Source organism: Haemophilus paraphrohaemolyticus (genome assembly GCF_002015045.1).
Lineage (GTDB): Bacteria > Pseudomonadota > Gammaproteobacteria > Enterobacterales > Pasteurellaceae > Haemophilus_A > Haemophilus_A paraphrohaemolyticus.
Map to the genome: position 1 here is coordinate 56,311 of NZ_MUXX01000004.1, position 43,161 is coordinate 99,471.

General features: G+C 42.4%; 29 protein-coding genes, 4 tRNA genes and 6 pseudogenes. 26 read left to right on the forward strand and 13 right to left on the reverse strand.

Annotated features, from left to right (window positions below; genetic code table 11):
- Nucleotides 1-69: 69 nt before the first annotated feature.
- From B0184_RS03615 to B0184_RS03625, 3 genes and pseudogenes are all read left to right on the forward strand, one after another.
- Nucleotides 70-719: pseudogene (locus B0184_RS03615) on the forward strand (IS1595 family transposase).
- An 89-nt stretch (nucleotides 720-808) separates the two neighbouring features.
- The gene (locus B0184_RS03620) at nucleotides 809-8,863 is read left to right on the forward strand and encodes an ESPR-type extended signal peptide-containing protein (RefSeq protein WP_078177608.1); all 8,055 of its coding nucleotides are present in this window, start codon (nucleotides 809-811) and stop codon (nucleotides 8,861-8,863) included.
- Nucleotides 8,860-11,634, forward strand: coding sequence for a YadA family autotransporter adhesin (locus B0184_RS03625; RefSeq protein WP_078177609.1), 2,775 nt, complete (start codon nucleotides 8,860-8,862; stop codon nucleotides 11,632-11,634). The genes B0184_RS03620 and B0184_RS03625 overlap by 4 nt, the downstream gene beginning before the upstream one ends.
- Before the next feature lie 189 nt (nucleotides 11,635-11,823).
- Here B0184_RS03625 and B0184_RS03630 read toward each other — a convergent pair whose 3' ends face one another.
- From B0184_RS03630 to B0184_RS03640, 3 genes are all read right to left on the reverse strand, one after another.
- Nucleotides 11,824-13,056 (reverse strand): winged helix-turn-helix domain-containing protein, encoded by a 1,233-nt coding sequence (locus B0184_RS03630; RefSeq protein ID WP_005708658.1) that lies wholly within the window; start codon nucleotides 13,054-13,056, stop codon nucleotides 11,824-11,826.
- A gap of 96 nt (nucleotides 13,057-13,152) precedes the next feature.
- Nucleotides 13,153-13,596 (reverse strand): FMN-binding protein MioC, encoded by a 444-nt coding sequence (gene mioC / locus B0184_RS03635; RefSeq protein WP_005708661.1) that lies wholly within the window; start codon nucleotides 13,594-13,596, stop codon nucleotides 13,153-13,155.
- A 30-nt stretch (nucleotides 13,597-13,626) separates the two neighbouring features.
- Nucleotides 13,627-13,721: transfer RNA gene (locus tag B0184_RS03640), tRNA-Sec, on the reverse strand.
- Nucleotides 13,722-13,791: 70 nt separating this feature from the next.
- Between B0184_RS03640 and selA the strand changes: the two genes are divergently transcribed.
- The 3 genes and pseudogenes from selA to B0184_RS03655 all read left to right on the forward strand — a co-directional run bounded on the left by selA (nucleotide 13,792) and on the right by B0184_RS03655 (nucleotide 18,849).
- Nucleotides 13,792-15,222: an L-seryl-tRNA(Sec) selenium transferase gene (selA, locus tag B0184_RS03645; protein WP_005708648.1), complete on the forward strand. Its 1,431-nt coding sequence runs from the start codon at nucleotides 13,792-13,794 to the stop codon at nucleotides 15,220-15,222.
- Nucleotides 15,223-15,338: 116 nt separating this feature from the next.
- Nucleotides 15,339-16,994, forward strand: a pseudogene (locus B0184_RS03650) (bifunctional metallophosphatase/5'-nucleotidase).
- 196 nt (nucleotides 16,995-17,190) lie between these two features.
- Complete coding sequence (locus B0184_RS03655; protein ID WP_005708643.1) at nucleotides 17,191-18,849, forward strand: phospho-sugar mutase; 1,659 nt, start codon at nucleotides 17,191-17,193, stop codon at nucleotides 18,847-18,849.
- Nucleotides 18,850-18,900: 51 nt separating this feature from the next.
- On the opposite strand, the pseudogene B0184_RS03660 reads toward B0184_RS03655, so the two are convergent.
- Nucleotides 18,901-19,065 (reverse strand): annotated as a pseudogene (locus B0184_RS03660) (winged helix-turn-helix transcriptional regulator); the annotation flags it as partial.
- Here B0184_RS03660 and B0184_RS03665 point away from each other — a divergent pair.
- Nucleotides 19,017-19,711 (forward strand): annotated as a pseudogene (locus B0184_RS03665) (NAD(P)H-binding protein). The pseudogenes B0184_RS03660 and B0184_RS03665 sit on opposite strands and share 49 nt — an antisense overlap.
- A 126-nt stretch (nucleotides 19,712-19,837) precedes the next feature.
- On the opposite strand, the pseudogene B0184_RS10845 reads toward B0184_RS03665, so the two are convergent.
- A pseudogene (locus B0184_RS10845) lies at nucleotides 19,838-19,983 on the reverse strand (IS3 family transposase); the annotation flags it as partial.
- Nucleotides 19,984-20,128: 145 nt separating this feature from the next.
- Here B0184_RS10845 and copM point away from each other — a divergent pair.
- Complete coding sequence (copM, locus tag B0184_RS03675) at nucleotides 20,129-20,500, forward strand: CopM family metallochaperone (RefSeq protein ID WP_005708668.1); 372 nt, start codon at nucleotides 20,129-20,131, stop codon at nucleotides 20,498-20,500.
- Nucleotides 20,501-20,555: 55 nt separating this feature from the next.
- Here the strand turns inward: copM and B0184_RS10715 are convergent.
- Nucleotides 20,556-20,870, reverse strand: a pseudogene (locus B0184_RS10715) (transposase); the annotation flags it as partial.
- Between the two features lie 326 nt (nucleotides 20,871-21,196).
- Here B0184_RS10715 and B0184_RS10720 point away from each other — a divergent pair.
- The 12 genes from B0184_RS10720 to B0184_RS03735 all read left to right on the forward strand — a co-directional run bounded on the left by B0184_RS10720 (nucleotide 21,197) and on the right by B0184_RS03735 (nucleotide 26,906).
- Nucleotides 21,197-21,370 (forward strand): macro domain-containing protein, encoded by a 174-nt coding sequence (locus B0184_RS10720; protein ID WP_232609931.1) that lies wholly within the window; start codon nucleotides 21,197-21,199, stop codon nucleotides 21,368-21,370.
- Nucleotides 21,315-21,536 (forward strand): macro domain-containing protein, encoded by a 222-nt coding sequence (locus B0184_RS10815; protein WP_332835002.1) that lies wholly within the window; start codon nucleotides 21,315-21,317, stop codon nucleotides 21,534-21,536. The genes B0184_RS10720 and B0184_RS10815 overlap by 56 nt, the downstream gene beginning before the upstream one ends.
- A gap of 138 nt (nucleotides 21,537-21,674) precedes the next feature.
- Entirely contained in the window at nucleotides 21,675-21,923 is a 249-nt protein-coding gene (gene rpsP / locus B0184_RS03690; RefSeq protein ID WP_005708666.1) for a 30S ribosomal protein S16, read from the forward strand.
- A gap of 43 nt (nucleotides 21,924-21,966) precedes the next feature.
- Nucleotides 21,967-22,494: a ribosome maturation factor RimM gene (gene rimM / locus B0184_RS03695; protein ID WP_005708635.1), complete on the forward strand. Its 528-nt coding sequence runs from the start codon at nucleotides 21,967-21,969 to the stop codon at nucleotides 22,492-22,494.
- Between the two features lie 60 nt (nucleotides 22,495-22,554).
- Nucleotides 22,555-23,310, forward strand: coding sequence for a tRNA (guanosine(37)-N1)-methyltransferase TrmD (gene trmD, locus B0184_RS03700; RefSeq protein WP_005708636.1), 756 nt, complete (start codon nucleotides 22,555-22,557; stop codon nucleotides 23,308-23,310).
- Nucleotides 23,311-23,335: 25 nt separating this feature from the next.
- The gene (gene rplS, locus B0184_RS03705; protein WP_005706147.1) at nucleotides 23,336-23,686 is read left to right on the forward strand and encodes a 50S ribosomal protein L19; all 351 of its coding nucleotides are present in this window, start codon (nucleotides 23,336-23,338) and stop codon (nucleotides 23,684-23,686) included.
- A 172-nt stretch (nucleotides 23,687-23,858) separates the two neighbouring features.
- Nucleotides 23,859-23,934: transfer RNA gene (locus tag B0184_RS03710), tRNA-Lys, on the forward strand.
- Between the two features lie 23 nt (nucleotides 23,935-23,957).
- Nucleotides 23,958-24,033, forward strand: a tRNA-Lys gene (locus tag B0184_RS03715).
- A gap of 19 nt (nucleotides 24,034-24,052) precedes the next feature.
- A tRNA-Lys gene (locus B0184_RS03720) sits at nucleotides 24,053-24,128 on the forward strand.
- Between the two features lie 104 nt (nucleotides 24,129-24,232).
- The gene (gene mltG, locus B0184_RS03725; RefSeq protein ID WP_039851330.1) at nucleotides 24,233-25,270 is read left to right on the forward strand and encodes an endolytic transglycosylase MltG; all 1,038 of its coding nucleotides are present in this window, start codon (nucleotides 24,233-24,235) and stop codon (nucleotides 25,268-25,270) included.
- A 14-nt stretch (nucleotides 25,271-25,284) separates the two neighbouring features.
- On the forward strand, nucleotides 25,285-25,914 hold the full coding sequence (gene tmk, locus B0184_RS03730) for a dTMP kinase (RefSeq protein WP_039851334.1): 630 nt from the start codon (nucleotides 25,285-25,287) through the stop codon (nucleotides 25,912-25,914).
- On the forward strand, nucleotides 25,911-26,906 hold the full coding sequence (locus B0184_RS03735; RefSeq protein ID WP_005708641.1) for a DNA polymerase III subunit delta': 996 nt from the start codon (nucleotides 25,911-25,913) through the stop codon (nucleotides 26,904-26,906). The genes tmk and B0184_RS03735 overlap by 4 nt, the downstream gene beginning before the upstream one ends.
- A gap of 70 nt (nucleotides 26,907-26,976) precedes the next feature.
- Here B0184_RS03735 and recG read toward each other — a convergent pair whose 3' ends face one another.
- Nucleotides 26,977-29,058, reverse strand: a complete 2,082-nt coding sequence (recG, locus tag B0184_RS03740; RefSeq protein ID WP_039851333.1) for an ATP-dependent DNA helicase RecG — start codon at nucleotides 29,056-29,058, stop codon at nucleotides 26,977-26,979.
- A 181-nt stretch (nucleotides 29,059-29,239) separates the two neighbouring features.
- Here recG and B0184_RS03745 point away from each other — a divergent pair, with 181 nt between their 5' ends.
- The gene (locus B0184_RS03745) at nucleotides 29,240-29,419 is read left to right on the forward strand and encodes a glycine zipper 2TM domain-containing protein (RefSeq protein WP_371510915.1); all 180 of its coding nucleotides are present in this window, start codon (nucleotides 29,240-29,242) and stop codon (nucleotides 29,417-29,419) included.
- Between the two features lie 74 nt (nucleotides 29,420-29,493).
- Here B0184_RS03745 and glmS read toward each other — a convergent pair whose 3' ends face one another.
- The 5 genes from glmS to proS form a co-directional block, all read right to left on the reverse strand.
- Complete coding sequence (gene glmS / locus B0184_RS03750) at nucleotides 29,494-31,314, reverse strand: glutamine--fructose-6-phosphate transaminase (isomerizing) (RefSeq protein ID WP_005708652.1); 1,821 nt, start codon at nucleotides 31,312-31,314, stop codon at nucleotides 29,494-29,496.
- A 154-nt stretch (nucleotides 31,315-31,468) separates the two neighbouring features.
- The gene (locus tag B0184_RS03755; protein WP_005708662.1) at nucleotides 31,469-32,233 is read right to left on the reverse strand and encodes a DeoR/GlpR family DNA-binding transcription regulator; all 765 of its coding nucleotides are present in this window, start codon (nucleotides 32,231-32,233) and stop codon (nucleotides 31,469-31,471) included.
- A 277-nt stretch (nucleotides 32,234-32,510) separates the two neighbouring features.
- On the reverse strand, nucleotides 32,511-33,203 hold the full coding sequence (locus B0184_RS03760) for a hypothetical protein (RefSeq protein WP_226397032.1): 693 nt from the start codon (nucleotides 33,201-33,203) through the stop codon (nucleotides 32,511-32,513).
- Between the two features lie 2 nt (nucleotides 33,204-33,205).
- Complete coding sequence (locus B0184_RS03765; protein WP_005708651.1) at nucleotides 33,206-33,838, reverse strand: hypothetical protein; 633 nt, start codon at nucleotides 33,836-33,838, stop codon at nucleotides 33,206-33,208.
- A 56-nt stretch (nucleotides 33,839-33,894) separates the two neighbouring features.
- Complete coding sequence (gene proS, locus B0184_RS03770) at nucleotides 33,895-35,610, reverse strand: proline--tRNA ligase (protein WP_005708665.1); 1,716 nt, start codon at nucleotides 35,608-35,610, stop codon at nucleotides 33,895-33,897.
- A gap of 121 nt (nucleotides 35,611-35,731) precedes the next feature.
- On the opposite strand from proS, the gene selB reads away from it, so the two are divergent.
- From selB to trkA, 3 genes are all read left to right on the forward strand, one after another.
- Nucleotides 35,732-37,600: a selenocysteine-specific translation elongation factor gene (gene selB / locus B0184_RS03775; protein WP_005708654.1), complete on the forward strand. Its 1,869-nt coding sequence runs from the start codon at nucleotides 35,732-35,734 to the stop codon at nucleotides 37,598-37,600.
- Between the two features lie 49 nt (nucleotides 37,601-37,649).
- Nucleotides 37,650-38,948, forward strand: coding sequence for a 16S rRNA (cytosine(967)-C(5))-methyltransferase RsmB (rsmB, locus tag B0184_RS03780; RefSeq protein ID WP_039851332.1), 1,299 nt, complete (start codon nucleotides 37,650-37,652; stop codon nucleotides 38,946-38,948).
- 115 nt (nucleotides 38,949-39,063) lie between these two features.
- The gene (trkA, locus tag B0184_RS03785) at nucleotides 39,064-40,440 is read left to right on the forward strand and encodes a Trk system potassium transporter TrkA (protein ID WP_039851327.1); all 1,377 of its coding nucleotides are present in this window, start codon (nucleotides 39,064-39,066) and stop codon (nucleotides 40,438-40,440) included.
- Between the two features lie 56 nt (nucleotides 40,441-40,496).
- On the opposite strand, the gene asnC is transcribed toward trkA, so the two are convergent.
- The gene (gene asnC, locus B0184_RS03790) at nucleotides 40,497-40,961 is read right to left on the reverse strand and encodes a transcriptional regulator AsnC (protein ID WP_005708649.1); all 465 of its coding nucleotides are present in this window, start codon (nucleotides 40,959-40,961) and stop codon (nucleotides 40,497-40,499) included.
- A gap of 190 nt (nucleotides 40,962-41,151) precedes the next feature.
- On the opposite strand from asnC, the gene asnA reads away from it, so the two are divergent.
- A complete protein-coding gene (asnA, locus tag B0184_RS03795) occupies nucleotides 41,152-42,144 on the forward strand; it encodes an aspartate--ammonia ligase (protein ID WP_005708647.1) in 993 nt (330 codons plus the stop codon).
- Nucleotides 42,145-42,247: 103 nt separating this feature from the next.
- Nucleotides 42,248-43,042: a glutamate racemase gene (gene murI / locus B0184_RS03800; RefSeq protein WP_005708639.1), complete on the forward strand. Its 795-nt coding sequence runs from the start codon at nucleotides 42,248-42,250 to the stop codon at nucleotides 43,040-43,042.
- The last annotated feature ends 119 nt before the right edge of the window (nucleotides 43,043-43,161 follow it).

Genomic DNA, 43,161 nt, shown 5'->3' on the forward strand with positions numbered 1-43,161 from the left:
GTGGATAACTTAAATTTAGGGGCTGTACTAGATAACGACTAAAAATCCCATTTAGGTTAGAATAAACCAATGAGAAAAAGTCGCTTAAGTCAGCATAAACAAAATAAACTCATTGAACTGTTTGTCGCAGGTGTCACAGCAAGAACAGCCAGTGAATTGTTAATGTAAACAAAAATACAGCCGCTTATTACTTTCATCGATTACGCTTGCTCATCTATCAAACAAGCCCACATTTGGAAATGTTTGAAGGTGAAATTGAAGCCGATGAAAGCTATTTCGGCGGTACTCGAAAAGGCAAACGTGGGCGCGGTGCCATGGGAAAAGTCGCGGTATTCGGGCTTCTCAAACGAAATAGCAAGGTTTATACCGTCGTTGTCCCTAATGCGCAATCAGCGACATTATTACCAATTATCCGAGAGAAAGTTAAGCCTGATAGCATTGTGTACACGGATACTTTTCGTAGTTATGATGTGCTTGATGTCAGTGAATTTAGCCATTTTCGCATCAATCACAGCACGCATTTTGTTGAAAATCACAACCACATAAACGGAATTGAGAATTTTTGGAATCAAGCAAAACGCCATTTACGTAAGTTTAATGGCATTCCCAAAGAGCATTTTGAGCTATATTTAAAGGAATGTGAATGGCGTTTTAACAATAGTGAAATAAAATCTCAAATTTCCATTTTAAAACAATTAGTTAAGGGGAGTTTGGTCTAGTTATCTAGTACAGCCCCTAAATTTAATATTTAACAAACTAATTTAACATTTCGATGGAAAAGTAGTTCTTTTCTTCTCAAAGGATTTATATGAATAAAATTTTCCGAGTAGTGTGGAACCAAGCAACTCAATCTTGGGTGGCGGTATCCGAATTAACCAAAGCGCATAAAAAACAAAGCAGCAGCAACTCACTCAAAGCAGTAGTGGGAACAGCCGCTGTATTGTTGAGCATTAATACGGCACAGGCAGCAGTGGCGATTGGTCAGACAAATGCTGACACCTTTACTCAAAGTTCGGCTCAGGCAACGGGCACCGATGCGGTAGCTATCGGTCAAGGCACTAAGTCAACGGCTAACCAAGCCGTTGCTATCGGTCAAGGCTCTCAGGCAAAAGCTAATGAAACCATTGCCATTGGTAAAGGCGCAAATGCCGTAACGACCCGTGATATAGCATTAGGTAACAATGCAAGTACAATGAAAGGGGAAAGAAATATTGCCATTGGTGATGGTGCAACTGCCGGAACTAACAGAACTGGAGGTAATCTTGGCGGAGCTTATGGTGGTATTGCGATAGGTACGCTGGCATCCACCGGCTACAACAAGGGAAATACGCCAAATAATGGTGCGACTGCCATCGGTGCGGGTGCACGTAGTGGTTTCAGCGGTAATTATAAAAACAACGGATTTGTCCCTAATAATGAAGAAACCGATGCAGATAGTAGCGATATTGTAGTAGCAAAAGCTTTCGGAACAACCACCAGTACTTTAGAAAGTTACAAATATAACAGCGTGGACATTAATGAAGGCACGGCATTGGGCCGTCAAGCACGCGCCATCGGTGACCAAGCGATTGCAATTGGTGGACAGGTTATTGCCGGTATGGCTTCTATTGCATTGGGTGGTAACGATATTACACAAATTGCAAATAAAAAATATTTTAAATCTACAAAAGATAATTTCAAGGTAACTGAGACCACAGACTACGATCAAGCGGCGACTGAATCGTCTAGAACTATTAGCGAAACTTATAACGATCTTGTTGGCACTAAATTGGATACCGCCTATAAATCGACTTATGCACAAGACGGCTCTGTCGTATTGGGGATGCAGTCTCACTCGGGTACGCCATTAGGTACGGCTATCGGTACGAATGCTTTGGTGCGTAAAGGTGCCTTTGGTGCAACGGCAATTGGTGCGGGTTCACAAGTTCAAGCTAATGCCGAAGCGGCGGTAGCCATCGGTATGGGATCTTTTGCTGATGGTAAGTATGCAGTAGCAGCAGGTACGGCTTCTTTGGCAAAAGAAGGCGATGTGGCAATTGGTTATAAAGCGAATGCAACCGGTAAAGAAGGTGCGTTGGCAATCGGTTTGGGCACTAATGCTCAAGGTGATTCCTCCATTATGATTGGTGGGGCGGATATTAAATCGGCATCTGCTCAGACTATTAAATATCAAGAGTCAACAGGGGGAATAACAAGTAGAAACGTTACTGAAACAATTAACGGTAAGGATGTTACCCGCAATTATAGTTTTTCGGAGACAAAAGAGGTAAGTGGTACGATTGCTAAGGCTTATAAGGAGTTGACTGGCCTTGACATGGAAACGGATTCCATTAATTTTGCTGATGCCAAGAATAAAAACGGCCACGCTTCAACATCTTTAGGTGTGCATGCTTTATCAAAAGGTGATTTAGGTACAGCGATTGGTGCAAGTTCTCGTGCAGATGCGATTGGTTCTGTGGCGTTAGGTGTTGGCGCACATGCGACTAAACAAAATGCGGTAGCAATCGGTACAGGCTCCACAACCGCGTTGGTGGGTACTCGCCAATTAAGCGTGAACTACGACAGCGACGGTAATATTGTTTCCGATAACGACAAAGACAAGATTGCTTACACATTTAAATGGGCGGGCGGCACCAATACCGCTGAAGGCGACGTTGTGTCTTTCGGTAGCTCCGGTGCAGAACGTCAATTGAAAAACGTGGCAGCCGGTCGCGTGGCGGAAGACTCTACAGATGCTATCAACGGCTCCCAGTTAAACTCTATCACCAAAAAAATTGCAGCTGGTTTTAACACAAGCGGTAATGTGGTAGATGGATCTTCAGGCGAATTCACATCTAAAAAAGCAAATACAGATTCTGCGAAAAAAGATTATGAAACTGCAATCCGTTCGCAAGACAAAATCCAACTTCAAGTCGGCAACAACTTGAAATTAGATCGTAATGAAACTGTATCTGAAATTGATGTTCAGGATGATTTTGATAAAACTAAAACAGTTAAACAGAAAGTCAAAAAAGCCGATTTTGCCTACAGCCTGAACCCTGTATTAACCAACCTGACCAGCGCAGAGTTTAAAGGCTCAGATCCAAATGCGCCGACAACCAAGCTGACTAATGAAGGTGTAACTATTACTCCGGTAGGTAAGAGCCCAGTTTCATTAACCCAAAACGGTTTAGACAACGGCGGTAATCCGATTACCAATGTAGCCGGCAATCTTGACGGTGCGAAAGCAAATACAACTGTGCCGACAACTAAAGCAGACAAACCATCTAATGTAGATGGCATCAAAAACAACGCTGCAACCGTAGGCGATGTATTGAATGCCGGCTGGAACTTGCAAGAAAAAGGTACGGCAAAAGATTTTGTTACCGCCTATGACACCGTTAATTTTGTTGACGGCAACGGCACAACTGTATCTGTTGAAAATACAGACAACAAAATCAGCACAATCAAATACAGTGTCAATACCGGTAATGGTCTACAAAAAGATACGACAGGAAATACTATCTCTGTTAAACCGGCAGATAAGTCTTTAGAAGTAACAAATGAAGGCGTTAAAGTAAAAGCTGCCGACAACACCCTTACAACCGATGACAAGGGTTTAAAAGTTAATACCGGCAACATCACTGCTTCATCTGTACCAACCGTAGCCGATGCCGATAAAGACAAAATCGCTACCGTAGGCAACGTGGTAGATGCCATTAAAGCGGCTGCTTGGAATGCAACTTCTGCCGCAACGGCAAACGGCGAAAATATCGGTAAGACAGTACAGCCAGTTAAGGCAGGCGATACGGTAACCTTTGAAGCCGATAAAAACATCAAGATTGCTCAAACTGACGGTAAATTTACATTCTCGACAAAAGATAATGTTGAGTTTACAACTGTAAAAGTGGGTGATACCGCAAATGGTAAAAAACCGGTTGAGCTGAAAAATGGTGATGTGATTACTGCAAATAATAATCCGGAACAGCCAACAACAGCATTGAACGTGTCTTCAGACGGCAAGCCGACCCAGATTACGGGTGTGGGTTCCGTATTGAATACAGACTCAGTGCCGACAACTCCTGCCGGTACGGCGACAGATGCCGCCCAACAACCAAAATTGGTTAATTTAGGTACAGCTCACGGTCAAACAGCATTAGACAATAACGTACTAAATGCTGCGGCAACTGTGCGTGATTTAGCAAACATGGGTTGGGTAGTTTCATCTGATAAAACTACCGATGCAACAACAGGCGAATATAAAGATGTGGTGAAAAACGCTAACGAAGTGAAATTCGTCGGCAAAAACGCAGCAAAAGTATCGGGTAAAACCGATCCTACGACAGGTATTCGCACTATTACCGTTGATGTAGAAGTGCCGGAAACAAAAACTGCCGAGCTTGTTTCAAGCAAAGACGGCTCTGTTATTGCGCCGTCAACTGATCCTAAACTCCAAGAGGCATTAAAAGCTGCAAAAGACGAGTTGGCTGCATTGCCTAAAGAAGCGACACCTGAGCAAAAAGAAGCGGCTGAGAATAAAGTAAAAGCTGCTGAAACCGCATTAAATAACGCAGTAGATAACAAAGGCGTTGCTACGGCTAAAAATGTTGCGGATATGATTAACGCATCCGGCTTTACGCTGAAAACTTCCGCAACTGCCGACGGTAAGAAAGAATCTGGCGACGGTGAAGTCATCAACCCGGGCAAATCCGTTGAAATGATTGCAGGTAAAAACTTAACCGTGAAACAAGAAGCGAACGGTAAAGTGACCTATTCGACAAAAGACGAAGTTGAGTTCACTTCTGTGAAAGTGGGTGATACCCAAAACGGTAAAGCACCGGTTAACTTCACGACCGAAGCTGCCAAACCTGCAAACAACAACGGAACGGACAAAACACCGACAACGGCGTTGAATGTTTCTTCTTCAGACGGCAAACCGACACAGTTGAAAGGTGTGGGTTCTGTGTTGAATACAAAAGCACAACCGACATCAACTGGTAAACAAGGGGATACTCCGGCAACAGCGGGCAACCAAAACTTAGTGAATTTAACTACTAACGAAGATGGTTCACCGTTAGCGAATGAGATTTTGAACTCAGCGGCAACCGTAGGCGATTTGGCGAACATGGGTTGGGTTGTGTCAACCAAAGACGGTAACGACTATAAAGATGTTGTGAAGAACGCTAACCAAGTAGACTTTGTGGGTAAAAATGGCATTACAGTGACAGGTAAAACTGGCACCGATGGTGTTCGCACCATTACCGTTGAAGCAGCACAAACTCCGGTGGTTTACACCAATAAGGATGGTGACAAGCTAGTTAAAGTTGGCGATAAATTCTATAAAGCCGGTGATGTCGTAAACGGTAAACCGAAAGATGGCGCACCAGAAGTACCGAACGGTGACGTAATTGCCTCCATGAACAATGGTGGTAACAACACTGCAAACAACCCTATGCATTTGGCAAACATCGGCAGCAACCTACCGACGGTGAACGATACAACCAAACAGGCATTTGACCCAAACAGCACAGCACCAAAAGCTGACAAAACCAACAAGTCTGCACCGATGACGGCAGCTGAAGCAGCTGATTTGTTGGATCCGAATAGCAATAAATTTGCCGGTAACAATGCCGCAACGGTTTCTGACGTGTTGAATGCGGGTTGGAACCTGCAAGGCAACGGAAGTGCGGTTGATTTTGTGAAACCTTTTGACACCGTAAACTTTGTGAATGGTAAAGGCACAAAAGCAGTTGTTGAAACAGCCGACAACCTGACCAGCACCGTGAAGTTTGATGTGGATGCGGGTGAAATTACTGCTGAAACCAAAGACGGTAAAGCTACGGGTAAAGTTGTTGGTCCTACAACTCAAGAATTGAAAGATGCGTTAGAGGCAGCTAAGAAAGAAGCTGAAGCAAATCCTGATGATGAAGCTAAGCAAAAAGCATTGAAAGATGCTCAATCTAAAGTTGATGCAGCAAATAACCAAGTGGCAACTGCCCAAAACGTTGCGGATATGATTAACGCATCCGGCTTTACGCTGAAAGCGGATAAAACTGATGGAGACAACTTAACTGCGGCTGATTTGGCAAACGGTGAGACGATCAACCCAGGTGATACCATTACTATGAAAGCAGGCAAAAATATGTCTGTGAAACATGAGAAAGATGGTTCGATTACCTATGCAACGAAAGACGAAGTTGAGTTCAACACAGTTAAATTAGGCGATGCTAAAGATGGTAAAGCGCCAGTTAATATGAAGACTGAAGCGGCTAAACCTGCAACAAATAACGGTGCTGATCAACCAACAACAGCATTGAACTTTACATCTGGTGAAGGCGACAAAGCGAAACCAACGCAATTAACAGGCGTGGGTTCAACCTTGAATACTCAAGATATCGCTACTGCACCACAAGGTAAAGACAATACCAACAAACCGAATGTATCTTTGGTTAATTTGGTAGGTACAGACGCTGCACCGGTGAATAAAAACGCTGCAGCTACGGTAGGTGACTTACAAAACATGGGTTGGGTGGTATCAACCAAAGACGGCAACGGCTATACCGATGTTGTGAAGAATGCCAACCAAGTGGACTTCAAAGGCACAGGTCTGGCTACCGTTACGGGTGAAACCGATAAAGACGGTATCCGCACCATTACTGTGAACGTGGATGCACAAAAAACTGTTGAAGCGGCACAAACTCCGGTGGTTTATACCAATAAAGCCGGTGACAAGCTGGTTAAAGTCGGCGATAAATTCTATAAAGCCGGTGATGTTGTAAACGGCAAACCGAAAGATGGCGCACCAGAAGTACCGAACGGTGACGTGATTGCCTCCATGAACAATGGCGACAACAACACTGCAAACAACCCTATGCACTTGGCAAACATCGGTAGCAACTTGCCGACGGTGAACGATACAACCAAACAGGCATTTGACCCGAACAGCACAACGCCTAAAGCCGGTAAAGACAACAAGTCTGCGCCGATTACAGCTAAAGAAGCTGCCGATATCGTCAATAAAGCCGGTAACAATGCAGCAACCGTTTCCGACGTGTTGAATGCGGGTTGGAACCTGCAAAACAACGGCGAAGCTCGCGACTTTGTGAAACCGTATGACACGGTAAACTTTGTTAATGGAATAGGAACTGTGGCTGTTGTTAAAACAAATGATGCTGCTTCAACAAGTGACGTAACGTTCAATGTTGATATGGCAGAAATAACGCCAGAAAGTGATGGTTCGGTAAAAGGTCCGGTTCCTCAAGAGTTGTTAGATGCATTAGATGCAGCTCAAGCAAAAGTTGATGAAAATCCTGATGATGAGGAAGCGAAAAAAGCATTAGAAGCTGCAGAAGATGCAGTGAATAAAGCTGGCGGCAATAAAGTTGCTAATGCTCAAAATGTTGCGGATATGATTAACGCATCAGGCTTTACGTTGAAAACATCTAAAGTTGAAGGCGGAGAAAAAGACGCTACATCTACTGGTGATGAAGTAATCAACCCGGGCAAAGCAGTTGAAATGATTGCAGGTAAAAACTTAACTGTGAAACAAGAAGCGAACGGTAAAGTGACCTACGCAACGAAAGATGATGTAGAGTTCAACACAGTTAAATTAGGCGATGCTAAAGATGGTAAAGCGCCAGTTAATATGAAGACTGAAGCGGCTAAACCTGCAACAAATAATGGTGCTGATCAACCAACAACAGCATTGAACTTTACATCTGGTGAAGGCGACAACGCGAAACCAACGCAATTAACAGGCGTGGGTTCAACGTTGAATGTGAAACCAGTGGATACGAATCCAAATGGGACACCAACAGCGGAAGCTAAACGTCCAAACTTAGTGGATTTAGTCGGTACAGATGAAGCACCTGTAAACAAAAATGCGGCTGCGACAGTAGGCGATCTACAAAATATGGGTTGGGTTGTATCAACCAAAGACGGCAACGGCTATACCGATGTTGTGAAGAACGCTAACCAAGTGGACTTCAAAGGCACAGGTTTGGCTACCGTTACGGGTGAAACCGATAAAGACGGTATCCGCACCATTACCGTGAACGTGGATGCACAAAAAACCGTTGAAGCGGCACAAACTCCGGTGGTTTATACCAATAAAGCCGGTGACAAGCTGGTTAAAGTCGGCGATAAATTCTATAAAGCCGGTGATGTTGTAAACGGCAAACCGAAAGATGGCGCACCAGAAGTACCGAACGGTGACGTGATTGCCTCCATGAACAATGGCGACAACAACACTGCAAACAACCCTATGCACTTTGCAAACATCGGTAGCAACTTGCCGACGGTGAACGATACAACCAAACAGGCATTTGACCCGAACAGCACAACGCCTAAAGCCGGTAAAGACAACAAGTCTGCGCCGATTACAGCTAAAGAAGCTGCAGATATCGTCAATAACGCCGGTAACAATGCGGCAACGGTTTCTGACGTGTTGAATGCGGGTTGGAACCTGCAAAATAACGGCGAAGCTCGTGATTTTGTGAAACCGTACGATACTGTGAACTTCATCAACGGCAAAGGTACCGTCGCTGTAGTGGAAACTGCAGACGATGCGGCCAGCAGCACCGTGAAGTTTGATGTGGATGCGGGTGAAATTACCAGCAATACAAATGGTTCGGTAAATGGTCCAACGACAGCAGAGAACGCGAAGAAACTTGCAGATGATCTGAAGAAAGCTGAACAGGCTGTGAAAGATTTGCCTGCGGATGCGACTGAAGATAAGAAAGCAGAAGCGCAAAAAGCATTGAAAGATGCTCAAGATGCGGCAGCTCCGTTGAACAAAGTGGCGACTGCCCAAAACGTTGCGGATATGATTAACGCATCAGGCTTTACGTTGAAAACATCTAAAGTTGANNGAACGGTAAAGTGACCTATGCAACGAAAGACGATGTAGAGTTCAACACAGTTAAAGTAGGTGGTGATGCCAATACTTATGTGGATGACAAAGGTAACCCGGTAACTAAGCAAGGGGATTCTTTCGTAGATGCTAAAGGTAACAAAGTTGATGCGGCGAAAGTAAGTCCAGTAGCGCCAGTAACATTAAAAACTGAGAAGGCAAGCCCGGCGAATAACAACGCAGAGGGTAACCATCCGACAACGGCGTTGAATATTGCAGCAGGCAATAAACCAACGCAGTTGAAAGGTGTGGGCTCTGTGTTGAATACTGCAGATGTTAATACTTCAACAGGTGATCAACGTGATACTGATGGTAATATCAAGCCAGCTCAACCGGGAACAGATAAACTAGTCGACTTAGGCACTAACCCGAAAAAAGGTGATAAACCTTTAAGCGAAGAGACATTAAATTCTGCAGCAACCGTTCGTGATTTAGCGAATATGGGTTGGGTGGTATCTGCAAAAGATAACAACTACACCAATACCGTGAAAAACGCGAACAAAGTGGAATTCAAAGGTGATAAAGGTATCTCTGTAACAGGTAAAGATGTTACTCAAAAAGATGGTACTGTTACTCGCGAAATTACCGTTGCAATTGCTGATGGTAAAGTGACTGATAAGGTAACGATTACTAAAGATGGTAAAGATATTCCTGCAATTAAGATTGGTGATAACTACTATGAAGTAGATAAAAATGGTAAACCAGTAGGCTACGAAGTAGATGAAAAAGGTAAACCGACAGCAAATAATAAACCAATTGATGTGGATGGTGCGACTATTACGAATGAGGGTAATAAAGTCGTAACAGGTAATACCGTGGCAACAGCAATCCAAGAGTCTGGTTGGAATGTTGGTTTAGCGAATACAGCAGATGCGGATAAAGCGTTTAACGATGCGGATAAAGCATTGTCTGCGACTAAACTTGAGAAAGTCAATCCAAATGACAATGTTCGTTTTGCAGATGGTAAAGGCACAAAAGCTGCAGTCGCAACTGTTGAGCATGTTGATGAGTTCGGCAAGAAAGTGACTGATACTTATGTGAAATTTGATGTTGACGCTGGTAAAGTGGAAGCAACGAAAGATGCGGCAGGTAATAATACTGGGGCGGTAACAGGTCCAGTAACGGCAGCATTAAACGATGCATTAATGAAAGCACAAGATGCTCAGAAAGCATTAAAACCAGATGCAACTCAAGCAGAAAAAGATGCTGCACAAGCTGCAGTGGATGCTGCTAACTTGGCAATTACCAATGCAGGTAACCAAGTGGCAACTGCACAAAATGTTGCTGAAGCTATCAACAATTCAGGCTGGAGAACAAACTCTACCACTGCAACTGGTGGTGCGAAAGATACGCTAATCAATCCAGGTAAGGCTGTGAACTTTGAATCTGGTAAAAATATGGAAGTGGCACAAACTGTTGATAAAGATGGCAATGTGGCATATACCTATAAAACCAAAGACGATGTTCAATTCAACAGCGTACAGTTTGGTGGTGATACAGGTCCTAAGATCACAAATAATGGTGGTAACATCAATGTAAGTGGTCCAGATGGTAAAGCACCAACTAAGATTACAGGTGTTGCTGCGGGTGATATTTCTCCAGAAAGTTCAGATGCCGTAAATGGTGCACAAATTTATGCATTAAGTCGTGGTAACGTACCAAATGTGAAGAACATTACAGTTGATGGTAAAGAGTATAAGAATGTCATTGTTGATGAGAACGGTACTCCAATCTTGAAGACCTATAATGTTAAAGGTCAAAAAGAGATTATTACTAACTCTGTTGTTGAAGCAATTTACAATATGAATGAGCAAGGTATTAAATTCTTCCACTCAAACGATGGCGTAGAGCGTCTTAAAGTCGAAGATAAAAACTCATTTGACTCAAGTGCATCAGGTAAATTTGCAACAGCGATTGGTTCTAAATCAAGTGCTGAAGGTACAAATTCTGTAGCAATTGGCTTTAATTCTGTTGTAACGGGTAATGATTCAATCAGTATTGGTACAGGTAACCGTGTGACAGGTAATAATTCTGGTGCATTTGGTGACCCAAGCACAGTAAGCGGCCAAAGAAGCTATTCTGTGGGTAACAATAATACCGTGGCGACGAATGATACCTTCGTACTTGGTAATGAAGTTACTCAGACAGTTGAAAACTCCGTTATTTTAGGTAAAAAATCAACTGCAACAGCGGGTGATGGTTCTGCAACAGGTACTTTAAACAACATCAAACAAGATGGCACTAAAGGTACAAGCACAACAGCAGGCTCGAAAGGTACTGTGAAACAAGCTATCGTAGGCAATATGGTTTATGGTGGCTTTGAAGGTGCAACCGCTGATGGCGTAGTTTCTGTTGGTGCAGCAGGTAATGAGCGTCGTGTTCAAAACGTAGCGGCAGGTGAAATTTCTGCAACTTCAACGGATGCGATTAACGGTAGTCAGTTGTACTCAGTGGCTCAAGGCGTAGGTAACCGTTTAGGTGACTTAAATAATAAGATCAACCGTAACAATAAAAACTTACGTGCTGGTATCGCAGGTGCGAACGCAGCAGCAGGCTTACCACAAGTTTACATTCCAGGTAAATCAATGGTGGCGGCATCTGCGGGTACTTACAAAGGTCAATCTGCATTGGCGGTAGGTTACTCAAGAGCATCAGATAACGGTAAACTTATCTTGAAACTTCAAGGTAATGCGAATACCCGTGGCGATGTTGGTGGCTCTGTAGGTGTAGGTTATCAATGGTAATTAAAGTGATGGTGGGTTAACGCCCACCTATATCTCAAAATGAAAAACCCCCTCTCCGAAAGGATTGGGGGTTTTATTTTATGTCACAAGTAATCTACGTTATAAATGCACGTATTGTAATAGAATATTTACACTTAAAGCTAAATTGGATCCTAATCAAATATTCTGAAATTAAACTATTTGTATAGATTAGATATCTGTTAATGCTTTAACAAGGCTTTCTTCGTTAAAGTAGTTTTTCATTAAACGAGATTCTAATAATTGCAATAAACTTTCTAAGCAAATTTCTTTCACACAGACATCATCAACACTATCAATTTCTTCTGTTTTTCCACGAGTAATAATCCAAGCGTGTTTAGTTAAGTTAGTTAGTTGAAACGTTTTCTTTTTGTTATCTGTTAAGCCATCAATTTCTTTTCGATAAGTGATTGAAATTTTAGAATCTTTTAATCTGTTGGTAAAATTATCAATTTGCCAATCTTTATGTGACTGGAAATCTTTTCTTAATGTACAGTCATATAAAACAATTAAATTACCTATTCTAAATATACCATCTGGTTTTCCCGCTTGATTAGAACGAGGGAATTGATATATTTCATTAATGCCTAGTAATTTCAATATAGTAAATACAAGATCTTCAAAATCATCTGGTGCAGTAGTCGCATTAATAGTAGGAATTGTATTAACAATGTTTTCTAAAACATTTTTTCTCCATTGTTGATAAAATTTCCCGTGATTATTAACTAATTCGTTTAAATGGATGGGCTTGGTATTTTCTGCTTCAATAGGTAATAGAGGGGGCTTTTCAATCGTTTGTGGTAAACTAATTTCAGTAGCGCATAGATTTCCTTTTGAGCTAATAAACTCTTTAAATTGAATTTTTTTACCAATTTCCAGTTGATGCCAAATTTCTTCATCAGTATGTGATTTTTGAATAGAATATCTTTTCTCATTATAAATTAAATATCCAAATCCTTGTGCTTTATCCAAAAATTGTATAGTGCTTTTGAGTATTTCAGGCGTAGATGGTAAAATTCGTTTGGTATCTAATGCACTTTTATCCCATTTGCTTAAATTCTTCTCCATATATTTAAGATACCAACGTTCAAAAAGTTCTTTATTTTGATAACATTTCAGCCCGGTACTGGTAATTCGATAAACACCTGCTTCAACACGTTCTAATAACTTTGCTTTTTCATCTGGAATATATTTATCACTGGAAAAATAGGTAAGAATCCAAGAGCATCGACTTTTATAAGTAGGATCTTTTCCATCTTTTTTAATTATTTTTTTTTGTTCTTCAGTAAGTTGAAAATATTCGGCAACTAAATTCATTAGATCTGAGCGTTTGTGAAGCTTGTTATCGGCATAAATATCTAGCACTGCGATCATCATTGCCTGTACACTAGGTAACATCGTCATTGGGTATTTCCTTCCTGGTTATTTGAGAAGATATTACTATAATTTATTTTATTCAGTGTTTTCCTTATTTATCAAATTCTTGCAAAAATTTACCGCTTACCGTTTCTCTAAAAATCCTTCTAGCCAACGTTCCGCCGTTTCATCGTGTTCAAAATTAGTCACGGTATCAATACGCTCAGAATCGCACACCTGAGCTGCCCCTTTGGCTTTTAAGGCATTTTCGACAATATCTACCGCGTGGCAGAAGGTGTCGTAGTCAGAACTGCCTAAACCCACCACACCAAATTTCATTTGGCTAAGATCAAGCGGTTGATTTTCGAGTGCTTCAAACAAAGGGCGGATGTTGTCTGGCAGTTCACCTGCACCGTGGGTAGAGGTAACCACAATTAAGGTTTTTTGTGATTGAATATCGGAAAGCTCAGCGTTGTTAAACAGTTCAACCTCAAAACCTTTGGTGGTTAAGCAACTTTCAAGATGATCGGCAACATATTCTGCACCACCTAAGGTGCTGCCTGTGATAATGCAAATGGATTGGGTCATAATATATAGAAAAGAATGTAGAAATGAAGTTGGCGGAAGGTCATGGGAGTCGAACCCACCCGAGAACGCTGGCGTCCTCAACAGGATTTGAAGTCCTGCCACCTCACCGGAGATGACGACCTTCCGTTTTAAAAGTAGCCATATTCTACTTTATTTATTAGAATTATCCAACGTTTAGATTTTGGATTTTTCTTTATGCAACAGTTATTTCGTCAACTTCCATCGGTCGATAAGCTTTTAAAGCAACCACAAGCGGTCGATTTTATTCAACAATTTGGACATCAAGCTGTGGTCGAGCAGCTGCGTCTGTTAATTGAACAGGCTCGCCATCACGTCCAACATCATCACACCTTGCCCAATTTTCTGACCAATGAAACCACGCTTTTTGCGCAACTTTCCCATTCCCTTTCCCAATTGCGATCAGTTCAACTTCGCCCTGTGTTTAACTTAACGGGCACGGTGTTGCATACGAATTTAGGACGTGGATTATGGTCAGAAGCGGCAATTCAAGCGGCAACCTGTGCGATGCAAAATAATGTGGCATTGGAGTTTGATATTGATGAGGGTAGACGGTCTCATCGTGATCTCTATATCTCTGAGCTGGTTTCCAAGATCACAGGTGCAGAAGCGGCTTGCGTGGTGAATAACAATGCAGCGGCGGTATTGTTGATGTTGGCAACTTTCGCTAAAGATAAAGAGGTGATTGTCTCAAGGGGGGAATTGGTCGAAATTGGTGGGGCATTTCGCATTCCTGATATTATGTTGCAAGCGGGCTGCAAGTTGGTAGAAGTGGGCACGACCAACCGCACACACCTTAAAGATTATCGTAATGCGATCAATGAAAATACCGCCTTTTTGATGAAGGTGCACACCAGCAATTACCACATTGAGGGCTTTACCAGTTCCGTGCCAGAGGAAGAATTAGTCGCACTTGGCAAAGAGTTTGGCTTGCCTGTGATTAGCGATTTGGGCAGTGGCTCACTGACCGATATGGCATTGCTTGGTTTACCTGCCGAACCGATGGTGCAACAAAAAGTCGCGGCAGGCGTGGATTTGGTGTCTTTCTCGGGCGATAAACTGTTAGGTGGGCCACAAGCAGGCATTATTGTGGGCAAAAAAGAATGGATTGATGAGCTACAAGCCCATCCGCTCAAGCGAGTGTTACGTTGCGATAAAGTGATTTTATCTGCCTTGGAGGCGACCCTTCGCCAATATCTTTTACCTGAAAAATTGCCTGAAACTTTACCGACTTTGAATTTACTCACGCAATCGGTTGATTTGCTGAAAATCCGAGCAGAAAAGCTCAAAGAAGTATTAGGTAAGCGGTTAAATTCACGCTATATTTTACAAGTTGAGCCAAGCCTTGCCCAGGTTGGCAGTGGGGCTTTGCCAACGGAAAAACTTCCCTCTGTTGCTGTTACAATCGAGAGTGAAAAACAGAGCGATTTATTAGCATTAGAGCAACAGTTTAAACAATTACCAACCCCGATTATCGGGCGTTTTGCCGATAAAAAATTTTGGTTGGATTTGCGATCTGTCACGCAGTTTGAGGCGTTGATTGAGATGCTGTCTTTTAATACTCCCCTCTTTAGCAAAGAGGGGCAGGGGGAGATTTGGCAGAAATGAAAACGGAGTTCATCTGAGAATTGAACATCGTTATCAAATCTCCCCTAACCCCTCTTTTCTAAAGAGGGGGATTTTTTTATTGTGATATTCACCACCAACCCCTCAAAAGGATTTTTATGAAAAAACTACTGACAACCCTTTTTGCACTTTCTGCAGTTTCAGTTGCCGTGGCAAAAGAAGTAAACGTGAAATTTTTAGGTACCTCTGACGTACATGGTCGAATTGTGCCGTGGTCTTATGGAGCCGATATTGAAGACAAATCTGGCTCTTACGCCCAACAACTTATGTGAAAGAAGCGCGTAAATCGCACCCAGATTTAATTTTGGTGGACATTGGTGATGCAATCCAAGATAACCAAGTGGAAGTGTTCGCTAAAACCGAAAAAATACTACAAAGATAATCCTGTGCCGAAAGTGTTGAATGCAATGAATTACGACATTTTTATTCTCGGCAACCACGAATTTAACTTCGGTATGACCGCTTTAGATGAAATCTTAAAAGATATGAAAGCGAAGCAATTAACGGCAAACTTCTATCATAAAGACGGCAAACGCTATATCGAGCCGACTACGATCATCGAAAAAGATGGCGTGAAATTAGGGATTATCGGCTTAACTACTCCAATGTCGGCAAAATTTGAAGAAGACACAGGTCATCTTAAAAATATGAAATTTAGCTCGCCAAGCGAGGAAGCAAAAGCACAAATCAAAGCCTTAAAAGAAAAAGGCGTGGATGCAATTGTGGTGCTTGCCCATATGGGGATTGAAAACGAAAACAACATTCCAGACACAGGCGTGGCAGATTTAGTTAATAACGTGGAAGGCATCGATGTGATCATTGCAGGGCATATGCACAAAAACGTTTCTTCTGAAACTATCAAAGACACCATGGTTACTGAACCGCACCGCTACGGCACGGTGGTTTCTGAAGTAGATTTAACCTTCGATGTGGATAAAGATGGTAAAGTGAAATTACTTTCAAAAATGGCAAAAACCGTGCCTGTGAAAGATTACGAAGCGGATCCTGAAATCGTGGAAATCTACAAACCATACCACGAAGAACTACGTCGCTTGAACAACGTGACTATTGGTCAAAGTGCAACCGATATGGTGCCACAAGAACGCAAACATGGCGTTTCCGTGAGTTTCTTACAAGATACAGGTTTATCTTCATTGATTACTGATGTTGAACGCCATTACAGCAACGCTGATGTGGTTTCTTTCGCTTTCGACCACGAAAAAGCACGTATGGATAAAGGCGACATCAAGAAAAAAGACATCATCTTTAACTACCGCTATGCAGGTGGCGATGTGACCGTTTATGAAGTTACAGGCAAACAGCTTAAAGAGTACATGAACTGGTCTGCTAACTACTTCGACACCATTCAACCAGGTGATACAGAATACCGTTACAATGCAGAGCGTAAAAAATCGAAATATGTGACGTTTGATATTTTCGGGGGCGTGAGCTACAACATCGACTTACGCAAACCAAGCGGTGAAAAAATCGTCGATCTGAAACTTGCCGATGGTACTCCTGTAACTGATGATATGAAAATCAAACTTGGTATGAACTCTTATCGCTTCGGTCAAATGACCAAAAAAGGCGGTATTTGGGAAGGTCAGCAAATCCCTACCCTTTGGGAATCTAAAGTGGCAATGGGTCAAGAGAAAGGCACGATCCAAAATATGATGATCGACTACATCTCTAACGTGAAAAAAGGTAAAGTGGAAGGTGTTTCACAAAATCGCTGGAAGATTGTGGGTTTATAATTCCTAAACGCTACTTCTCAGTTAACTATAACAGCCCCTTTGGGGCTGTTTTTTCTTCCCAATCGTTTTCGTTTTTCCATTCTTTTATCTTTATCAAAAAACCAATAGAATTTTGCAAAAAATCGTGTAAATCCGACCGCTTTTCGGCTAATCTATCTGAGGTATTTATTCACAATCAAATTACAGAGGATTTGTTATGGAGACACTTTTCACTACAGCTCAAAACTGGTTAAATCAAGATCCAGATCAAGAAACTCGTGCGGAGTTAGAGCAACTAATTGCGGAGGCAAAAGCAGGAAAAGCGGATGCACAAGCAGAATTAGCAAACCGTTTTAACGGTCGCTTACAATTTGGGACAGCAGGCTTGCGTGGTCGTTTGCAAGCAGGCTCAATGGGGATGAACCGTGTGTTAGTAGCACAAGCTGCGGGCGGTTTAGCGGAATACTTAAAAGGCTACGATAAAGAGCCATCTATTGTAATTGGTTACGATGGTCGTAAAAATTCGGATGTGTTCGCACGCGATACCGCAGAAATTATGGCGGGTGCAGGCATTAAAGCGTATTTATTACCACGCAAATTACCAACCCCAGTGTTAGCCTATGCAATCCAATACTTCGATACCACTGCGGGCGTAATGGTAACGGCAAGCCACAATCCACCTGAGGATAATGGCTATAAAGTTTACTTAGGTAAAGCAAACGGCGGTGGTCAAATCGTTTCACCTGCGGATAAAGAGATTGCGGCACTTATCGACAAAGTAGCAGCAGGTAACATTGCAGGTTTACCACGTAGCCAAAATTTCACCGTGTTAAGCGATGAAATTGTAGATGCTTATATTGCAAAAACCGCAAGCCTTGCGAAAGAGCCAGCGTGCGATATCAACTACGTTTACACTGCAATGCATGGCGTGGGCTATGAAGTGTTAAGCAAAACCCTTGCCAAAGCAGGCTTACCGCAACCGCACGTGGTAGCTGAACAAGTATGGCCAGATGGCACATTCCCAACCGTAAACTTCCCGAATCCAGAAGAGAAAGGGGCATTAGACTTAGCGATTGAAGTGGCAAAAAAACATAACGCTGAATTTATTATCGCAAACGACCCAGATGCAGACCGTTTAGCGGTGGCATTGCCAGATGCAGAAGGTAACTGGAAACCTCTTCACGGTAACGTGATTGGTTGTTACTTAGGTTGGTATTTAGCAAAACAATATCATGCACAAGGCAAAAAAGGCGTGTTGGCATGTTCATTGGTTTCTTCACCAGCCTTAGCGGAAATTGCGAAGAAATATGGTTTTGACTCAGAAGAAACTTTAACTGGCTTCAAATATATCGGTAAAGTAAACGGTTTATTATTCGGTTTCGAAGAAGCATTAGGTTACTTAGTAGATCCAGATAAAGTACGCGATAAAGACGGTATTTCAGCAGCAATCGTATTCTTAGATTTAGTACGTAGCCTCAAAAAAGAAGGTAAAACACTTACAGACTACGCAGCAGACTTCACAAAAGAGTTTGGAGCTTATGTAAGCGGTCAAATTTCTATTCGTGTAAGCGATTTATCTGAAATTGGTAAATTGATGAGTGCATTACGTAATAATCCGCCAGCAGAAGTGGGGAGTTTCAAAGTGGCGACATTCTTAGATCATACTAAAACTGACCGCCAAAGCGATATTTTAGTATTCGTATTAGAAAATGGTAGCCGTTTAATCGCACGTCCATCAGGTACAGAGCCGAAAATTAAGTTCTACTTAGATGCGCGTGGTACTGATCCGAAAAACGCAGATGAAGTGTTAGCACAGTTTGACGAAAGCGTACGCATTCTTCTGCGTCAGGAACAATATGGCAAACAAGATTGCTAATTGCAAAATAAGTAAGAAAAAACACCGCTTGTAAAAGCGGTGTTTTTGTATTTAAGCACTTTTGCTTTCTAAAATTTTCCCTAAATTTGTTTCCAACCAATCCACTAACTCAAACATCTTATTAGATGCCTCTGCCCCAAATTCTGTTAATGTGTAATCCACTTGCGGTGGCACGGTATTATAGGATTTACGAATTAACATGCCATCGGTCTCCATCAAGCAACGAAATCGGTCAGCGTTTCTCACAGCACAATAACGTGATTGAGAGTGCGAAAAAAGCAGGTGTGAAACATATTATCTATACACCAGCTTACTCGGTGCAACCAACGGCAACACAGTGAAATCTCTTGCCGGTGAGCACGTTGAAACTGAAGCCACATTAAAAGCTTCGGGCATTACTTACACTATTTTACGCAATGGCTGGTACACTGAAAACTATACTGAATCAGTTTCAGTGGCATTAGCCAACAAAGCTTTCTATGGTTCAGCAAAAAACGGCAAAATTTCGTCTGTACTCCGTTCAGAACTTGCTGAAGCAACGGTAAACGTTGCATTAAGTGAAGGGCATGAAAACCAAACTTACGAGCTTGCCGGATCAACCAGCTGGACATTAGCCGACCTTGCTGCAGAAATCAGCAAACAAACAGGTAAAGATATCCCTTATGTGGATATTCCTGCAGCAGATTATGCCGCAGCACTTGTACAAGCAGGATTAGATGAAGGCTTTGCAGACTTAATTGCACAATGGGATATAGATGCATCAAACGGTGTATTATTCTCAGAAGACAAAACCCTTGAGAAATTGCTTGGCCGTCCAACAGCAGGATTAGATGTGGCAGTTAAACAAGCTTTATCCCACTAATAACATTTGACTAAAACAAGGTGCGGTTATTATCGCACTTTTAAATGGCGTTTGTTTATTCGGGGAGTAATAAAAATAAGGAGAATGATCTGCCCCCAAAAAAGTTAGACTGATTTAGTTCAAGGACTAAGTTCTGTAATTCACAGGGCTGAGTCCTTTTAGTTTCCCCTGAATACGCTCATGGTTGTAATAATGAATGTACTCGAGGATTGTTTTTCGGGTTGTTTGAACGTCTCAAATAGTTTACCGTAACAATATTCCGTTTTTAATCGTACTTTTGCTTCATGATTCTGTCCTTCATATCAAATATTGTCTTATTTTAGCATCTCACCAAAAATTTTCGGAATAAGTATTGACTTTAACCTTAGGTCAAGGTTTATGATTTGTGCTCATTTAGTTATCACATAGGAGAAAAACATGAAAAAACTTATGACTTTTATCACACTTAGCGCTGCTGCAGTTTCAATTTGTGCCCAAGCTAATGAACAACCGCATCAAGCACACATGAATATGCCGATGTCGACAGATTCTGCAATGCAACAAGAATTAATTCAAGGTATGAATCAAATGCACCAAGACATGATGGCAGCCTCGCAATATAAAGATCCTGATGTTGCTTTTGCAGCAGGTATGTTACCACACCATATTGGTGCAGTAAAAATGGCGGAAGTTGAATTAAAATACGGAAAAGATCCTGAGATGCGTAAGCTTGCTGAGAATATTATTAACGCACAACAAGCAGAAATTGAACAAATGCAAAAATGGCTTAAAGTGCATAATAAAAAATAAAAAAAGCTCCGTAAAATAATCTGACCCAAAAAGTTAGACTGATTTAGTTCAAGGACTAAGTTCTGTAATTCACAGAGCTCAGTCCTTTTAGTTTCCCTTGAATGCGCTCATGGTTGTAATAATGAATGTACTCATGAATCGTTTTTTCCAGTTGTTAGAACGTCTCAAATCATTTACCGTAATAACATTCCGTTTTTAATCGTCCAAAGAAGCTTTCCATCGAACTATTATCTAAACAATTTTCCTTCCTTGACATACTCTGTTGAATGCCATTCTCTCGTAAAATCGCCTGATAACCGACCATTTGATACTGCCATCCTTGGTTAGAATGCAAAATGGGTTTTGTGCCTTCAAGCCTTGTGACAGCTTGTATCATGTTAAGTTTAAATTCATGTGAGTAATTTCACTTCTTATCCAGCGCTGCTAACCTATTGATTCTACTATGATTAAATTGGTTAACCCAACATTCTGATGTTGTTTCGGTAAGTTGAAAATGCCTGTGGGTAAGTGAACGATTTTTACCATTTTGAAGATAAAATTCGATGATTTGTTGTTTGAAAAGAAAATTGTATTTGGTCATAAAAAATCTGCACCTTAGTTAGTTGGTTATTTAGTCCAACTTTTGGGGTGCAGATCATGTTTTGAATTAATGAATGCACAAGACGAATTAGAAGCTACGGCAAAGCAAAAATCACGCTGGCGTTTAATTTACCATCTAAATTTGTACTACATACAGTTGGGTTAATTATTAATAAAAGCGTCATCGAAAATGACTGTTCTTTACTGGCTGATTGTTATCGTTCATGTTTAGAATTTGCTAAAAAAAAGCGGTTTAAAATTGGTCGCATTTTGCTGCATCATCACTGGTGAGTTTCGGTTTCCAAATCAACAAGCAGCAGAAATAGCTGTTCAAACCGTACAAGATTTCTTGGCTAAAAACCCTGAAATGAGCGTAATTTTTAATGTATTTAAAGAGATTGATTTAATAATTTACCAAAAGTTACTTCAACAAAAGGAATCTAGCACATCTATATAGCATTGTCCTTTTTCCTTGCATTTTTGCAAAAAAGCGGTAAAATTCTACCGCTTATTTTCTATGAAAATAGAGATAAGTTTCGCACCCTCACCTCGAACGAGGGTTTATTTTTTACTATCAACAATTTAGAGGAAGGTTATGGTAACCATTCGTTTAACTCGTGGCGGAGCTAAAAAACGCCCATTCTATCAAATCGTGGTAGCGGACAGCCGTTCACCTCGTGACGGTCGTTTCATCGAGCGTATCGGTTTCTTCAACCCATTAGCAGCAGGTCAAGCTGAACGTTTACGTTTAGATGTGGCTAAAGTTGATGCTTGGGTTGCTAAAGGTGCTGCACTTTCAGATCGTGTAGAATCTTTAGTAAAAGAAGCTCGCAAAGCAGCTTAATAAGCGGTTAAATTTTTAAAAAATTTTGCAAAAGGTGACGAATATGAGCGAACAAAAAATTGAAGTTGTCGGAAAATTAGGGTCAACCTATGGTATCCGTGGCTGGTTACGTCTCTATTCTTCCACCGAAGAAGCAGAAAGTATTTTCGATTATCAGCCATGGTTCTTAAAAATTAAAGGTCAATGGCAACCTATCGAGCTAGAAAGCTGGCGTTATCACAGCAATGATTTGATTGTGAAATTAAAAGGTACAGACGACCGTGAAGCCGCACAATTATTAACTAACGCTGAAATTGGCGTAGATTTAAGTGTGTTTCCAGAACTGGAAGAAGGCGATTATTACTGGCACGATTTAATCGGCTGTTCAGTAGTAAACCTCGAAGGCTACACTATGGGCGTGGTAACTGAGTTAATGGAAACAGGTTCAAATGATGTGCTAGTGGTTAAAGCAAATAGCAAAGATGCTTTCGGCAAACAAGAACGATTAATTCCGTTCTTATACGAACAAGTAGTTAAAAGAGTAGATCTCGCCACCAAAACAATTACGGTGGACTGGGACGCTGGTTTCTAACCTCAGGTATGCGGTGTGAGCTTTGGCTTTTAGATAAGCAAGAACATTGAGGAAGTGACGATGTGGATTGGTATTATTTCACTGTTCCCCGAAATGTTTAAAGCAATTACCGATTTTGGGGTCACAGGTAGAGCAGTAAAACAAAATCTTTTACAAGTGCAGTGTTGGAATCCGCGTGATTTCACCCATGATAAGCATAAAACCGTGGACGACCGACCTTATGGCGGTGGGCCGGGAATGTTGATGATGGTGCAGCCGTTGCGAGATGCAATTCACGCAGCAAAAACAGCCGCTTGTAAAGAAGATGGGATGGCGGCGAAAGTGATTTATCTTTCTCCGCAAGGGCGTAAGCTCGATCAACAAGGCGTGCAAATGCTGGCTTCTAATCAAAAGCTGATTTTAATCTGCGGACGATATGAAGGGGTTGATGAGCGATTGATTCAAACCGAAGTAGATGAGGAATGGTCAATCGGAGATTACGTTCTCACAGGAGGCGAATTGCCCGCAATGACATTGATTGATGCCGTTGCACGATTCGTGCCTGGAGTGTTAGGTAAACAGGCTTCTGCACAGGAAGATTCCTTCGCAGAAGGGTTATTAGATTGCCCACATTACACCCGCCCTGAAGAATTAGATGGCTTGCCTGTCCCAGAAGTGCTGATGTCGGGACACCACGAAAACATTCGCAAATGGCGGTTGGAACAATCGCTTGAGAGAACGTGGTTACGACGCCCTGAGCTATTGGATAGCCTAGCTCTGACTGACGAACAACAGAAGTTGTTGCGACAAATCAAGCAACGACACAAAATCAGTTAATTCTAGGATTTAGAAGGTTTTTAAAATGAGTAACATCATCAAACAACTTGAAACAGAACAATTAAAACAAAACGTACCTAGCTTCCGTCCAGGTGACACATTAGAAGTTAAGGTATGGGTAGTAGAAGGTAGTAAAAAACGTTTGCAAGCGTTCGAAGGCGTGGTTATTGCAATTCGTAACCGTGGCTTGCACTCTGCATTCACTCTACGTAAAATTTCAAACGGCGTAGGGGTTGAACGTGTATTCCAAACTCACTCACCTGCAATCGATAGCATTGCTGTTAAACGTAAAGGTGCGGTACGTAAAGCCAAACTTTACTACTTACGTGAGCGTTCAGGTAAATCTGCACGTATCAAAGAGCGTTTGGGTGCATAATCCGTCGCTTAATGCGAAATTTAAAAACCTTGGGGAAACCCAAGGTTTTTATTTTAAAGGATTTGTTTTTCATCAAATAGCCTACAAAGCATACAATCAACCGTAATTCCCAAAAAAAATCTTGATCTTGTTAAAAAAACAAGTAATATATGTATCTGTTACGCAGTATTAAGGGTCGTTAGCTCAGTCGGTAGAGCAGCGGACTTTTAATCCGTTGGTCGAAGGTTCGAATCCTTCACGACCCACCACTTAAACTGCTCAACTCTCTAAAGGGTCGTTAGCTCAGTCGGTAGAGCAGCGGACTTTTAATCCGTTGGTCGAAGGTTCGAATCCTTCACGACCCACCACTTTAGAATATCCCTTTTGGGGTCGTTAGCTCAGTCGGTAGAGCAGCGGACTTTTAATCCGTTGGTCGAAGGTTCGAATCCTTCACGACCCACCATCTAAAAAATTCTCTTTTTTATAAGTTAAATCTACTAATTTCATTTCTATTTTTAGGATAGGTTATAGTAAAATTTCAAGCTGATTATAAATTCATTTTAAATTATGCGAAAAAAGATACTACTTTCACTTGGCATGTTAGCCATTGTTGCCGTCTGTGTGTTCGGATATTGCTACCAAAAAATCAATGATCTTGCCCATCATCCCTTAACTATTCATGCCGACCAATTTTTTATTGTTGAAAAAGGCACATCAAGCCAAAAATTGGCAAAACAGCTGGAAGAGCAAGGCATTGTGCAACACGATGACGCTGCTCTTTTGCCTTATCTGATTCGCCTCAATCCTGGGCTCTCTCGTTTTAAAGCAGGCGTATATTCGCTAAATAATTTAAAAACCGTCGAAGATTTGCTCAAACATCTTAATTCGAGCAAAGAAGTACAGCTCAATGTGAAGTTTATTGAGGGCAAAACTTTCAACACTTTCCGTGAGCAATTAGCCAACGCTAGCTATTTAGAGCAAACTTTAACGGGTAAAAGTGAAGCTGAAATTGCCAAAATGCTTGGGCTTTCTCACGAGAAATTAGAGGGCTGGATTTCGCCTGACACATACAATTATGTGCCTTACTCGAGCGATTTTGACCTCCTTAAACGTGCTTACCACAAGCAACAAAAAGCCTTAGATGAAGCTTGGCAAAATCGAGCGGAAAATCTACCGCTTGCAAATCCGTATGAGATGCTGGTTTTAGCCTCTATCGTAGAAAAGGAGACGGGCGTGGCAAATGAACGCCCGCAAGTGGCTTCAGTATTTGTGAATCGCCTCAAACAAGGCTGGAAATTAGAAACCGATCCAACAGTGATTTATGGCCTGGGCGAGCGTTATAATGGTAAAATCTACAAAAAAGATTTGCAAGAAGCGACGCCTTACAACACCTACATCATCAATGGCTTACCGCCAACACCGATTGCAATGCCAAGCGAAGCTGCATTAAAAGCCGTTTCGCAGCCCGATAGCACGCCTTACTTTTTCTTTGTTGCCGATGGTGCGGGCGGACATAAATTTAGCCGCTCACTCAATGAACATAACCAAGCGGTGAAAGAATGGCGTAAAATTGAGCGTGAACGTAAACAAACCGAACAAAAATAGGGAAAAATAAGATGATACGGGGTAAATTTATCGTGTTAGAAGGCTTGGAAGGGGCGGGAAAATCGACCGCGCACCAAGCGATTTTGGCACAACTCAGCGAACTGGGCATTAACGATGTGGTTTTAACGCGCGAGCCAGGCGGCACGCCATTAGCAGAAAAATTACGCCATTTGATTAAGCACGACTTAGAAGAGCCGATTTGCGACAAAGCAGAATTATTGATGCTTTATGCAGCACGTGTTCAGTTGGTAGAAAATGTGATCAAACCAGCCCTTGCCGAAGGAAAATGGGTGCTAGGTGATCGCCACGATATGTCATCGCAAGCGTATCAGGGTGGAGGTCGCCAGATTGACCGCAAAATTTTAGATAACCTAAAACGTACCGTGTTGGGTGATTTTGAGCCAGATTTAACGATCTATTTGGACATTGATCCTGCTGTAGGGCTTGAACGCGTGCGTGGTCGTGGTGAGTTGGATCGCATTGAACAACAGAGTTTAGATTTCTTCTATCGCACGCATCAACGCTATTTGGAACTCACCCAAAATAACGACAAAGCGGTGATTATTGATGCCGAGCAACCATTAGAGAAAGTGACTGCCGACATCAAACAAGCAGTCGAAAATTTCGTGAAAAAAGCAAAATGACCGTGATTTCTCTTCAGTCGCTCTACCCGTGGCAGCAAGCGATTTATTCGTACATCACCCAGCCTTTCAGCCAAGGGCGAGGGCATCACGCCTTATTGTTCAAAACCGAAGCGGGGCTAGGCAGTGAGGCACTGATTCGTCATTTTGCCCATTGGTTGCTCTGCCAGAATAAAAATGGCAATGAGCCTTGCCATCAATGCAAAAGTTGTCTGTTGGCACAAAGTGGTAACCACCCCGATTTTCACCAGCTTGAGCCGATTGAAAACAGAGATATTGGCGTAGATCAAGTGCGTGAAGTGCTAGCGATTTTGCAACGTTTCGCCCAACAAGAAGGCAACGTGGTGGTGTATATTCGCCAAGCGGAACGATTGACTGAAGCGAGTTGCAATGCCTTGCTAAAAACCTTGGAAGAACCGCACGACGGCGTTTATTTCTTGCTGGAAACTGATTTGCAAGCCCCAATGATGGCAACTATCCAAAGCCGTTGCCAAACCTGGGTGCTGCATGCTCCCGAAACGCCCATCGCCTTGCAATGGCTACAAATACAGTGCCCGCAATTTAGCGAAGCCGACATCGAAACTGCCTTGCGTTTATGTCACGGTCGCCCGCTGATTTGCAAAACGTTCTTAGAAAACGACCGCTTATCCGCCCGCAAAGCCTTCTTGCAAACCTTCTGGCGTTTCTACAAAAACCGCGATCCGTTTTTACTGCTCAGTCAGTTCGAAAAAGAGCAGGTAGAGACGCAATTGGAATGGCTAGAAAGTTTTTTCAGCGATACACTCAAAGCCAAAATGGGAATGACCACCGGCTGGGTGAATCATGATTTAGACAAAGGCATTTGGCTTTTCAGCGATGCCCTTTCTGCTCAACAACTTCTTAAAGGCTACGACATCTTGTGTGAGACTGAAAAAAACATTAATGAAATCAATGCAGTAAATGTCGAATTGATGTTGGCGAATGGTTTAACGAGATTGGTGTTGGAGGTGTTTTAAAATTCAACACCAATTTCGTGGAAGATAGCTTTGAAAGGTATAGTAGGGGCTATAGTAATGCGAAATTTAATTACGCATTCGTATATTCTGCCTTTTCATTCAACCAACGTTTAATCAACGCTTCGGCAAGCGGTGGATTTTCGACAATAATTTGCTTGGCGTAACGTTGCACCAGCGGAATCATCTTACGGTCTCGCATTAAATTTGCCACTTTAAATTCCGCCGAACCAGTTTGTTTCGTGCCAAGAATTTCGCCTGTGCCACGAATTTCCAAATCTTTCTCTGCAATGTAAAAGCCGTCTTGGCTATCTCTCATCACTTGCAGGCGTTTACTGGAAATTTTGCCTAGCGGTGGTTTATACATCAGCACACAGTGCGAAGCGGTAGCCCCACGACCAACGCGCCCTCGCAGTTGATGCAGCTGTGCTAAGCCCAAACGCTCCGAGTTTTCGATAATCATCAGGCTTGCATTCGGCACGTCCACACCTACCTCAATCACTGTGGTTGCTACCAACAAATCAATGTTTGCGGCTTTAAATTCCGCCATTATTTCTTGTTTTTCTTGTGGTTTCATTCGTCCATGTACCAAACTAATCCTCAAATCAGGCAAGGCTCGTTGTAAATCTTCAGCAATTGCTGCCGCAGCTTGAGCCTCTAACACTTCCGATTCATCAATAAGCGTGCAAACCCAATAGGCTTGGCGTTTCTCATTTTTGCAGGCTTGATAAACACGTTGCACAATTTCAGAGCGGCGATCTTCTGAAATAGCCACCGTCTTAATAGGCGTTCTCCCAGGTGGCAATTCATCGATAATCGACGTATCTAAATCGGCATAAACTGTCATCGCTAGCGTGCGTGGAATTGGCGTTGCAGTCATAATCAGTTGATGTGGATAGTGATCGGCTTTTGCTCCTTTTTCGCGTAACGTCAAACGTTGATGCACACCAAAACGGTGTTGCTCGTCGATAATAATCAACGCTAAGTCCTTAAATTCTACGCTTTCTTGGAACAGGGCGTGCGTGCCAATAATCATCTGCACATCGCCATTTTTGATCGCTTCCAGCTGGGTATTCCTCGCTTTACCTTTCACTTTTCCCGCCAGCCAGCCGACTTCAATCCCAAACGGACGAAGCCAATTGGCGAAGTTATTAGCGTGCTGTTCAGCCAGAATTTCCGTCGGTGCCATCAAGGCAACCTGTTTGCCGTTATCAATAGCGGTGAGTGCGGCAAGTGCTGCGACTAAGGTTTTTCCCGAGCCTACATCGCCTTGCACCAATCGCATCATCGGTGACGCTTGTGCTAAATCTCGTTCAATATCTTCGGTAACGCGTTTTTGGGCGTTAGTGGGTTGGAATGGCAGGCTCTCCAAAAAGCGTTGTTTTAAATCGGTTTTATAACTTAACGGTTCGGCATATTGTTGTTTTACGCCTAAGCGAAGTTGCTGCATTGCGAGGTTGTGTGCCAAAAGTTCCTCAAAAATCAACCGTTTCTGAGCAGGATGCTCTCCTTTTTCTAATACCTCAGCTGATACGCTCGGCGGTGGGCGATGCAACAACGCCAATGCTTCTTTCAAGCTATATTGATGTGGATTGTATTGCTCAGGCAACAGCTCGGTGACTTGCACATTCTGCAATACCGCCAAGGCTTGCTCGGTCATTTTACGCAGTGAAGCCTGTTTCAATCCTTCGGTGGTGGAATAAATCGGCGTAAGCGTTTCAGCCAATTCAAGCGGTTGATTATTGCGAATAATTTGATATTCGGGGTGATGGATTTCCGCCATATAACGCCCGCGTTTAATCTCACCAAAGGCTTTCACGCGCACGCCCACGGCAAGGCTATTTTTCATTCCTGCATTAAAATTGAAGAACTTGAGCATAATTTTGCTCGTGCCATCGGAAAGCGTGACTGATAAAATTGGACGACGCCCAAACTGCACTTCAGTATGCTGCACATAGCCTTCAATAGTGGCAAAACTCTCGGGGAGAATATCGGAAATTGGTGTAATCCTCGTACGATCCTCATACCGCATCGGTAGATGGAAGAGCAGATCTTGCACATTGTTGATACCAATTCGACTAAGTTTTTCCGCGATAGCAGCCCCTACGCCTGAAAGGCTCGTGAGTGGCACACCGTCTAAAAGTTGAGTATTCATTGCAAAAATGTTGTTAAAAATAACCGCTTGATGGAGTGGAATTATAAAGAAGGCTGGAAATTTATACAAGTTTTCTCAGAAATTTGTGCTTTTTAAGAACTTATTTCTCGGTTGATCATCTTAATGAATGCGTAATTTCACGCCGATTGATAAGGAATAAAAAATGAAATTAATCTCTAAAATGTTTGTCTTAAGTTTAGTGATGGGCATTGCTGCTTGTAGCAACCTAAATAAACAACAACGCAACACAGCGATTGGTGCAGCCATTGGTGGTGTTGCGGGGCATGTTATTGGTGAATCAACAGGTGCAACCTTAGGCGGAGCTGCTTTAGGTGGCGTGATTGGTAGCCAAATTAAGTAATGTAAAGCGGTCATTTTTCCCACGCATTTTGCAAATTGCATAAGAAAAATGACCGCTTTTTTTACTCTTCCAGATTACTCAACTGTCACAGACTTCGCCAAATTACGCGGTTGATCGACATCAGTCCCTTTAATTAGTGCAACGTGGTAAGAAAGTAGTTGTAGTGGCACGGTGTAGAAAATTGGTGCAGTGACTTCGTCCACTTTCGGGAACACTAACGTTTTGTAGCCCAAACCTGCATCGAGGTCGGCGAAGATGAATAATTGACCACCGCGTGCTTTCACTTCTTCAATGTTTGATTTCACTTTTTCGAGCAAATCATTTTCAGGGGCAACGACAATCACTGGCATTTCGCTGTCGATTAATGCTAACGGTCCGTGTTTTAATTCGCCCGCGGCATAGGCTTCAGCGTGAATGTATGAAATCTCTTTTAATTTCAACGCAGATTCCATTGCGATTGGGTAGAATTCGCCACGGCCTAAGAATAAACTGTGTTGTTTATCTGCAAAGTCTTCTGAAAGTTTTTCGATCTCTTTTTCGTGTGTTAATGCGGCTTCAATTAACGCGGGTAAACGTTGCAATGCGTGAACGATATCTGCTTCTTGCACTGCTGAAACGTTGCCTTTTAAGCGACCTAATGCCGCCGTTAAAAGTAATAAACAGGTTAATTGGGTTGTGAAAGCTTTGGTTGAAGCTACGCCCACTTCCACGCCCGCACGAGTCATAAAGGCGAAATCTGATTCGCGAACTAATGAAGAGGTTGCCACGTTACAGATGGTCATTGCCGCCATAAAGCCCGACTCTTTCGCCAAGCGTAATGCTGCTAAAGTATCTGCAGTTTCACCTGATTGTGAGATGGTTACCAGCAAGCTATTTGCACGCGTTACAAATTTGCGGTAGCGGAATTCAGAGGCAATTTCCACATCACACGCCACGCCTGCGATCGATTCTAACCAGTAACGTGCCACCATACCAGCGTTGTAAGACGTACCGCAAGCCACGATTTGAATGTGTTCTACTTTTGATAAAATCTCTGCCGCATTTGGTGCAATGGCTTCTAAATTCACTTTTCCTTCTTTGATGCGACCGTCTAACGTATTCATAATTGCCACAGGTTGCTCGAAGATTTCTTTCTGCATATAGTGGCGGTATGGGCCTTTGTCTGCTGCATCTTGTTCGAAGTTGCCTTCGTGAATTTCACGTTCAACTTTGTTGCCTTCGCGGTCGTAAATATCAACTGAAGTGCGGGTAATTTCCGCCACGTCGCCTTCTTCTAAGTAAGCGAAACGGTGGGTTACGCTTAATAGTGCAAGAGGGTCAGAAGCAAGGAAGTTTTCGCCGATGCCGTAACCGATAACCAGCGGAGAGCCTGAACGTGCTACAATTAAATGCTCTGGCTCTTCTTCATTTAATACCACTGTGCCGTATGCGCCGCGGAGTTGTTTCACGGTTTTTTGTACGGCGTCTAATAAAGAATTTGACGTGCGGAATTCCCATTCAACCAAGTGAGCGATAACTTCAGTGTCGGTTTGCGATTGGAACACATAACCGCGTGCTTGTAATTCTGCGCGTAATTCTTCGTAGTTTTCGATAATACCGTTGTGAACAACAGCAATTTTGCCTGAACGGTGTGGGTGTGCATTGGTTTCGGAGGGTTCACCGTGGGTTGCCCAGCGGGTGTGTGCGATCCCGGTGCCGCCTAATAATGGTTTAGCTTCTAACGCGTCGTCTAAGGCTTTTACTTTACCTACACGACGGAGGATTTGCATTGATTTATCCGCTCCTAAAACCGCCACGCCTGCAGAGTCGTAACCACGATACTCTAAGCGGTGTAATCCATCGACTAAAATTGCTGCTACATCACGTTGTGCTACCGCACCGACAATTCCACACATAAATTTTATTTCCTAATGTTTGTTTAATTTGAGTTTAAATTTATAGATTTCTTCGTTTTTTTCTGCCAAATCTCCTTTCCCCCTCTTTAGCAAAGAGGGGGAGGGGAGATTTGGCAGTAGTAATTAACGGAGAAAATACACGATAAAATAAGTACTATTTCGCCACAATCACTTCTACGCCGTTTTGTTCAATCAAAACTTTCGTTTCGTAACTTAATTGGCTATCAGTGATGATTTTGTCAATCTTCGACCAATCAAGTTCCACATTGGGCATTTTTCTTCCGATCTTTTGTGATTCGATTAACACAATTACTTCACGGCTCACTTCTGCCATCACTTGGCTTAACCCGACTAACTCATTGAATGTCGTTGTGCCTCGTTCTAAATCTAATCCATCAGCCCCAATAAAAAGCTGGTCAAAATCATAAGAACGAAGGGCATTTTCTGCCACTTTGCCTTGAAAGGATTCCGAACGTGAGTCCCAAGTTCCACCTGTCATTAACACTGTTGGTTCACATTCCAAGGTTGTTAGTTCGCTGGCAAGCGAAAGAGAATTGGTCATAATTACCAAGCCTTTTTGGTTCAAGGCTTTTACCAACGCCCCAGTGGTGCTGCCGCTATCAATAATGATGCGATTGTGATCAGAAATAATTTCACAAGCCGCTTTGGCAATAGCTAACTTTTGTTTCGAAAGCTGTTCTTCGTTGTTTTCTTCTTCCATCAATTCTGATGGTATATTGATTGCTCCACCATAGCGACGTAATAAAAAACCGCCTTCTTCTAATACCCGTAAATCCTTGCGAATGGTGACTTCTGAGGTATCAAAAAACTGGGCAAGGTAATCAACGCTTAATTCATTTTGCTCCATCAGCATAGAAACAATCAGCTGACGGCGTTGTTGAGTATTTCGTTTTGACATAATTTATAAACCATTAAGTTTCGATTCAAAACTTTGCGAATTATAATGAAATTTTAACCGCTTGCAAGCATAAAAAATGGCTAGGGGTTGCCTAGCCATTGTTTTTACATTCAAAGCAATATTACGCCTTCACACCCTTTTTCAAAAACGCTCCCTTATTTGAGTAAGTCGAACATTGCAGACATTGCCACATTACCTTCCTAATTGACGTTGAAGTAGTGTTGGCATAATTGCAAAATTAAAAAGAAAACCGGTCGATTGGTCGGTTTTTTGTAGGTTACTTCTTAGATTGTTTATTTAAAATATAAATAATACCTTGTGTTACTGCAATGGGTGCAACAAATGCAGTAGTTAATGTTGTATAAGCTACATAAACAGGCATTGATAACGTTATAGTTGTCAGTTCTAAGGCGATATCATCGGCTATAACTTCTTTATGTGATGTTCTTCGCACTAAAGAAATTTCAATTGGTTCAGGCATTGAAAATTTACTGATTATTTCATCTCTATTATTAAAGCGAATTCGCTTTCCAAATGCTCGGTATTGCCGTTTTAATGCTGGCTGATTAGCTTTCCAGTTCGGATTTCTAAGTTTTACTGCGGATAAGAAATCCGAATGAATATAGCTAATAGGATTAAACCAATATTGCTTTTGCAACTGCTCTTTTTCCTCTTTACTATATTTGCTTTCATCTAAATAAACGGTGTATTCGCCAGTGACCTCATTATCAAGGCTATCTAATTTCATTGTAAAAAAGAGTGTTTGTTTTGCATAAGGGCTAGTCAAGAAATGTTGCATTGCTTCAACATCTTGATTTTGTAAAAGATAGTCCGACTGCTCACCTATCAGATAAATTTTATTTTTTTCAATCATAAAGGCATAAATTTTTTCTGTGGTTTTTATGGGTTTGTTAATATGGATAACGCAACTCGTGAGCAAGCAAATTAAAATAAGATAAAGTTTTTTCATTGTTATTTTGTGGGACATTTGTAGTATGGGGAAAGTGAAACGTTTGTGATGTTTTCCTCAGTAATATCTTTCAAAACAACTGAGCACCCCATTGGCTTAATTTCATATTGATGCCCGGCTTTAGGGATAAATGATGCACGATCATCTTGGCGTTCTCCTCCATCGGTGGCACCCAAAGTAATGGTTTTTATCAGAAATTTTCGAATAGTATCATAGCCCGTAATTGGACCATACTGGCATAATTGTGTTGTTTCAGTCTGGCAAGGTTTTCCCGCAACGCGGCAAACAGCTTTACTGATTTGATGCGATGGGGTAAGATTGATTATTTTATCCGTGGGAATGACGTATTCTCTAAACGTATAATTTTCCTTCTGAGCGATATCTGAGTCCTCGGTTTGAGTCATACCTATTCGATGTTGCCCACCACCAAACCATCCGGTAGGGCGAAGATGTATTCCTTTCTTATCTTTTTCACAATCCATGATTTTTACATTGATTTCGCCATCCTTTCCTATATTAAAGATTCGGATACGGGCATGTTTTGTTGCGTCATATTCTTGAGGATTGATGATTTCTTTTGTTGCACATCCTGTAAGCAGTATTGCAAGCATCAGTGTTTTCCATCTATTTTTCATATATCTCCCTTCTTTGGATAAAAAAACGACTAGGCAAAGCCTAGCCGTTAAATATATTACGCCTTCACATTTTCTTTCAAAAACCCTAACAACCGCTCTTTCGCAATCATCTGTTTCTCACCAGAACGACGGTTCTTATATTCAATTTCGCCATTGTCTAGATTTTTCTCGCCAATTACCACCATATGCGGTACGCCGATAAGTTCCATATCGGCGAACATCACGCCTGGGCGTTCTTTACGGTCGTCAAAAATCACGTCTACGCCTTGTGCTTTTAAAGTAGCGTAAAGCTCTTCGGCGAAGGCTTGGACCTTTTCCGATTTGTGCATATTCATCGGTACAATGGCGACAGTGAATGGGGCGATTTCGTCTGATGGCCAGATGATACCGCGATCATCGTGATGCTGTTCAATCGCTGAAGCCACCACACGAGTTACGCCAATACCGTAGCAGCCCATTGTCATCACAAGAGGTTTACCATCTTCGCCTTGAACCGTCGCTTTCATCGCTTCAGAGTATTTTTTACCCAGTTGGAAAATGTGACCCACTTCAATCCCGCGTTTGATTTGAAGCGTGCCTTTACCATCCGGACTTGGATCACCTTCCACTACGTTACGTAAATCAAATACTTCTGGCATTACTACATCGCGTTCCCAGTTCACGTTGAAGTAGTGTTTGCCGTCGATATTCGCACCACAACTAAAATCAGACATTAACGCCACAGTGCGGTCAATAATTGCAGGAATATTAAGATTTACCGCGCCTAACGATCCCACACCCGCACCAATTTTCGCTTTGATTTCAGTTTCGTCCGCAAACTCAAGGGGATCTGCTACTAACGGATGTTTTTGTGCTTTGATTTCGTTTAATTCGTGGTCGCCGCGAATAATCAACGCAACAATCGGTTGATTTTCGTCTGCACCTTTCACAATCAAGGTTTTCACGGTTTTCTCGATTGGCAAGTTGAATTGCTCCACCAACTCCGCAATGGTTTTCGCATTTGGTGTATCAACCAATGTCATTTCTGCGGTTGGTGCTTGACGCTCACCGATAGCTACTGCCTCAGCAAGCTCAATATTCGCGGCAAAATCCGATTCTGTTGAGAATACAACATCATCTTCACCACTTGAAGCTAACACTTGGAACTCATGGGAAGCAGAACCACCAATAGACCCCGTATCCGCTTGTACCGCACGGAAATCTAAGCCTAAACGGTTAAAAATGTTACTGTACACTTGATACATCACATCATAGGTTTCTTGTAAACTTTCTTGGGTGGTGTGGAAAGAGTAGGCATCTTTCATAATAAATTCACGCGAACGCATCACGCCAAAACGAGGACGCACTTCATCACGGAATTTCGTTTGAATTTGGTATAAGTTCAGTGGAAGCTGTTTATATGAAGAAACTTCACGACGCACTAAATCGGTGATTACTTCTTCGTGAGTTGGCCCAAGTACAAAGTTACGGTTTCCGCGGTCTTCAAAACGAAGAAGCTCAGGACCATATTGCTCCCAACGGCCTGATTCTTCCCATAATTCTGCAGGCTGCACCACAGGCATTAATACCTCAATTGCACCACCTTTGTTCATCTCTTCGCGAATAATCTTTTCTACTTTTTTCAATACGCGAATACCCGTCGGCAACCAGTTATATAAACCTGATGCCATTGGGCGAATCATACCTGCACGCAACATTAATTGGTGGCTTACGACCTGTGCATCATTTGGCGTTTCTTTAAGGGTGGAGAATAAATATTGACTTGTACGCATTGTTTTTCCTATTAAAAATGGTAAATAAATTTATCTGCAAAAATGGGGCTATTTTAGCGTAAAAAGGCGGGGTGTGGTATGATTGCCCACAATAAATACAGAAATTCAGCAAGGAAATAAGATGATTGTTGTTACCGCAGGTCACGTCGATCACGGCAAAACCGCACTATTGCAAGCCTTAACAGGCACAAACACGGCTCACTTACCTGAAGAGAAAAAACGTGGGCTGACCATTGATTTGGGCTACGCTTATCTGCCAATTGAAATGCCAAATAGCACGCAAGATATTCTTGGCTTTATCGATGTGCCAGGGCATCAACGCTTTTTGTCGAATATGCTTGCAGGCGTAGGCGGTATTCAGCATGCTTTGTTGGTAGTTTCCGCCGAAGAGGGCATTAAGCCGCAAACCGAAGAGCATCTTGAGATTCTGAAATTGCTTCGTTTTTCACACATTATGCTGGTGATTACCAAAGCGGATCGTGCGGAAGTAAGCCAAATTGAACAACTGATTCAAACCATTCAGAGCCGTTATCCTTTTTTGGCGGAAGCGCCTGTTTTTGTGACTTCGGCACATACAGGGCAAGGCATTGAAACACTAAAAACTCATCTTATTACGCTAAACGAACAAGCCAAAAATGCGACCGACAAACCGTTCCGCTATGCGATTGACCGCGTGTTTACCGTGAAAGGTGCGGGCGTGGTGGTTACAGGTACAGCCGTTGCGGGGCAGGTCAAAATCGGCTCGGAATTTTATCTCTCAAGCGGTCAAAAAGTGCGGATAAAAGGCATTCACGCTCAAAATAGCCCATCGGAAATTGGTTTAGCGGGGCAACGCTTGGCACTCAACATTGCGAACGTGGAAAAAGAGCAGGTGCAGCGTGGTGATTGGATTACCGAACTCGTTCCACATTTTGCGACTGACCGCATTACCGTACGGTTCAACGTGATTCAGCCGTTAAAAGAGAGCACCGTTGCCCATCTTTACCATTTTGCTTCTCATATCACGGGCAAAGTGAGCTTGCTCAACGCCAAACAAGCGGTGGAAAATGGCGATTATTTTGCAGAAATTTTGCTGGATGAGCCGTTGCACATTGCGGTAAACGACAGATTGATTATCCGCAGTGGCGATGACCGTCAAACGCTTGGCAGTGCGGAGGTGTTGGAGATTCATTCGCCTAAACGCCACAAACGTAGCGAAGCTCGTCTTGCTTTTGTCAATGAATTGGCAAAAACAACCGCTTGCGATGATTTCAATGCTCGTCTGGCGTTGATGTTGCAAAATCGTGCTTTGGCGTTGGATTTCTTGCTTTGGGCAGAACAGTGTTTTGCTAGCCAATTACCTGAAAATACAGATGCGATAGTTTACAATAAGTGGATTTTCTCCTGCAAATTTAAGCAACAAATCCAGCAAAGAATGGTCGAGAAACTAACGGAATATCACGCCAATCATCAAGATCAACTCGGGCTTTCTAAAACGCGTTTATATCGAATGGCGGTGCTTGAGCAGCCTGAAGTTTTAGCATTGCAGTTAATGGATGAATTGGTGGCAAAAGGCGAGCTTGCTCAAACGCGTGGTTGGTTGCATTTACCTGATCATCGCATTGAATTCTCGGCTGCAGAATTGCAAATTTGGCAGCAAATTCGACCGCTTTTTGAAGCAACTAACCAAGCACTTTGGGTGCGAGATATTGCTTCTGAACTCCATGCGGATGAAACTGAGATGCGAAACTTGCTCTACAAAGCAGGAAAATTAGGCTATGCCGTGCCGATTGTGAAAGACCGCTTTTTGCTCACTGAACAAATCCAACAATTTGCAAGCTGGATTAAGGCATTCGTGCAAGCTCATGGCGAGATTTCGGTTAATCAATTACGCGATGAATTGCAATATGGGCGTAAGCTCACGGTGCAATTGATGGAGTATTTCGACCGCACAGGTTTTCTCCGTCGTAAAGGCAATGTGCATCTGTTGAGGGATGTGGAGAGTTTTTAATATTGCCCCCTCTTTGCTAAGGAGGAGAAGTTTCTTAGAAAAATATATGATGAAAAAAAAATCCCCTCGTGCGGTTGCCGCACAAATTATTTTAGAGGTGTTGGATCAGGGGAAGTCGCTTTCTACCCTCATCCCTGAAGCTCAACATCAGCTTGAGCCAAAAGATTTACCGCTGGTGCAAGAGATGACGTTTGGCATCTGTCGTGTGTTACCTCGTTTGGAAAGCATCATCAAGCAATTAGTGGAAAAACCGCTCAAGGGTAAAACTCGCTTGGTGCATTGCCTGCTGTTGGTTGGGTTGTATCAACTGCTTTATATGCGTGTGCCAGCTCACGCGGCAGTAGATGAAGTAGTGAATGCGACTAAAACGCTGAAGCTCGATAGCTTCCGTGCCTTAACCAACGGTGTGTTGCGTCGTTTCCTGCGTGAGCAAGAGCAAATTCTTGCTGTAGTCGATAAACATTGGCAAACGCTTCACCCTGAATGGTTTGTGAATAAAATTAAAAAAGCCTATCCGCATTGGCGTGAAATTGTAGAGGCGAATAATCAGCGTCCACCGATGTGGGTTCGTGCCAATGTGCAGCATGTTCAGCCGAAAGATTATGTGGCTTTATTGGGCGAGTTGGCAAATCAACGTGAAAATCCGACCGCTTGCGTGCCTGATTGTGCCATTTTGCTTGAGAATCCAGTGTCGGTAAACCAATTGCCTCACTTCGAACAAGGATGGGCGACGGTGCAAGATGCTCACGCACAATGGTCAGCAGAACTCTTGAATGCTCAAAATAATGAGACAATTTTAGACGCTTGTGCCGCGCCTGGTGGCAAAACCACGCATATTTTAGAAAGATCCCCACAAGCGGTCGTTTTTGCGTTAGATATTGAAGAAAATCGCTTGAAACGTGTGCGTGAGAATTTAGCGCGCCTCAACCAAACTGCGACGGTGATTTGTGGCGATGCGAGCGAGCCTGATACATGGCTTGAAAAAGGCGTGATGTTTGACCGCATTTTGCTTGATGCACCTTGTTCGGCAACGGGGGTGATTCGTCGTCATCCTGATATTAAATGGCTTCGCAAAGAAGCGGACATTACTGAACTTGCCAGCTTGCAAGCCAAGATTTTAGAGGCACTTTGGGCAAGATTAAAACCAAACGGCATTTTGCTTTATGCGACTTGCTCGATTTTGCCAGAAGAGAACAGCTTGCAAATTCAACGTTTCCTTGAAAATCACTCGGATGCCGAATCGGTAGAGATGGATTTTCACGGTGAAAAAGTGACCGAAAAACAATTCTTCCCACAACCTAATGGCGGAGATGGATTCTTTTATGCGAAGTTGAGAAAAATTGGCTAACTCGTAGTGCGTGCGGACGAAGTTCACGCACGCAAGCGGTAGGTTTTTCATAACAAAATGCAAAAGTGTGCGTGGATTTACAATCCACACCCCCTACAACTACAACAAATTATCTATGAAAATAATCATCCTCGGAGCGGGGCAGGTGGGTTCAACGTTGGCTGCTTCGCTTTCTAATGACGAAAACGACATCACGCTGATTGATGATCGCCAAGATTTGCTTGATAAATTACAGGAAAAGCACGATTTACGTGTGTTAAAAGGCAATGGGGCGTCGCCGCGTATTTTGCGACAAGCAGGGGCGAACGATGCAGATATGCTGGTGGCGGTAACTGATAGCGATGAAATCAACATGATCGCCAGTCAAGTCGCTTATAGTTTGTTCAAAGTGCCGACTAAGATTGTGCGAATTCGTAATAGTGACTATGTGCGTGAGCGTGAAAATCTGTTCGGCAACGACAATTTGCCGATAGACCACGTGATTGCCCCTGAATTGTTGGTGCAAAAGGATATTTTACGTCTGATTAACTATCCTGGGGCGTTGCAGGTGGCGCATTTTGCCGATGATTTAGTCAGCCTAGTGAGTGCGAAAGCCTATTATGGCGGCCCGTTGGTGGGCTATCCGATTTCCGCTTTGAACGATCATTTGCCTTATATTGAGGCTCGCATTGTGGCAATTTTCCGCCAAGATCGTGCCATTATCCCGCAAGGTTCAACTATTATCGAAGCAGGTGATGAAATTTTCTTTATCTGTGAAACGCAAAATATCAAGGCGATTATGAGTGAATTGCAACGCTTAGAACGTCCGCATAAGCGGGTGATGATTGTGGGTGGTGGTACAATCGGTTTGGGTTTGGCGAAGGATTTGGAAAATCAGTGTAGCGTGAAAATCATCGAACGCAACCGTGAAAAAGCGGAAATGCTTTCTGCCAAATTGGAAAAGGCGTTGGTATTGCAAGGCGATGCCTCGGATCAAGAATTGTTGTTTGAAGAGCACATCGAAAATATCGACTTGTTTCTTGCCCTGACGAGTGATGACGAAGCAAATATTATGGCGGCACTGTTGGCAAAACGTTTAGGGGCGAAAAAAGCGATTGTGTTGGTGCAACGAATGTCTTATTTGCACTTAATTCAAGGCGGAACGATTGATATTGCGATGTCGCCACAGCAATCGACTATTTCTGCACTTTCTAGCTATGTGCGTAAAGGCGATATTGTGAAAGTAGTTTCACTCAAACAGGGTTTAGCTGAAGGGATTGAAGTGGTTGCTCACGGCGATGAGGAATCCTCCAAAGTAGTAGGGCGAAAAGTACGAGAACTTAAGCTCCCACAAGGGGCTATTGTTGGGGCAATTGTGCGAAATAATCAGGTGATGATTGCTCATAAATCCACTGAAATTCAAGCCGAAGACCATGTGATTTTGTTTGTAAACGACAAGAAACACGTGAGCGAAATTGAAAAACTGTTCCAAGTGAGTTCGTTTTTCTTATAGCGACTCCATGCATAAAAAACCGACCAAGCGGTCGGTTTTCTTTTGGTTATTCCTTATTAAGGAGAAATTCCTCGCAAAATCGGATTCTGCATCGAGATGAGGGTTTCTGTCGATTGAATCTCATCAATGCTTTGGATTTTTCCTGCAAGCACTTGGTGTAGCTCTTCGATGGTGTGGGTCATCACTTTGATAAAAATGGAGTAATTTCCCGTGGTGTAGTAAGCTTCGACCACTTCGGGGAAGTCGTTGAGTTTGGTGATCACTTTTTCGTAATCTTTTGCCGATTTGAGGATGATGCCGATAAAACAGCAGACATCGTAGCCAAGTTTGCGTTCGTTGATTTTGAGTTGTGTCGCTTCGATCACGCCAGATTGTCGCATTTTTTCCACGCGAACGTGGATAGTTGCGGCACTCACACCCGATTGCTTTGCAATTTCGGTGTAGGGCGTTTTGGCATCTTTTACTAAGGCACGTAAAATTTGTTGATCGAGCTGGTCTATGGGTTGTTTGAAAGCGGTCAAAATTTCCTCACAATTTACATTTTATTAAATAATATTTAAAATTTAGCATAGATTATTAAATTATATCTAATCTTATTTTTACTTTATTATGAATTCATCTAAAAAAGATTGAGTTTTTTAATAATTCCTTTAAATTGAACGCCATTCCGTTAAACAACATCAAAATTTTATAGAAAAAGGTAGGAAACAGATGAAAAAATCATTTATTTTGCAACAAAACGAAATTAGCTTTGTAAAAAACACGTTTACACAATATTTAATCGATAAATTAGGCGTGATTGAGGTGCAAGGCCCGATTTTGAGCCAAGTGGGCAATGGGATGCAAGACAACTTATCAGGGATCGAAAAAGCGGTGCAAGTAAATGTGAAATGTATTCCAGGTGCAACGTTTGAGGTGGTACATTCATTAGCGAAATGGAAACGCCACACGCTCGGTCGTTTTGGTTTCCAAGAAGGCGAAGGTTTGTTTGTGCATATGAAAGCGCTTCGTCCAGATGAAGACTCGCTTGATCCAACTCACTCGGTTTATGTGGATCAGTGGGACTGGGAGAAAGTGATTCCAGCAGGTCGCCGCAATTTTGATTATTTAAAAGAAACGGTAAACGAGATTTACAAGGCAATCCGTTTAACTGAATTAGCCGTGGAAGCACGTTTTGATATTTCTTCTGTGTTACCAAAACAAATCACCTTTATTCACAGTGAGGATTTAGTGAAACGCTACCCAGATTTATCAGGTAAAGAGCGTGAAAATGCGATTTGTAAAGAATATGGTGCGGTGTTCTTGATTGGTATTGGTGGTAAATTATCGGATGGTAAACCGCACGATGGTCGTGCACCAGACTACGATGACTGGACAACAGAATCGGAAAACGGTTACAAAGGTTTAAACGGCGATATTTTGGTATGGAATGATCAGTTAGGCACAGCTTTTGAGCTTTCTTCAATGGGTATTCGCGTGGATGAAAAAGCGTTACGTTTACAAGTGGAAATCACAGGTGACCAAGATCGTTTAGAGATGGATTGGCACAAAGAGTTGCTTGCGGGTAAATTACCTTTAACCATCGGTGGTGGTATTGGCCAATCTCGCTTGGCGATGTTCTTACTTCGCAAACAACACATTGGTGAAGTGCAATCAAGTGTATGGCCAAAAGCGATGTTAGAGAAATTCCAAAATATTCTTTAATAGATAAGAGAATGAAGCCCCAGACAAGCGTCTAGGGTTTTGTTTTTCTTGAACGAAAAGGGAGAAGAGAGTAGCATTTGCGGGAATTTATTGAGTAAAAAATATGAAACCGACTATTCTCTTATATGATTCGGGCATTGGTGGCTTGACGATTTATGATGAAGTGCGAAAAGCCTTGCCTAATGCCCATTATTTATATTGCTTTGATAATGCGTTGTTCCCTTATTCGGAAAAATCGGAGCAAGAGCTGATTACACAAGCGGTCAAAATTGTGCAAAAGATTGCAGAAAAACAACCGCTTGATTTGGTGGTAGTAGCGTGTAACACGGCAAGCACGGTGGTATTGCCTGCTTTGCGAGCAAATTTTACTTTCCCAATTGTGGGAACCGTGCCTGCGATAAAGCCTGCGGCGACAATATCTGAGACAAAAACGATCGGTCTATTGGCGACGGTTGGGACGATCAAACGTCCTTATGTGTTGGATTTGATTCAGAAATATGCTTCGGATTGTGAGGTAGAAAAGATTGGGCAGACAAAAATTGTGGAACTCGCTGAAGAAAAATTATTGAATGGCAAAGTAGATGTAGATGCTTTGGCTGATTGCGTGAAAGAGTGGAAAGTGCATTCAAAATTGGATACAGTGATTTTGGGCTGTACGCATTTTCCTTTTTTAAAAGCCGAATTGCAGCAGGTGTTACCAACAGTGAAGTTTTTTGTCGATTCGGGCGAGGCGATTGCGAAACGAGTGAAGTCGTTAATTGCCGAAAAATCTAATTTTAATGGCAAACAGGACGCAAAAAATCAGGCATTCTGCACAAAATTGACCGATGATTTTGCCGAGCGCGAGAAAATTTTAAAACAGTGGGGTTTTGAAAGCTTAAATGTGATTGAGATTTAACACTAGAAAAACAGCAAAAATGGATGGTTATTCATACTTTTCGCATAAAGTTTCAACAAGCGGTAAATTTTTTAAAATTTTTTGCAAAAAACGCTTGCATGAGTTTTATTTTTCTCTAT

Coding starts and splice junctions, on each gene's coding strand:
- B0184_RS03630 (WP_005708658.1), bottom strand. CDS start 13,056: ATGACGATGTTACCTAGTGTACAGGCAATGATGATCGCAGTGCTAGAT.
- mioC (WP_005708661.1), bottom strand. CDS start 13,596: ATGACCCAATCCATTTGCATTATCACAGGCAGCACCTTAGGTGGTGCA.
- selA (WP_005708648.1), top strand. CDS start 13,792: ATGCAACAGTTATTTCGTCAACTTCCATCGGTCGATAAGCTTTTAAAG.
- B0184_RS03655 (WP_005708643.1), top strand. CDS start 17,191: ATGGAGACACTTTTCACTACAGCTCAAAACTGGTTAAATCAAGATCCA.
- copM (WP_005708668.1), top strand. CDS start 20,129: ATGAAAAAACTTATGACTTTTATCACACTTAGCGCTGCTGCAGTTTCA.
- rpsP (WP_005708666.1), top strand. CDS start 21,675: ATGGTAACCATTCGTTTAACTCGTGGCGGAGCTAAAAAACGCCCATTC.
- rimM (WP_005708635.1), top strand. CDS start 21,967: ATGAGCGAACAAAAAATTGAAGTTGTCGGAAAATTAGGGTCAACCTAT.
- trmD (WP_005708636.1), top strand. CDS start 22,555: ATGTGGATTGGTATTATTTCACTGTTCCCCGAAATGTTTAAAGCAATT.
- rplS (WP_005706147.1), top strand. CDS start 23,336: ATGAGTAACATCATCAAACAACTTGAAACAGAACAATTAAAACAAAAC.
- mltG (WP_039851330.1), top strand. CDS start 24,233: ATGCGAAAAAAGATACTACTTTCACTTGGCATGTTAGCCATTGTTGCC.
- B0184_RS03735 (WP_005708641.1), top strand. CDS start 25,911: ATGACCGTGATTTCTCTTCAGTCGCTCTACCCGTGGCAGCAAGCGATT.
- recG (WP_039851333.1), bottom strand. CDS start 29,058: ATGAATACTCAACTTTTAGACGGTGTGCCACTCACGAGCCTTTCAGGC.
- B0184_RS03745 (WP_371510915.1), top strand. CDS start 29,240: ATGTTTGTCTTAAGTTTAGTGATGGGCATTGCTGCTTGTAGCAACCTA.
- glmS (WP_005708652.1), bottom strand. CDS start 31,314: ATGTGTGGAATTGTCGGTGCGGTAGCACAACGTGATGTAGCAGCAATT.
- B0184_RS03755 (WP_005708662.1), bottom strand. CDS start 32,233: ATGTCAAAACGAAATACTCAACAACGCCGTCAGCTGATTGTTTCTATG.
- B0184_RS03760 (WP_226397032.1), bottom strand. CDS start 33,203: ATGAAAAAACTTTATCTTATTTTAATTTGCTTGCTCACGAGTTGCGTT.
- B0184_RS03765 (WP_005708651.1), bottom strand. CDS start 33,838: ATGAAAAATAGATGGAAAACACTGATGCTTGCAATACTGCTTACAGGA.
- proS (WP_005708665.1), bottom strand. CDS start 35,610: ATGCGTACAAGTCAATATTTATTCTCCACCCTTAAAGAAACGCCAAAT.
- selB (WP_005708654.1), top strand. CDS start 35,732: ATGATTGTTGTTACCGCAGGTCACGTCGATCACGGCAAAACCGCACTA.
- rsmB (WP_039851332.1), top strand. CDS start 37,650: ATGAAAAAAAAATCCCCTCGTGCGGTTGCCGCACAAATTATTTTAGAG.
- trkA (WP_039851327.1), top strand. CDS start 39,064: ATGAAAATAATCATCCTCGGAGCGGGGCAGGTGGGTTCAACGTTGGCT.
- asnA (WP_005708647.1), top strand. CDS start 41,152: ATGAAAAAATCATTTATTTTGCAACAAAACGAAATTAGCTTTGTAAAA.
- murI (WP_005708639.1), top strand. CDS start 42,248: ATGAAACCGACTATTCTCTTATATGATTCGGGCATTGGTGGCTTGACG.